Genomic DNA, 57,671 nt, shown 5'->3' with positions numbered 1-57,671 from the left:
GCAACCGGATGTGCCCGGCCCCGTCGAGGCGGGCGGCTTCGATGATTTCCGGCGGAATCGACAGAAAGTGGTTGCGCATCAAGAACGTTCCGAATGCCACCCCCGCCAACGGCACGATGATGCCGGCGAAGGTGTTACGCAGTCCGAGTTGGGCGACCAGCGAATAGTTGGTGATGACGGTGATCTGGTTGGGAACCATCAGCGCCGCGATGATCACCAGGAACACGATGTTCTTACCCGGGAATCGCAGGAAGACGAGGCCGTAGGCACTGAGGACGCCCAGCACGAATTTGATCGCACCCAGCACCGCGGTGACGATCAGGGAGTTGCGCAGGAACAGCCAGAACGGCACCGACGTGGTCGCCTCGCGATAGTTCTCGGGATGCCATGTCGAGGGCCACCACACCGCGGGCTGCACATAGATCTCCGAGCGGTCCTTGAACGAAGCCAGCAGAATCCACACGAGTGGCACCGCCACGACCGCCAGTGCCACCAGCATCGCAAGGTAGCCGAACGTTCGGCCCGCGATGAGTCGACGCCGTTGCGTCACCGCCATCGGAGATCGTGGTGATCGCGGCGCGGCCCGATCGCGGTGACCCGCTCCGGTGCGGTCCGGTTTGCTGCGCCGTGCCGGCGACACGGTGATCATCGCCCGGTCCGATCCATGAGACGGACCTGCGCCACGGTGATGACCAGCAGCACCAGGAACATGATCGTCGCGACGGTCGCACCGTATCCGGCGCGGAAGTTGCGGAAGGTCTCCTCATAGACCTGATAGACCATGGTGGTGGTGCCGTTGCCGAGCGGCCCGCCGCGCGTCATCACGTTGATGATGTCGAACACCTGTAATGAGTTGAGCAGCACGGTGATCGACAAGAAGAACGTGGTCGGCCGCAGTTGCGGCAGGAGCACCTTGCGGAAATGCGTCCAGCCCGACGCACCGTCGACGGCGGCGGCCTCGTCGAGGTCGGCCCGTTTGCCTTGCAGCGCAGCGAGATAGATCACGAACGCGTAGCCCAGGTTCTTCCATACGTAGGTCACGGTGATCATGAACAGTGCCCAGTGGGGCTGCTGATAGAAGTCCGGGGCCGAGCCGAGCCCCAACCGGTGCATCAGGTCGTTGATCATGCCGAAGCTGGGGTCGAACACGAACTGAAAGGCGATGCCGACCGCGGCCCCGGACAGCACGAAGGGCGCGAACACCACCGACCGCACGAGGTTGCGGCCCTTGAGCCGGCGGTCGAGCAGCAGCGCCAGGCCCAGACCGAGAACCATGCTCCCGCCGACGGCCACCACGGTGAATACCACGGTGTTGCCCACGATCGTCCAGGTGTCGGCACGGGTGAACCATTCGCGATAGTTGGCGATCCCCACGAACGTTGCACCCGGCGAGGAGATGTTCCAGTCGTAGAACGACATCCGGATGTTCTCGATCAGCGGACGGTAGGTGAACACCGCCAGCAACGCGAGGTTCGGCCCGACGATGGCGACGAACAGACCATAGGACTTCCATGGCCGGCGTCGGCCGGTGTCGGGCAGCACATGTTCATCGACCGATTGCACTCCGCGATCATTCACCCGGAATCTGGCCGGAACCGGACGGCCGGGTTGTGCGCAGGTGATCGCCAGGTGTCCAGCAGGAGCGGGCTTCGGCGTTATTTCCCCGAAAATGTCTCAAAACCCGGTGTGCCGACGCGGCACCTGTGCTTCGATCGGAGATACATAGAGACGTGAGTTGTATCTCCATCTCTGAATCGTCGAAGAGGGGTCTCGGGTGAGTGGTGGAGTGAGCAGACGCAACGCCCTGCGGGTGGGCGCCACGGGGGCATTGGGCGTCGCGGGGGCGGCGGCCTTCGGCGCGAAGCCGGCCAGAGCTCAGCCGTGGTCGTGGTCCCCGGCGGGATCGGTCGTCGGTTCCGGCAGCGGTGCCGATCCCCGGAACCTGTGGGATCCGGAGGCGGATGCGGTGATCGCCGATATGATCGAGCATCACGACGTGCCCGCGATCAACAAGGCGCTGAAGGGCTGGGTCTTCAACGATCAGCCGGTTCCGAGATCGCTGCCGTCGAATCTCCGGGACTTCCTCGAAGACGCGCGCACGCTGCCTGCCTGGACCGACAAGCGCAAGCTCGCCGCCTCGTTCACCTTCGTCAAGAAGCAGGACACCCTCATCTCGGTGCTCTACGCGTTCGCGAGCGGGATGATGGCGACCGTCATCCCGAACGAGGCGCGCGCGGTGTACTACTCGCGCGGCGGCAGCCCCCTGTACTTCAAGGATCGCATCGCCAAGACCGCGAAACTCGGCTACGACATCGGGACGGTCAATGCCTACGATCCCGGCGGCGAGATGATCGTGACCTGCGTCAAGACGCGCATGATCCATTCCGCCGTGCGGCATCTGCTGCCCCAGGCCCCCCACTGGCCCGCGCACGTCACGCCGATCAGTCAGGAGGACCTCATGGTCACCTGGCACAGCCTGCCGACCACCATCATGCAGAAGATGGTCGAGTGGAAGATCCCGATCCCGAAGAACGAGTCCGACGGCTACCTGCACAGCTGGCAGTTGTGTGGACACTTCCTCGGGATCGGTGACGAGTACCTTCCGGCCAGTTGGCACCAGGCCGATTCGCAGGCCGCGCAGGCTCTCACCCCGGTCCTCGGGCCGACACCCGAGGGCACCGTGCTGGCCGAACAATTGCTGGAACTCGGCCACGACCTCGACCTGAGCCTGTTGTCGAAGCCCATCCTCGGAGCGTTCACCCGATTCATCATGGGAGACAAACTCGCCGACTGGATTCAGGTGCCACGCGAGCCGGTGTGGAGTCCGCTGCTGGAGGCCGCCTGGTCCCCGTTCGTCCAGATCCGTTCCGGCGTCCTGGGTGTCGTACCGCCGGCCGAGAACGCCTACTGGCTCTTCGACGAGTTCCTGCGCCAGTTCGTCCTCTGGTACATCTCCGAACTGCGGATGCCGATCAGCATCGAGATCCCCACCGCGAACCGGCACTTCTGACCGCAACCGAGGCAGCGACATGAGGCAGACCGACCCGATCACGCGGACCAGACTTCTGGCCGTCGGCGTTCTCGGCGCTGCGACGATCGCCGTCGGCGGGTTGGTGACCGAACTGGCCGCGCAATACGCGCAGGCCGATCCGGTGCCGGCACCGCAGGAGATCGAGACGCCGGCGCCGACGCACACCGCCCCCGACGGCCGGTCCGCGTCGGCTCCCGCGACCACCCCGCCCCGGCGAGCGGCGGGCCGCCCATCGACGAGCACCGCACCGACCACCCCTGCGGCAAACCCTCAGGATCCGACGACTTCTGCAGTGCCACCGGATATTCCGACAGAGGCCGAACCGCCACCACCGGTCGACACCGACGTGGCACCACAGCCCGCCCCCGTCCCCCACCCCACGCAACAGGCGCCCGCCACCGCCGACAATGGCGGTTGGGCGCCGACACCGACGGTGACCGCAACCGTCGAGCCGCCGCAGGCGCACACCTCCGGATCATGAGCAGACACCACGTGGGCTCGTCGACGACGTTCCCGGCGATCGGCACCTCGGTCACCGTGGTCGCCACCGTGGCCGACGCACTCGCCGAGGCGACCGCGCTGACCCGACGCCGACTCACCGAACTCGACCGTGCCGCCTCACGGTTTCGGGCCGATTCCGAACTGGCACAAATCAATTCCATCAGCGCCGCACTCGCCCACACCGACCCGCACGCGCACCTCAGCGTTGCCGTCGGACGCGTTCTGGCGGCGTGCCTTTCGGCCGCGGTGCACACCGAACGACTTACCGACGGCCTCGTCTGCGCATCGCTGGGTGCCGACCTCGCCGCCTGCGGCTACGACGACGACCTCGCCGTCGTGCGCGCCCGCCCGGCCGCCGACACCGAGAACCGGAGCCCCGTCGCGGCCGGGCCGCCGGTTCCCCACCGCCTGACCTTCGACGAGCAACGGCGCCGGTTGACCATCACCGCAGGTGTCGCCCTGGACCTCGGTGCGAGTGCCAAGGCCTGGGCGGCCGACACGATCGCCGCCGAACTCGCCCGCCACGGCAAGGGCGGCTTTCTGGTGAATCTGGGTGGCGACATCGCGGTCGCGGGCGATGTGCCGATGGGCGGATGGGCGATCGGGGTGCGCGGCCCGGACGACATCGACGTCGGGGCGGTCCGCGGTACCGGGCAGGCGTTCGCGACCTCGTCCACCCTGTTGCGCACGTGGCACCACCACGGCAGCCGCCAACACCACATCATCGATCCGCGTACCGGAGGGCCGGCGGCGACGCGATGGGCCCAGATCACGTGCGCCGCGCCGACCGCGGTGCAGGCCAACGCGGCGTCGACGGCCGCGATCATCCACGACGCCGGGGCGCCACAGTGGTTGTGCGAGCGCGAGATTCCGGCCTGTCTGATATCCACCGACCGACGCATCATCACCACCCCCGGGTGGCCGGACATGCCCGATCGCGTGCCGGCCCCGGACCTCACCGGGAGCGCGATGCCATGAGCTCCCCGTGGATGTGGTTCGCCTCGCGTGCGTGCGGAGTCGTTGCGCTGGTACTGCTGACCGTGGTCGTCGTACTGGGAGTCGTCGCCGCCATCGGCGTCCGGCCGGATACGGCCGTACCCACGGTCACGGTGGGGCTGCATCGCATAGTCGGGATCGGCACCGTCGTGTTCGTCCTGACCCACATTCTTCTCGCCGTCCTCGACACATATGTGAACCTCGGCCGGCTGACGATGCTGGTGCCCTTCCTCGCCGGCTACCACCGGATCTGGGTGGGCGTGGGCACCGTGACCTTCGACCTGTTCGTGCTCGTCCTCGTCACATCGGTTCTGCGCCTGCACATGTCGCATCGGACCTGGCGCGCCGTGCACTGGTTGTCCTATGCGCTCGCGGCCTGTGCGGCGGTCCACGGATTCATGATGTCGGCCGACGACCAACCCGCATTCCGTATCGTCACCGTGGTCTGCGCTGCGGTGATGGGCATCGCTGCCGGGTGCCGATTGTGTGTCCGCGATCCCGACCGCCGGCGACGCGCCGAGATCGCATCCGGGGAGTGGACGTGAGCGCCCTGGCAGATCTTCTGACCGCGGCCGGCCTCACCGGCCGCGGTGGCGCCGACTTCCCCACCGGACGCAAGGTCGAGCTCGCCGAACATCATCGCGCGGACCTCATCATCAACGCATGCGACGGCGAGCTGGATGCGCGCAAGGACGGTTGGGTCATCGCCCACCACCTCGACGATGTTCTCGCCGGCGCCGAACTGCTGGACTGCCGTCGGATTCGGATAGCAGCTCAACGGGATTCGGCCACGTCGAGACTTCTCGATCGTGCGGGAGCCGACTCCATGGAGGTCCCGAACCGCTACGTCGCCTCCGAGGAGTCGGCACTGGTGGCGCTGGCGCACGGTGGCCGCGCCCGACCGCTCATGCGCTCGGTACCCGTCACGGCGGGCGCCCGCACCCAGACCGGCCGCCGCCTGCGTCCCACACTGGTTCTCAACGCCGAAACCGTGTGGCGGATAGCCCAGATCGCAGACCACGGCGTGCGCTGGTTCCGCTCGTATGGAACGCATGCCGAGCCGGGGCCCCGGTTGGTCACGCTGGTCAACGGGGTGGCCCACCCCGGTGTCCACACCGCGGAGGCGGGGCTGGCGACGACCGAGATTCTTGCACTCGGTGGTGGTTCCACCATTGCGGTACAAGCACTCTGGTTCGGCGGGCTGAGCGGCGGGTTCGTGGCCGGCCGGACCGCACCGGAGACGGTGTGGTCGCGTAATGGACTGGCAGTTCACGGAATTCGCCCCGGAGCGGGAACCGTGCGGCTGATCGACGCGCGGACCGACCCCTGGGACGACGTGAGCATCGCCCTCGACTATGCGGCCGGCGAGACCGCGGGCCAGTGCGGCCCATGCATGTTCGGGGTGCCCGCACTCGCCGCCGACGTCGCCGGGCTGCGGGCCGGAGCCGGTCCGGACGTCATGGCGCGGATGACCCGCCGAGTCGCCGAATTGCCGGGCCGCGGCGCGTGCCGCTTTCCCGACGGCGTCGCCGACCTTCTCGCCTCGGCCCTCACGGTATTCGGGCGACCGTCCCCACCTGCGGGACGCCATCATCGGCCACTGCCCGAAACCCCCTCGCCGGAGCCCGGATTCGGCAATCTACCGGAAGAACGGAGAACACCCCATGTCGCGAAGGACCCCGCACGCCGACACGCACGCGTCTGATCAGGCGGTTGTCGTCGATCGGATCGCATGCACCGGAAAAGGAATTTGCGCACAACTCCTCCCGGATTCGATCCGGCTCGACGACTGGGGATACCCGATCATCGGCAACGCACCCGCCGATGCCCGAGCGGTCCGCGCCGCGATCCGGCTATGTCCCACCGGGGCGCTGCGATGACCCGGTCACGAGTCATGCGTCCGCACGCGCGATTCACCGTCAGTAGAATTCACCACCAGAAGAAAGGAACGCAATGGACATCTGGGTTCTGATACAGAACTTCCTGAACCAGCTCGATCTGATCTCCTTGTTCTGACGCCGAGACCGGCCGGCCGGCGACGTCGGCCGGCCGGCCAACACACCGCTGACGGGCCAGTGCCGATATACCCCATATGCGCATATAGTGCGAAATGCCGACGGAGAAAGGACCAGATTCACGTGACGTCCATCGATGAACACGATCCGCGCGCAGCCGCCCTGCTCAAGCGGGTCCTCACCGATCCCGTGGATCAGGGCAACAGCGAAGACGATATCCGCAATCGGATACTCGATGCCGCTCGAGAGCAGTTCAGCAGCTTCGGGATCCGGCTGTCCTCGATGGAAGACGTGGCACGGCGGGCCAACGTCGCACGCGTGACCATCTACCGGCGATTCCCCAACAAGGACGCTCTCGTCGAAGCGGTCACGCTGCTGGAATTCCGGAAGTACTTCGATCAATTCCTCGTCGACATCAAGGCCGCACCGACGGTTTCTGATCGCGTGGTCCTCGGATTCACCAGCTCGTTGCGGGCCATGCGAAACAATCCGGTGCTCGGCGGCCTGCTTCTCGCCGATCCACACATCCTTGCCAGCTCGATGATCGGCGACGGCGGCCAGATGGTGTCGGTGGTCCGGCAGTTCGTTGCCGACCAGCTCCGTCGGGAACAGACCGCAGGCCATGTCGGAACCGGCGTGGACGTCGACCTGGTCGCCGAAGTGATGGTCCGCATGTCGGCGTCGTTTCTGGCCATCCCGAGCTCGATCGTCGACGTCGATGACGAGGGGCAGATGGCGAACCTGGCGCGTTGGCTACTGGTGCCCTTGCTCGACGGGCCGGCCTGACCGGGCATCGGACAGGAGCTTGGCGCTCAGCTCGGCCGGGTTGTCAGAATCCGGGGACCGTCCTCGGTCACCGCGACCGTGTGTTCCCAATGCGCGGCCCGCGTTCCGTCGTCGGTGATGACGGTCCAGTCGTCGTCGAGAACAGTGGTCTCGGTGGTGCCCAGGGTGAGCATCGGTTCGATGGCGAGCGTCGACCCGACGACCAGCAGCGGCCCACGTCCAGGTGCACCCTCGTTGGCCAGGAACGGTTCCATATGCATCTCGCGGCCGATGCCATGACCGCCGTAGCCGTCGACGATTCCGAAGGGGCGCGAGAACTTTCGCTCGGCCGCGCGCGTCCCGGTCTCGATGGCGTGCGAGATGTCGGTGAGCCGGGCCCCGTCGATCATGGCCGCGATACCGGCCTCCATCGACAGGCGGGTCGCCTCCGACAGCTCGGCGTCGGCGGGTGCGAGTTCACCGACCCCGAACGACCATGCCGAATCACCGTGCCACCCGTCGAGGATCGCACCGCAATCAATCGACACCAGGTCGCCTTCGGCGAGAATGACTGTGTCCGAGGGGATTCCGTGGACGACGACATCATTGATCGACGAGCAGATGGAGCCCGGAAAGCCGTGGTAGCCCTTGAACGACGGAACGGCCCCGGCCGTGCGGATGACCGTTTCGGCAACTTCATCGAGTTCCAGGGTGCTCACCCCGGGCGCGGCCGCATCCCGTACCGCGACGAGCGCCGCACCCACCACGGCGCCGGCTGCTGCCATCGCATCGAGCTCGCCCGAACTACGGAACGGCACGCGCTTGCGTTTACGAATTCCCATACCGGTGACCGTGATCGGTGCTCGTGAGGATGGCGCTCAGGAGACGCCGGCGCCCAGTGCGCTCAGCACACGCTGGTGCACGTCCTGGATGTCGCCGACGGCGTCGATCGTCTTGACCTGATCGCCGTAGTAGTCGAGTAGTGGCGCGGTCTCGGTGTCGTACACCGCCATCCGGTTGCGGATGACCTCTTCGGTGTCGTCGGCGCGGCCGCGGGCGAGCATGCGGGCGACGACGACGTCGGGGTCCACCACAAACGACAGCACCGCGTCGAGCGACGTGTTGAGCCCGGCCAGGATGTCCTTGAGCGCGTCGGCCTGCTCGGTCGAACGCGGGAATCCGTCGAGGATGAAGCCCTTTGAGGCATCCGGTTCACCGACGCGGGCGCGCACCATGTCGACGGTGATCTCGGACGGAACCAGATCTCCGGCGTCGAGATAGCGCTTGGCCTCGATGCCGACGGCGGTTCCCTGTGAGATGTTGGCCCGGAAGAGGTCACCGGTGGAGATGTGCGGGATGCCCAGCGATTCGCTCAGCAGCTCCGCCTGGGTGCCCTTGCCTGCTCCGGGCGGGCCGAGAATAACAAGTCTCACTTCAGGAATCCTTCGTACTTGCGTTGCATCAGTTGACTGTTGATCTGCTTCATCGTGTCAAGTCCGACGCCGACCATGATCAACACTGCCGTACCACCGAATGGCAGGTTCTGGACGCCGCCGCTGTTGCCGATCTCGAGGAACAGGTTCGGCAGCACCGCGATGATACCGAGGTAGATCGACCCCGGCAGAGTGATGCGGCTCAGCACATATCCGAGATAGTCCGCCGTCGGCTGACCCGGTCGGATACCGGGGATGAATCCGCCGTATTTCTTCATGTCATCGGCACGTTCCTCCGGATTGAACGTCACCGCGACATAGAAGTACGTGAAGAACATGATCATCAGGAAGTAGATGATGATGTAGACGTAATTGCTCGGATCGGCCAGATATGTGCTCACCCAGTGCTGCCAGCCCGACGGGGCTTGTGACGAGCTCTGCGTCAACTGGACGATCAGCTGCGGCAGATACAGCAGCGACGACGCGAAGATGACCGGGATGACGCCGGCCTGGTTGACCTTGAGCGGCAGATAGGTCGACGACCCGCCGTACATCTTTCGGCCCACCATCCGTTTGGCGTACTGCACCGGGATGCGCCGCTGGCCCTGTTCGATGAAGACCACGCCGGCGATGATGATGAGCACCGCGACGATGACGAGCCCGAAGACCAGGCCACCGCGGCTGGTGAGGATCGTGCGGCCCTCGGAGGGCAGGCGGGCGGCGATGCCGGCGAAGATCAGCAGCGACATACCGTTGCCGATTCCGCGTTCGGTGATCAGCTCACCGAACCACATCACCAGGCAGGCGCCCGCGGTCATCACCAGCACGATGATCGTCAGACCGAGGATCGACTTGTTGTTGAGGATGTTGTCGCCACAGCTCGACGGCAGCAGATTGCCGCGGACCGCGAGGGCGACGATGCCCGTGGACTGCAGCAACGCCAGCGCCACCGTGAGGTAGCGGGTGTACTGCGTCATCTTGGCCTGGCCGGACTGACCCTCCTTGCGGAGTTGCTCGAACCGCGGGATGACCACCGTCAACAGCTGCACGATGATGCTGGCCGTGATGTAGGGCATGATGCCGATCGCGAACACCGACAGCTGCAGCAATGCGCCGCCGGAGAACAGGTTGATCAGCGAGTAGACCTGGTTGCCGCCACCACTGTTGATGGTGTCGATGCACTTGTGCACCTCGACGTAGTTCACGCCCGGCGAGGGAACAGTCGCCCCCAGGCGATAAAGGACGACGATGCCGACGACGAAGAGGATCTTCTTCCTCAGATCGGGCGTCCTGAAGGCCGCGATGAGGGGGGAGAGCACTAATTCCTCCTAGAACGACCACGCTTCATCTCTGACCGGGAATCCCCCGGCACACGTGCTCGGCAATCGACATTGATCTGTGGTTGCGGGGCAACAACGTTGAAACTCTAACAGCAGCTCATGCGTGGCCCGTCCGACGACCCGGCCACCGCACGCCGACCACACTAGACGGTCGGCCCGGGCGGGCGCCCGACGCCGAGGTCCGCAACGGTTGCGACGAGACGTCGCGCCCGCTGCGGACCCGGCTGACCGGCGCTCAGAGTTCGGTCGTGCTGCCTCCGGCAGCGGCGATCTTCTCTTTTGCCGAGGCGGTGAACTTGTCGGCGGTGACGTTGACCGTCACGCCGAGTTCGCCATCGCCGAGGACCTTCACGAGGTTGTTCTTGCGCACGGCACCGGCGGCGACGAGTTCGTCGACGCCGATCGTGCCGCCCTGCGGGAACAGCCGCGCGATGTCGCCGACGTTGACGACCTGATACTCGATCCGGTTGCGGTTGGTGAAGCCCTTGAGCTTCGGCAGCCGCATGTGGATCGGCATCTGGCCGCCTTCGAAGGCGGCGGGCACGTTCTTACGTGCCTTGGTGCCCTTGGTGCCACGGCCGGCGGTCTTGCCCTTGGAGCCCTCGCCGCGACCCACGCGGGTCTTGTCGGTCTTCGAACCCGGTGCGGGGCGAAGGTGATGGAGCTTGATGGTCATTGCTTAAACCTCTTCGACTGTCACGAGGTGCCGGACCACGTTGATCAGACCGCGGTTGATCGGGGTGTCCTCGCGGGTGACCGTCTTGCGGATGCCCTTGAGGCCGAGCGTCCGCAGACTGTCACGCTGATTCTTCTTGGTACCGATGGTGCCCTTGACCTGGGTGATCTTCAGCTGTGCCATCTTCGTCACACTCCTTGGCCGGCGCGGGCACGGAGCATGCCGGCCGGCGCCACGTCTTCGATCGGCAGACCGCGGCGGGCCGCGACCTCTTCGGGACGCTGCAGCATCTTCAGAGCCGCGACGGTCGCGTGGACCACGTTGATGGCGTTGTCCGAGCCGAGGCTCTTGGCGAGCACGTCGTGGACGCCCGCGCACTCGAGCACGGCACGCACCGCGCCACCGGCGATCACACCGGTACCGGGGCTGGCCGGGCGGAGCATCACGACGCCGGCAGCGGCCTCACCCTGAACCGGGTGGGTCACCGTGCTCCCGATCAGCGGGACGCGGAAGAAGTTCTTGCGAGCTTCTTCGACACCCTTCTGGATCGCCGCCGGGACTTCCTTGGCCTTGCCGTAGCCGACGCCGACCAGGCCCTGGCCGTCGCCGACCACCACGAGGGCGGTGAAGGAGAAGCGGCGGCCGCCCTTGACGACCTTCGAGACACGGTTGATCGCGACAACGCGCTCGAGCTGGTTGCGGTCGTTGTCGCGGCCTCCGCGATCGCCGCCACGGCGATCACGGCCGCCGCCACGACGGTCGTTGCGCTGATCGCCACCGGCGGTGGCGTTGCTGTTGGTGTTTCCGGCGGGTCCGTTTCCGCCGTCACGCTGACGTCCGGGCATCAGAGGTTCCCTCCGGTCTTGGTGGTGTAGCTGTGGTTGATCATCAGAAGCTCAGGCCCCCCTCGCGGGCGGCGTCGGCGAGCGCGGCGATCCGGCCGTGGTAGTCCTTGCCACCACGATCGAACACGACGGTCTCGACTCCGGCGGCCTTGGCGCGGGCGGCGATCAGCTCGCCGACCTTGCGGGCCTGCGCGGACTTGTCGCCGCCGTCGGCACGCACATCGGCCTCGATGGTCGACGCCGCGGCCAGCGTCTTGCCTGCCAGGTCGTCGATCAACTGCACGTGGATGTGCCGGCTGCTGCGCTTGACGGCCAGACGCGGACGCTCCGGGGTACCCGACACGTTCTTGCGAAGGCGGAAGTGACGACGCGCGGTCGCGGTACGACGACGGGTCGAGACATCCTTGCCGATGGGCTTGCGGACGGTCTTCTGCTGCGTTGCTGTATTACTCATGGCTTACTTACCCGTCTTTCCGACCTTGCGACGGATCTGCTCACCTTCGTAGCGAATGCCCTTGCCCTTGTACGGGTCCGGGCGACGCAGGCGGCGGATGTTCGCCGAGATCTGGCCGACTTGCTGCTTGTCGATACCCGAGACCGAGAACTTGGTGGGCGACTCGATGGCAAAGGTGATGCCATCGGGAGCCTCGATCGGCACGGGGTGGCTGTAACCGAGCGCGAACTCGAGGTCGCTGCCCTTGGCCTGCACGCGGTAGCCGACCCCGAAGATCTCCATCTTGGTGGTGTAGCCCTGCGTGACACCGGTGACCAGGTTGGCCACCAGCGATCGGTTCAGGCCGTGCAGCGCACGGTTGCGGCGCTCGTCGTTGGGACGGGTCACCACGATGGTGGCGTCCTCCTGAGCGACGACGATCGGCGCGGTGACGGTGTGGGAGAGTTCGCCCTTGGGGCCCTTCACGGTGACAGTCTGGCCGTCGATGGCGACGGTGACACCCGCAGGGATCTCGATCGGGTTCTTACCGATACGCGACATAGTTGATACCTCCCCTTACCAGACGTAGGCGAGGACTTCGCCGCCCACGCCCTGGTTGGCTGCCTGGCGTTCGGTGAGCAGGCCCGACGACGTGGAGATGATGGCCACGCCGAGGCCGCCCAGAACCTTGGGCAAGTTGGTGGACTTGGCATACACCCGCAGACCCGGCTTGGACACGCGCCGCAGACCAGCGATGCTGCGCTCCCGCGAGGGGCCGTACTTGAGGGCGACGACGAGGTTCTTCCCGACCTCCGCGTCTTCGGTGCGGTAGTCGGTGATGTAGCCCTCGCGCTTGAGGATCTCGGCGATGTTCACCTTGATCTTCGACGAGGGAAGCGTCACCTCGTCATGGAACGCCGAATTGGCGTTACGCAGACGTGTCAAGAAGTCTGCGATCGGGTCAGTCATGGTCATGGTTGACCGTCAACCTTTCTCGTAGCGGTTCCCATGCAGCACCGATCCGAGGATTTCTCCTCTGACCTGCGGTGGGCCTTCCACGAAGTGGATAGTTGTTATCTGTTCTCGTCGCCGATGCCCCTGGCTTTTCACCAGCACCGGAGACTATTCAGTTGTGTCCTGCACGCACGTGCATCGCATGTCCCAGGCACCTGAGGTGCACAGGCAACCGGTCTAGTGTAGAGAATTCGCTGGCCAGACCCAAATCGTCGCCGGATGGTCACCTTCTTACGTGACGATCGGGTGTCCGCCCGGGTGATCTCGACTTCCGCGGACCGCCGTCACCCGTCCCCCACTCGGCGGACGATCCGCCACCATACGGGGTACGGCCGTTAGTCTGCCCGGGTGAACTGGGAAGTGATGTCGTGCGGACTCCGCGGCCACGAGACGTACCGACCCGACGAGTCCGAACTCGCCGACCGCCTGCACGTGCGCAGCGCCGCCGGAGCGGCCTGGCGGTGTCTGCGCTGTGGCGACTTCGTCGTCGGCGATCCCCGCCGGGGCGGCCCGGCCGATCACGCACCCGAGGTGCCGCGCGGCGCACTGCTGCGCGACCTGATCATCATGCGTGTGCTGGCCGTCGAACGTCTGATCCGCGGACTGTTCCTGCTGCTGGGCGGTGCGTTCGTGATCGAACTGCGCCACAGTCAGATGACCCTGCACGAGAAGTTCGACACCGAACTGCCGCTGCTGCGGCCGATCGCCGACCAGATCGGCTGGAACATCGACGATTCCAAGGTCGTCAGCTGGATCGAGAAGGCGACGACACTGTCGAGTACGACGATCGTGCTCGTCGGGTGCGCGCTGCTGGCCTACGGGATCAGCCAGTTCGTCGAGGCGTTCGGATTGTGGTTCGCCAAGCGGTGGGGCGAGTATTTCGCGGTGATCGTCACCAGCATCTTCATCCCCCTCGAGGTCTATGAACTCGTCGAGCGGGTGACCGTGTTCAAGGTGTTGCTGTTGCTCGTCAACGTCGCCGCCGTCGTCTGGCTGATCTGGAGCAAACGGCTCTTCGGCCTGCGCGGCGGCGGAGCGGCCTACCACGCCCAACACAACGCCGAGAGCCTGCTGACGGTCGAACGTGCGGCGGTCGCCGAAGGGCGATGAGCCGGCGTCGGCCGGACACGACCAGTTCGGGCCGCGGGCATAGCGGACGCCGAGCTGCTCGCGGATCAGTCCGCGCCCGCGGGCCCGGCCGACACCCAGCGGGCGAACGCGCCGAGCATCCCCAGCGCCACCAGCACCCATACCGCCAGCGCCACCCAGCTCTCCCAGAGCCCGACGGTCACCATCCAGCCGGTATCGCGGACATGGCCGAGCTGGCGGGTGGCCTCGCCGTACATGCCGATGGGGAACACCATGGCCCACAGGGCGGCCCGAAAGCGCCGGTTGCCGCCGGGCCGGAAGGTCTGCCAGTGGGTCAACGCGATCAGCATCGGCACCAGCCAGGTGATGAACGACCAGATCGCCATCGCCACCGCACCGACCACGGCTTCGGACATGACCGCCTGTTCGGTACCGGTGCCCAGGATCTCCGCGGCGGCGAGCACCGAGATGGCGCCGGCCCCCATGAGCACCCAGTACGGGGCCACCTCGTCGTCGGCCCGCATCGGCACCAACAGCAGACGGGCGCCGACAAGCACGGCGACGATCACCAGCTGCAGGATGCCGATTCCCCAGCAGACGGTCGCGAAATTCGCCATCCCGGGACTTCCCACCGCATGCGCGTAGGCCGCCGCCGACACCCCGATCGACTGGGTGGCGACCACCCACAGAAGCCAGGTGCCGTCGACCCGGGCGAGTCCGGTCTCACCGCCACGGCTCAGGCTGAGCAGGATCCCCGAGATCACCGTGTATTCGAGAAGCACCCAGGAGACCGTCGCCACGATGATCAGCACCAGCGCCCACGTGTTCTGGCCGATCGCGGCGAGCCGAGTCGCCAGCACTCCGGCGGCGGCGGTGAAGGCCAGTGTCGCGAACCTGCGATCCCGGATCTGCGCGAGAAGCCGCCTGGCTCGCCCCGGTCCGGATCGCCCCAGTCCGGCGAGCACCCCGGCCAGCAGTCCCACATAGCCGACGACCGCGAGCCAGAACAGGATCAGCGATGCCAGATCGGCGCCGGTGTTGCGTAGCGCCGTGGAAACGATGCCGGTGGCCATCACATACGTGAACTGATCCAGCCGGGCCGCCGCGAGCGCCGACCACCAGCGCCGTATTCCGCCCTCCACCGCCATAGTGGTCCTCTCCGCCGCCGGTCGACGTGTGCTCTCGATCAGGAGATCCGTGCTTTGAATTGTGCACAGCCCAACCGCTCCGCGGGCCCACTCGGCGCCGGCGGGCACCGATCCCCCGGCCTGCCGGCCTCGTTTTGATTCATCCGAACGGGTGACCCCGGTGGCCGTGCCCACGCCCGGTCGACTTGAATGGGACCGAACACAGACCACGGAGGAGGCTGCGGTGGGGGTCATCGCCAAACTCAAGGGCGAACTCGTCGACATCATCGAGTGGCTCGACGACTCGCGAACGACTCTGGCGTGGCGATTCCCGCGCTACCAGAACGAGATCAAGAACGGTGCGCAGCTCATCGTCCGCGAAGGCCAGCGTGCGGTATTCGTCTATCGAGGCCAACTGGCCGACGAGTTCGGTCCCGGGCATTACGCGCTGACCACCGAGAACCTGCCCGTGCTGTCCACCCTGCAGGGATGGAAGCATGGCTTCGACAGCCCGTTCCGCAGCGAGGTCTACTTCCTCAACACCCGACCGGTGACCGAACTCCGTTGGGGCACACCAACACCGGTCACCATTCGAGATCCGGAGTACACCCTGGTGCAGGTCCGGGCGAACGGACTGTGCGTGATCCGCATCGCCGATCCCGCGATCTTCCTGCGGCAGGTCATCGGCACCGACAGCAACGTCGACGTCGACGAGATCGCCGAGCTGCTGCGCCGGGTGATCGCCCAAGCCTTCGCCGATCTGATCATCGACACCGGCCTGGGCGTGCTCGACCTGCAGGGCAAGCTCGGCGAGATCTCCACACGGTTGCAGAAGTTGGTGGCCGAGCGGGTCGACGACGAGTACGGGCTCGCCGTCGACGACGTGATCCTCAACGTGTCGCTGCCCGAGGAGATCACCTCGGCGATCACCCGCGGCGTCGCCCGCGGCCTCGAGGAACAGGGATTCCTCGATCAGGTCGACGACATGGCGCGCTTCCAGCAGGGACGCGTCGGAGATGCCCTGCTCGCCGGCGCCCAGAATCCCGGTGGCGGTGGTATCGCCGACTTCCTCGGTGCCGGAATGGGTTTGGCGCTCGGACAGCAGGTCGGTGGGGCGATCGCGGGATCGGCGACGCCGGCCGCCACACCCCCGTCCACGCCACCCGCGTCCACGCCGCCCCCGTTGCCTGCGGCGAGTTTCCACGTCGAACAGAACGGGCAGGCCGCCGGTCCGTACACCGTCTCCCAGATCCAGGCGTCGGTGGCTTCGGGCGCGGTGACCGCGGCGACCCTGGTGTGGTCGGCCGGGATGACGCAGTGGACGCCCGCGGGTCAGGTTTCCGCACTCGCGCAGCTCTTTACCGCCCCGCCGCCGTTGCCCACGTCATGACCCCTCCCGAACAGACGCCGCAATCCCCCGCGGCGCCACCGCCGCTGCCGGTGACGCCGCCGCCCAGCTCGGTTCCGACGCCCCCGCCGGTTGCCGACTCGGGGGACGCGTCCCAGCACACCCGCACGTTCGAGTGCGGAAGTTGCGGTGACGGTCTCGAATTCGACCCCGCGTCGGGGCAGTTGACATGCCCGAGTTGCGGTTCCACCCAACTGATCTCCCTCGATCCCACCGAGCAGCTCGGACAACATGACCTGCGGGATCCCGGGGTCGGCAACCGCGCCGCCTCCGGGCTGCTGTCGGCGGCCGATCCGGCAGCCGCGCAGGAGCGCCAGGTGATCTGCCAGAACTGCGGCGGTACAATCGTTTTCACCGGAAGCCTGACCGCAACCCGATGCCCGTACTGCGCCACCGCCATCCAGCGGGACGACATCCACACCGCGCCGGAGGTACTGCCCGTCGACGGTGTCATCCCGTTCGGGGTCGACGACGATGCCGCGACCACCCACATCGAGAAGTGGATTCGCTCGCGATGGTTCGCGCCGTCGGAGTTCAAACGCTACCGACGGCTGGGTTCCTTGCAGAGCGTCTACTTCTCCTACTTCAGCTACACCGCCACCGCGCACACCGACTACGTGGGTCAGCGCGGCGACGACTACACGGTCACCGTCGGCACGGGCGATGACCAGCACACCGAGACCCGCACGCGGTGGCACCACGTCAGCGGCCACCTCACCGACTCGTTCTCCGATGTTCCCGCCCTGGCCAACGACGGTATCGACCCGCAGCGGGTCGAGGCGTTGAAACCCTGGCCGATGACCCAGGCCCGGCCGTTCACCGGCGAATATCTGGCCGGACACCTGGCACGCACCTACGAGCATGGGCCCGAGGAGACGTTCGGGCGGGCGCGCGCCGAGGAGATCGACCCGGCGATCGAGTCGTCGGTGCGCCGCGACATCGGCGGTGACCACCAGCGAATCCACTCGTCGCACTCGGACTTCGACCCGCTGCGGTTCCGGTACCTGTTGATGCCGATCTGGCTGTTGACCGTCGTCTATGGGGGCACGCCGTTTCAGGTCTACATCAATGGCGTGACCGGAGAGGTCCACGGCGACCGCCCCTACAGCACGGTCAAGATCGTCTCGGCGATCGCCGCCCTCGTACTCGTGCTCATCGGCATCTGGGCGCTCTACCAGTACCTACGATGAGTATCCTGCTGATGGCGTTGGTCGCCATGGTTTTCCTCGGGGTGATCGGCGGCGCGGTCGCGCTCACGGTCGCCCTGGTGCGGTCGAGCCGCAGCCAATCACGGTCGGCGGCGGTGCTACATCCCGGTCACACGCCCACCGCGCCCCCGGGGTGGGCGCTCGGCCACGACCCCGAGGTTCGGCTGTACCGACGGATGCAGCACGCGATGGCGCCCCTGTATTCGGTAGCGATCACCGATGGCGCCTTCCTCGACAGTCGCGTCCGACTCGAACTGGCGGTGGCGCAAGTGGGTTCACAATTGATGGCCTGCTCGGCCGCCGACCGTTCCTACGCCGGGGCGATCCTGCCCGCGATCGACGCATGGATCACGCGGCTCGAGACGGTGATCCCGCGGATTCTCACCGGTGCCCCCACCGCCCCGACGGAAGTCGATGAGCTCGTCACCGCGCTGCCGGGGGTGCCGCTCCGCGGGCACGAGACGTAGCCCGGTTCACGCGGCCCGAGCTTGCTCGCGCGGGCTGTCGACGGACCGCGCGAACCAACTCGGACCGCGCGAACGCGGCTCATACGCCCCGAAGCGGTCACGAAGTGCCAGAGTAGAGGCATGGACACGACCAATCTGACCTCCCTCGTCGACGAGCTCATCGCCACAGCCCATCGCAGCCGCAGTGGCCGCGCGTCACACACGCTGCACGGCAGTTCGTCACATCGGTTGCGCCAGACCGTGATCGCCCTGGTCGCCGGACGCGAACTGGCCGAACACGAAAGCCCCGACGAGGGCACCGTGCAGGTGTTGCGCGGCCACGTCACCATGGCCGTCGGCACCGACAGCTGGGAGGGTACCGACGGAGACCTGGTGACCCTTCCCGACGCGCGCCACAATCTGTCGGCCCAACAGGATTCGGCGGTGCTGCTCACGGTGTACATCGCGCGAACCCGAGGCAACGATGACACTGCCGACCAATGACACCCTAACTTCTTGCTGTACTTGATATTCCCGGTACCGGGGCAACTCACCGACGGCTGAACACGAATCTGCGATTCGGACTGCGTCCGATGTCGACCGGCCGTATGGTGACCGCATGGCCCGGTCCCCGGATGTGCAGGGCTCTGCAGCCACCGCACTGTTGAACATCGGCAGATTTTTCACCCGATGGGACGAGACTCAGGACGCCCGCGCGGTTTTCCGTGAGGGCGGCCGGCGCGGCGATGTGTTCTATCGTGACCGTTGGAGTCACGACAAGATCGTGCGATCCACCCACGGCGTCAACTGCACGGGATCGTGTTCGTGGAAGGTCTATGTCAAAGACGGCGTGATCACCTGGGAAACCCAGGAGACCGACTATCCGTCGGTGGGTGCCGACCGACCCGAATACGAGCCCCGCGGATGTCCGCGCGGCGCGGCATTCTCCTGGTACACCTACTCCCCGACGCGGGTCCGGCATCCCTATGCGCGCGGAGTCCTCGTCGAGATGTACCGCGCGGCGAAGGCGAAACTCGGCGACCCCGTCCTCGCGTGGGGTGACATCGTCGGCGATCCGGTGCGACGCCGGGCGTATCAGCAGGCCCGCGGCAAGGGCGGCCTCATCCGCGTTTCCTGGGACGAGGCCGTCGAAATGGCTGCGGCCGCACACGTTCACACCATCAAGACCCACGGCCCGGACCGGTGCGCCGGCTTCTCGCCCATCCCGGCGATGTCGATGGTCTCGCATGCTGCGGGCAACCGCTTCATCCAGCTCATCGGCGGGGTGATGACCTCCTTCTACGACTGGTACGCCGATCTTCCGGTCGCCAGCCCGCAGGTGTTCGGCGATCAGACCGACGTCCCCGAATCGGGTGACTGGTGGGATGCGAGCTACCTGGTGATGTGGGGCTCCAATGTTCCGGTCACCCGCACCCCCGACGCCCACTGGATGACCGAGGTCCGCTATCGCGGAACCAAGGTGGTCGCGGTGAGTCCCGACTACGCCGACAACACCAAGTTCGCCGACGAGTGGCTGCCCGCCCAGGCCGGCACCGACGCGGCTCTCGCGATGGCGATGGGCCACGTGATCCTCACCGAGTTCTTCGTGCGCAGGCGCACCGACTTCTTCGACGAGTACGTGCGCACCTACAGTGACCTGCCCTTCCTCATCCACCTCGACGAGCACGAGTCGACGTTGGTGCCCGGAAAGTTCGTCACCGCAGAGGAATTGGGTACAGAGGAATTGGGTACAGCGGGATCAGGTACAGCGGGATCGGGTACAGACGCCACCGCCGACGAGGACGCCTGGAAGACGGTGGTGCTCGACGAGGCCACGGGCCGCCCCGTGGTGCCCAACGGCTCGCTGGGTTTCCGCTACGCCGATTCCGGTGTGGGCAAGTGGAATCTGGATCTCGACGGCGTCCGCCCGATGCTCACGCTGCTCGGCGCGGATGCCGAACCGGTCGAGATCTCGCTGCCCGCCTTCGACGCACCCGACGGCAGTGGGTCGGTCCTGCGGCGCGGTGTCCCGGCGCGGCGGGTGAACGGGCATCTCGTCACCACGGTCTTCGATCTGATGCTCGCGCAGTACGGAGTCGCCCGGGACGGGCTCCCCGGCGACTGGCCGACGGGTTACGACGACGTCGAAACGCCCTACACCCCGGCCTGGCAGGCCGAGATCACCGGCGTGCCGGCCGTGGCCGCCATCCGGGTCGCCCGCGAATTCGCCCGCAACGCAGAAGAATCCGGCGGCCGGTCGATGATCATCATGGGCGCGGGCATCTGCCAGTGGTTCCACGGTGACGCCACCTACCGGGCGATCCTGTCGCTGCTGATCCTCACCGGGTGCATGGGCCGCAACGGCGGCGGCTGGGCGCATTACGTCGGGCAGGAGAAGTGCCGGCCGATCACCGGCTGGATCTCGCTGGCCAACGCGCTGGACTGGTCGCGGCCGCCACGCACCATGGCGGGTACGTCGTACTGGTACATGCACACCGATCAGTGGCGCAACGACGGGTATTCGGCGGCGTCGCTGGCCTCCCCGTTGTCCCGCGGCACGATGGACCATGCGCACACCGCCGACGCCATCGCCCAGTCGGCGCGGCTGGGCTGGATGCCGTTCTATCCGCAGTTCTCGGTCAATCCGCTCGACGTCGCCGACGAGGTCAGCGCCGCGGTCGCCGACAACACGGAGGCCACCGTCGCCGGCGAGGTGGCCCAGCGCCTCGTCGACGGCCGGTTGACGCCGGCGATCTCCGACGTCGACGCCCCGGAGAACTGGCCGCGCACGTTGGTGCTGTGGCGGTCGAATCTGATGGGCTCCTCGGCCAAGGGCAACGAGTACTTCTTGCGCCACCTGCTCGGCACCCACCACAACGTGCTCGGCAGCGAGAATCCCGATGCGCCACGGCCGCGCGACGTCGTCTGGCACGAGCAGGCGCCGGAGGGCAAGCTCGACCTGTTGTTGTCGGCCGATTTCCGGATGACCTCGACGACGCTGCTCTCCGACATCGTGCTGCCTGCGGCCACCTGGTACGAGAAGCACGATCTGTCGTCGACCGACATGCATCCCTTCGTGCACGCCTTCTCCCCCGCGATCGACCCGCCGTGGGAGGCCAAGACCGACTTCGACTTGTTCCACCGGCTGGCGCAACGTCTTTCGGAGTTGTCCCGCGACCATCTCGGGGTGCGCCGTGACCTGGTCAGCGCACCGATGCAGCACGACACCCCTGGTGAGACCGCCACGCCGCACGGCCGTGCGACCGACTGGTGGCCGGGGTCCGGGGATGGTTCGCCGCGCACCGCACCGGCGCGGGGCGTGCCCGGCGCCAACATGCCGACCTTCACGGTCGTGGAACGTGATTACACCGCCATCGCCGACAAGCTCGCCACCGTCGGGCCACTGGCCGACTCCCTCGGTTTCACCGTCAAGAACGTCACGTACGACCTCGAGGAACAGACGGCGAAGCTGGCCGAGTCCAACGGGGTGATGTCGCACGGGGTCGGCGCCGGGCGACCGGCCATCGACACCGATTCCAAACTCGCCGAGGCGATCCTGACGTTGTCGGGCACCACCAACGGCGAACTCGCCGTCAACGGTTTCCAGAAACTGCAGCAGCGCGTCGGAGTCGGCCTCGAGGATCTTGCGAGCGGCTCGGCGGAGAAACGCATCCGATTCACCGACACCCAGCAGGGACCGGTGCCGGTGATCACCTCACCGGAGTGGTCGGGATCGGAGACCGGCGGCCGCCGCTACGCTCCGTTCACGGTGAACATCGAGCGGCTCAAGCCCTTTCACACCCTCACCGGCCGCATGCACTTCTATCTCGATCACGACTGGATGATCGACATCGGCGAGGCGTTGCCCATCTATCGTCCGCCGCTGGACATGCACCGGCTCTTCGGTGAACCCAAGCTCGGCCCGGACGGCGCCAAGCAGATCACCGTCCGTTATCTGACCCCACATTCGAAGTGGTCGATCCATTCGGAGTATCAGGACAATCTGTTCATGCTCTCGCTCTCGCGCGGCGGTCCGACCGCCTGGCTGAGCCCCGATGACGCCGACCAGATCGATGTGCACGACAACGACTGGATCGAATGCACCAACGCCAACGGTGTTCTCGTGTGCCGGGCCATCGTGAGCCATCGCATGCCGCCGGGGGTGTGCTACGTGCACCACGTGCAGGAACGCACCATCGACGTACCCAAGTCCGAGGCCACCGGCCGGCGCGGCGGTATCCACAACTCGGTCACCCGACTGCTGATCAAGCCGTCGCATCTGATCGGCGGCTATGCCCAATTGTCGTATGCGTTCAACTATCTCGGACCGGCGGGCAATCAGCGCGACATCGTGAGCACCATTCGCAAGCGCAGCCAGGAGGTGACGTTCTGATGCGGGTCATGGCACAGGTCGGCATGGTGATGAATCTCGACAAATGCATTGGCTGCCACACGTGTTCGGTCACCTGCAAACAGGCCTGGACCAACCGGTCGGGCACCGAGTACGTGTGGTTCAACAACGTCGAAACCCGCCCGGGCCAAGGCTATCCGCGCCAGTACGAAGATCAGGACCGCTGGCGTGGCGGCTGGCACCTCAATCGCCGCGGGAAGTTGCGGCTGCGTACCGGCGGGCGCCTGCAGAAGCTGCTGTCGATCTTCGCCAGTCCCGTCCAGCCCACCATCGCCGACTACTACGAGCCATGGACCTACGACTATCAGACCCTGGTCGATGCGCCCCTGGGCGACGACTTTCCCGTCGCCCGCCCCAAATCCCTGCTGACCGGCGAAGACACCAACATCACCTGGTCGGCGAACTGGGACGACAACCTCGGTGGCGCACCGGAAATGGGCGCACTCGACCCGGTCGTGGCCAAACTCCGGCGGGAGTCCGAGGACGCGATCAAGTTCAGCTTCGAGCAGACGTTCATGTTCTATCTGCCGCGGATCTGCGAGCACTGCCTCAATCCGTCGTGCATGGCTTCCTGCCCGTCGGGGGCGATCTACAAGCGCTCCGAGGACGGGATCGTCCTGGTCGATCAGGACCGGTGCCGCGGCTGGCGGCAGTGCATCACCGGATGCCCGTACAAGAAGATCTATTTCAACCACAAGTCCGGCAAGGCCGAGAAGTGCACGCTGTGCTACCCGCGGATCGAGGTCGGACAGCCGACGGTGTGCTCGGAAACCTGCGTCGGCCGCCTGCGTTACCTCGGCCTGTTCCTCTACGACGCCGACGCCGTCACCGACGCGGCGTCCACCCCGGATCCGAAAGATCTCTATGAGGCGCAACTGGATCTGATGCTCGACCCGAACGATCCCAAGGTGATCGCCGCCGCGCGCGAACAGAACATCCCCGACGACTGGCTCGACGCGGCCCGCCGTTCGCCGGTGTACGCGCTCGCCAAGAAGTACCGGGTGGCGCTGCCGCTGCATCCGGAATATCGCACGATGCCGATGGTCTGGTACGTCCCGCCGTTGTCGCCGATCGTCGACCTGCTGTCCGAGCAGGGCCATGATGCCGAAGACCCCGGCACCCTGTTCGGCGCGATCGACGCGCTGCGTATTCCGGTCGACTACCTCGCCGAACTGTTCACCGCAGGCGACACCGCCGTCATCGACAAGGTGCTGCACCGGCTCGCCGCGATGCGCGCCTACATGCGTGATGTGAACCTGGGCCGCGAACCCGTTGCCGGCATTCCGGGGGCGGTCGGGATGACCGAGGAGCAGATCTATGAGATGTACCGGCTGCTCGCAATCGCGAAATACGATGAGCGATACGTGATTCCGACCGCCCACCTCGAACAGGCCGAAAAGCTCGACGAATTGGCCTGCCCCCTCGACTACGACGACGGTCCGGGCATGTTCGATTCGTCGGCGTTCGGCGAGGCCAGCGGCCGGCCGGCACCGGTGTCGGTGGAGACCTTCCATGCCCTGCGACAACGCCAGACGACCGACGAGCCGGCCGGTTCCGGAGTGCTCTCCGGCCGCACCAATCTGTTGAACTGGGACGGCAACGGCGCGCCGCCCGGGTTGTTCCCGGATCGGGGGGACCGCGCATGAAGCCGCTGCTGCGACGTCGTACGCAACGCGACCATCGGGTCGTCCACCAGGTCGCGTCGTGGTGTCTGGGCTACCCCGACGACGGTCTCCTCGAACGCCTGCCGTTGTTGACCGCGGCATTGGGTGAACAGGACGAGCACGAATCGGTGCGCGCGGTGCGCACGGTGATCGCCGATCTGGCCGCCGCGGACCCCGATGAGTTACGCCACGACTACATCGACACCTTCGATCTGTCGCGCAAACAGACGCTGTACCTGACGTATTGGTCCGACGGTGACACGCGGCGGCGCGGCACCGCGCTCACGACGATCAAGCAGCTCTACCGCGACAGCGGGTTCCTGGTCGACCTGAACGGTGAACTGCCCGACCACCTGCCGATCGTGCTCGAGTACTGTGCGCGTGCCGATCCGGAGCGGGGACGCGAACTCCTCGCCGAGCACCGGCCGGCCCTGGAAGCGATTCGCACCGCGCTCGCCGAGCGGGGCAGCCGGTATGAACCGATCCTCGCCGCGATCTGCGCGACGGTACCCGTCGCGCGCGCGTCGGCGCGGCCGGCCGACATTCCGGTGGAGTCGGTCGGTTTGGAGCCCTACGATCCGCGACTGCTCCCGCTGTCGCCGACCCAGCGCGTTCGGCCTCCGCGGACTTCGGTGCTGCCATGAACATCGTCCTCTGGGGTGTGGTGCCCTACCTCACGCTGGCACTGGTGATCGGCGGAACGATCTGGCGGTACCGCTACGACAAATTCGGGTGGACGACCCGCTCGTCGGAACTCTACGAATCACGATTGCTGCGCATCGCGTCGCCGCTGTTCCATTACGCCGTCCTGGGCATCATCGTCGGGCACATCATCGGGTTGGTGATCCCCGAGTCGTGGACCGAGGCGATCGGGGTGTCGGAGTCGCTCTATCACTGGGGCGCAGGCGGTCTCGGTCTCGTGGCCGCAGCGGCGGCCCTCGTCGGCGTCGCCATGCTCATCTACCGCCGACGCACCACCGGACCGGTGTTCATGGCGACCACCCGCAACGACAAACTGATGTATCTGGTGCTCGTTGCGGCGTTGGTGGCGGGCACCTACGTCACACTCGTCGGCGCGCTGGCACCGCACGACCCCGGCGTCAACTACCGCGAGACGGTCTCGCCCTGGTTCCGGTCGACCTTCTATTTCAATCCCGACATCAACGCGATGGCCGCTGCGCCGTTGGGGTTTCACGTGCATGTGCTCATCGGCATGCTGCTGTTCTGCCTTGTCCCGTTCACGCGATTGGTGCACATCTTCACCGCACCACTGCATTACTTCTTCCGTCCCTACATCGTCTACCGGAGCCGAGATGACCTGCGCGCACCGGGAAATCGGGCGAGCCGACCGGGTTGGACACCCGTGGGAGTAAAGGAACGACACCGATGACCACCACCGAGACCGCCGATGCCGCCACCCGACGAGCCCAGTCGGTCAACCTGATCCTGGCGACCGCGGCGTTCACCATCAGCTTCTGGGCATGGAATCTGATCGGCCCGCTGGGCGTCACGTACGCAAAGGATCTGAGTCTCTCCGCCGCGCAGAAGTCGGTGCTCGTCGCCATCCCCATCCTCGTGGGATCGCTCGGCCGCATCCTCACCGGCGCGCTGACCGATCGTTTCGGTGGCCGGATCATGTTCCCGGTCCTGATGGTCGCAACCGTGCCCTTCGTGGTGCTCGTCGCCGTCGGCGGACACTTCGACAGCTATTGGCTGCTGATCGTGGCCGGCTTCTTCCTCGGCATCGGCGGCACCACCTTCGCCGTCGGCATCCCGTTCGTCAACGCGTGGTACGACCCGTCGCGGCGCGGTTTCGCCACCGGCGTCTTCGGCGCCGGAATGGGCGGGACGGCGCTGTCGGCGTACTTCACGCCTCGCTTTGTCACCTGGTTCGGTTACTTCGTCACCCACCTGATCATCGCGGTGGCGCTGGTCGTCGTCGCCGCCATCTGCTGGACGTGGATGCGCGATGCCCCGCGATGGTCGCCGAACCACGACCCCGTGATCCCCAAACTCGTTGCCGCGGTACGCCTGCCGGTCACGTGGCAGATGGGATTCCTCTACGCTGCCGCCTTCGGTGGATTCGTCGCCTTCAGCACCTATCTGCCCACCTATCTCAACGACGTGTACTCGCTCGACATCAAGGCGGCAGGCACCCGCACCGCGGGCTTCGCGATCGCCGCCGTCATCGCCCGGCCGCTCGGTGGCGTACTGGCCGACAAGTTCGGTCCGCGGACGATCACGTTCATCTCATGTGCGGGTGCGGCGGTGCTGGCGGTGTGGATGATCACGAAACCACCGCTGGAAGTGCCCGCGGGTCTCGACTTCGTCCTCATGGCCGTGTGCATGGGACTCGGTTCGGGATCGGTGTTCACGTGGGTCGCGCAGGCCGCGCCGTCCGAACGGGTCGGCTCGGTGACCGGCATCGTCGGGGCGGCCGGCGGTCTCGGCGGCTTCTTCCCGCCGTTGGTCATGGGCGCCACCTACGACGCAGCAACGCACAGCTACACCGTCGGTCTCGGTCTGCTCATCGGCTTCGCCGCGGCGGCGGCACTGTTCACGGTGTTCGGTATTCGCCGCACGGTTGCGCGCAGCCGCACCGAGTCCGGTGAACGCGCACCCTCCACGTGAGGCCGGTGCGGACGGACCGCACGACACAACCCGGTGACCGTCGCAGCGCGCGGCTATATTCGTGATCGATGAACATCGGTGTGTCGACTGTGGTCGAAGCCGCGGTCCGGCCCGGCCATGTCCTGCGTACAGATGACGTCACCGGCGCCACCCTCGACGAACTGCTCGACACGATCTCCGACGACCTGCCGGTGTTTCTCGATCACCGCGGGCCCGACGACCGCACGGCCGCACACGTGAGCACCGAGGTCCTCGACGCGCTGGAGCAGATTCTCGTCGACCTCTTTCCGGCCTGGCTGCCCGGTGGCCGGCCGGGTCAGCTGGTCGACGTCGCCGACGCGGAGTCGGCGGCTCGGGCGTTGTGCCGTGACGCCGGACTGGCCGGCCCGGCGGTGGTGATCGATCTTGCCCGTTCGGCCGCGGCCCGCACGGTGCCGCGCCGACGGCAGACACCCGAGTCGCGCGCCGCCGGCCTGGCCGGCCTACTCCGGCACGCCTACCGGAGACCGCAGATCATCCTGGCGGTACGCGCGAGTGCCGGCCTCTCCCCCGCCGGACAGCGCACTGCCGCCGCGGCCTACGAATGGCTGGCGGTGCATGCCCGATGCACGGTCTGGTTGAGCGCCGACGCGCTGGAGCAGATCATTCGCGTCCCCCGGGTCCGGCTGGGGCTCGCCGGATCGGGGCTCGCCGGATCGGGGCTCGCCGGATCGGGGCCCGCCGGATCGGGGCTCGCCGGATCGGGGCCCGACGACACCGAGGACCATCGGGGCTCCCCCGTGCCCGGCGCGGATACACCGATACTCGCGGTATCCCGGCCGATCGGCGCCCCCTCCCCGAACAGCCGGGCCGAGCAAACACTCGAAACAGTGCTCTCGCGCCGGGGCTGGGCGGCCGACCGGCAGTGGAATCGTCGGCCCGGCGGCCTGCATCCCCTCGCGCCCGTTGTCGTCGTCGACCTCCTGTGGGCCACCGAGCAGGTCATCGTCGAGATCGACGGGCCGGACCACCGCCGCGCCGACAAATACGCAAACGACCGCAGCCGCGACAACCTGCTGCAACAACACGGCTACCTCGTGCTGCGCTACACCAACGAGCAGGTACTCGCCGACGCCGATCTCGTCGCCGACGAACTCCGTGAAATCCTGGACGCACGGCAGCGCCGGGCCTGCGCACCCACACCGATCCGATCCGAGGAGGCTCCGACGTGGACCACCCGAAGCTGACACCGAGCCAGAGCGCGGTGCTCTTCGTCCTGATGGCCGAGTCCCGCGCGCTCTCGACCCCGCAATTGCGGGCATTGGGCCCCAACCTCGACAAACCCGGGCGCGAGTTGCTGGCGCGACACGGCCTCATCGAATCCGTCAAGGGCGCTCGGGGAGCACTGTTCCATTCGCTGACCGATCGCGGATGGGCTTGGTGTGCAACAGAATTGCCGGATGGTCCGCCCGCGCGCTCACAGCCACCGATCCGTGCGATGTATGCCGTGCTGGCCGGCCTCGGCCGTTACCTCGACGCCGAGGATCTACGCCTGCATGAAGTCTTCGGCCGGCCGCGGCCCGAGGACACGTCCACCCACGCAACCCCGGCGCCGGCCACCGATGATCGCCCGGCCACCGACCTCCGGGGCATCATCGTCGAGACCTACTACCGCCTTGCCCCGGTCCGTGGTGCGCTCGTCGACGTCGCGCGCCTGCGGACCGCGATCACCGGCCATTCTCGTGCTGCCTTCGACGCCGCGATCGTCGAGCTGGAACAACAGCGCGGCGTCAGCCTGATACCGCAGGACGACCGCGCACGACTGACCGCAGGCGATCACGCGGCCGCAGTGATGGTCGGCACCCAGCCATGCCACCTGTTCGCCATCGAGGAGGCCTGATGGAACGCCAGACGCGCCAAGCGTTGGAATCGATTCGGCTCGACTGGGCCGATACCCCCGACGACGTCTGGGGCGCCGCGAACCCCTACCACGTCGACGGACTGCACAGCCAGATCGTGGTGGAGACCATGCGAAGCTTCGACGACGCCCAGCGCTCGGAGTCGGCAAGCCCCATCGGAGTGGTGATCCGCGGCGTGGCCGGCTCGGGCAAGACCCACCTCCTGGGCCAGGTGCGCCAGCGCGTCCAGAGCACCGGCGGCTACTTCTTTCTGCTGAAACTGCTTGACGGCAGCGACTTCTGGAAGTCCACGACCGTGGCCATCCTGGAAAGCCTCAACCGCCCGGGTGCCGAGCACCCCACGCAATTGGCGCAACTTCTCGACCATCTGGCGCGCGAGTCCGGCGTGCCGGAGACGACTCGGCTCGCCGTCATCGGTGCGGCGCCACTGACCGGCACCGCGCTCGAAGAATTCGTCGCCGGGGTGTATCGACACCACGCCCACCGGCGTCGGTCGCAACACATTCTGCGCGCCCTCGTCCTGACCGCCTCACAAGACGACGATGCCAAGGATCTCGGCGAGGCCTTCCTGCACCTCGATGTCGACGACGCCGACGAGTTGGCGGAGTGGGGCATCCGGAATGCCAAACTCGGCTACCAGGAAATCGTCCAGAACATCTCTCGTATCGTTGCCTTCGACAACGCGGCCGTGCTGGCGATCGATCAGATCGACACGTTGATCGAGGCGGGCAAATCGGCCCTCACGGGCGAGGAGTCGATCGTCGAGCAGGTGGCCCACGGCTTGATGGCGCTGCGCGAGAACATGAGTCGCACGTCAACCGTGGTCTCCTGCATCACCGCCGCATGGGACTACCTCGAGGGCCGCGCCATGCGGTCGGCATCCGAACGCTTCCGCAAGCCACCGATGCTGCAGCGTCCCGCGTCGGCCGACTTCGGGCGGGAGTTGCTCGCCAAGCGATTCGCCCCCGGCTTTGCGCGCGCCGACTTTACACCCCCGTATCCGACGTGGCCGGTGGCGCTCACCGCCCTGACGAGCGCCACGCAGTACACCCCGCGCGAGCTCATGATCGCGGTGGACCGGCAGATCGCCGCGATGCTGCGATCCGGCGACTTCCACGAACTCGTCGATCTCGCCGACACCGACGCCACCCCGATCGGTGAACCGGCGGCCACGCACACCGACACCGTCGATGGGGAAAGTGCGCCGGCGACCACCGCCGCCGCGACACCCGGGCAGACCGCCACCGGACCGAAACCCGAACTCGCCGAACTCGATCGGCGATATGAGGACCTGATCGCGCGCGCCGATCCACTCCCCGCGCTCGTGTCCGACGGCGAAGATCGCATCGTGCCGGGGTTGCTGCGGGCCGGACTCGGCGCCTGGATCGAAGCCGTACCGGCCGATCCCGGCGAATGGCGGCAGGATCCGAAGCCCGGCGCGAAGCCGGTCCTTCATGGCCGGATCCGGCACATCATCGATTCGCACCGGGAGCTCGACGAATCGTGGAGCTTCCGCGCCATCTCGGCGACCAATCCGCGAGCCGTTCAGACCCGCCTGGCGAATGCGACCACCGCAGCCGGCCTGAGTCTGGGGACGGTCGAGAGAACCCTGGTGATACTGCGGCGCGAGCCGTGGCCCAACGGACCGAAGACCGCGCAGATGGTAGACGAATTACATTCGCGCGGCGGCAAAGTCGTTGCGTGGTCGGAGCCGGACATCCGGCGATTGATGGCCCTCACCCAGTTGGGTGACGAGCATTCACCACACCTACATGACTGGATCGTCGCCCGCAATCCGGCGGCCGAGATCGAGTTGTTCACCGAGATTCTCGGCACCGGGACGGCACGATCGGCGACGTCGCCGGCGAGCGCCGCGAGCGCACCGGTCACCGCGACTGCCCAACCGCCGCATGCCGCCCGAGCGCCGCATGCCGCCCATCATCGGTCTGGGGCCGTCGGCACCCTGCAGTCTGGCGCCGCCGACATCCTGCAGTCTGGCGCCGCCGACATCCTGCAGTCTGGCGCCGCCGACGAACTGCCCCTCGGTCACCGCACCAACGGAGGCGAGCCGGTGTCTGTGCCGTTGGTGGCACTGCGCAAGCACATCGCGATCTTTGCCGGGACCGGATCGGGCAAGACCGTCCTCATCCGTCGAATCGTGGAAGAAGCTGCGCTACAAGGGGTTTCCGCTATCGTTCTCGACATCAACAACGATCTGTCCCGGTTGGGCACCCCGTGGCCGCCGGCGACCCGCACCTGGAGCGACGCCGAGGGCGAACTGGCCGACCGCTATTTCGCCGACACCGAGGTCGTCGTGTTCACCCCAGGCCGGAAGGCCGGACGCCCGTTGAGTTTTCGTCCGCTGCCCGACTTCGCCGCCCTCGAGCAGGAATCCGACGAGTTCACCGCGGCCGTGGACTCCGCCGTCGGCGCACTTCTGCCCCGCGCGCGTCCGAGCGAACGCGGCGCCAAGGCCGGGCGCTACGAGGCCGTACTGCGCCAGGCCATGGTGCACTTCGGACATTCGGGCGGCGGAAGTCTGCAATCGCTGGTCACCATGCTCTCCGAACTCCCGGACGGGGTCAGCACCCTCGCCGACGCACCACGACTGGCGATCGATCTCAGCGAGAACCTCAAGGCGTCGATGGCCAACGACCCACTCCTCGACGGCGACGCGGCGCCGGCCGACCCCGGGTTCCTGCTGACGCCCTCGCCCGGCCGTCGGGCCCGGGTCTCGGTCATCAACCTCGCCGGCCTCGGCGGTGAAGAGCGCGTCGCCAACTTCGTGGGACAGCTACAGATGTCGCTGTTCGCCTGGATCAAGAAGAATCCGGCCGCCGACCGGCCGCTCGGCGGGATTCTGGTCATGGACGAGGCCCAGAACTACGCACCCTCGCAGGGCACCACCAGTGCCATGCAGAGCACCCTGGCGCTGGCCTCGCAGGCCCGGAAGTACGGTCTCGGACTGATCTTCGCCACCCAGGCGCCCAAAGGTATCCACGGTCGGGTCAGTGGCAATGCCTCGACGCAGTTCTTCGGGAAGCTGAACCACCCCAACCAGATCGAAGCCGCCAAGGAACTCGCGGCCAGCAAGGGCAGTCCGATTCCGGATGTGGGCCGGTTGTCGACCGGCACGTTCTACACCGCCGTCGACGGGGGCAGGTTCATCAAGGTGGACACCCCGTTGTGCCTGAGCTATCACCCGCAGAGCCCGCCCACCGAGGACGAGGTCATCGCGCTGTCGCGTCCCTGACCAGGAAATCCCCGGTTATGACCGGGCCCTGTGGACAACTGCGGCTCGACCGCTCGAACTGTCGTACCCCCGTGATGCCATGGACGCACCTCGAACAAAGGAGCGCCCATGGCCGATCACGCCGCTGCAATCCGTGGCATCCCACGCTGGCATCCCGATCCGATCATCCGTGAGACGTTGGCGACCATTCGCCGATTCGGCTGGGCGGTCACCGCGGTGAGCGACGAGTGCGCATGCGGCGACGCCGCATGCCTGCCGCAGGAGTGCGCCTTCGCGTATACGACGGGTCTCGCCCTGCACACGATCCCCGATCTCGCCGTCTACGGCCTCGACCCACGCACGAGTTGCGAGTTGCTCAACGAACTCGGCGACCTTTTCCATCGCACCGACTGGCGTTCGGTGGTCGATCGCCGGATCGAGGTCGAGGTGCATGCGCTCGATGTGCCGGTCCGGGTGATCGAGATCGTCGACAAGGCCGATCTGCTCATCACCAACGAGCTTTTCCCGAACCATCCTGCGCTGCAAGTCGTCTGGGCCGACGACCTCGGACTGTATCCGTGGCAGGAGGGCTATTGCCTACAGCCGGTGCACCAGCTGGTCAAGGGCATCGCGGACGTCGGCGCGGGTCATCTGGCAGGTCCGCACGTGGTGAGCGCCGCGGACGGACCCGACCGCACAGTGCCTCGGCGGGCCCGGCGGCGCCGACCCCGCGAGTGAGGCCCTGACCGGACTCCGGTGTGGGGCGGGCAGTCCATGGCGCGCCCCACGCCGGGCCCGGTCGAACCGAGCCCGCGTGCCGGCGGGGCCGAACGACTGGGGCACACTGGATTCATGCGGCACCTCGCACCGGGAGAGAACACCGCGCTGCCCTCACCGACGGTGACGGTATCGGTGCGCTCGGCGACGCCGGTGAACACCTCGGCGGTGTTACTCGCCTCGGATGGTCGGGTGCGCTCGGATGCAGACTTCGTGTTCTACAACCAGCCCACCGGTCCCGGCATCGCCTACCGGTCGGACGGATCCGCCGACGTCCTCACCGTCGACACCACACGTGTGCCGCCGGACATCGTGACCGTTGCGATCGCGGCCAGCCTGGACGGCGCCGGCCCGGCGTCGTTCGCCACGGCCGGCCGACTGGAGGCAACCGTGACGCCCGCCGCCGGTGGCGAACCGATCTCCTTCGTGCCCACCGATCTCACGAGCGAGGCCGCGGTGATCTGTCTGGAGATCTATCGCCGCGGCGACGGCTGGAAGGTCCGCGCCGTCGGCCAGGGATACGACGCCGGATTGGCCGGGCTGGCGACGGCGTTCGGCATCGACATCGAGAGCGATTCGACACCCCCGACCACGCCACCGCGGGTAGCCGACCCACAGCCGTGGCCGCCGGCATCCACAGCCACCACCGGAGCCCAGAACCCACCGGCCACCGGCCACCGGCCATCGGCCCGACCGCCTCTCCAGGGAGCATCCATGCACAGCGATCTGTTCCACCGCGACCACGCCGAGGTCTCCGGGCAGGGCATCCAGAAGCAGGGCGCCAAGATGTGCCGGATCGGGCTGTCCGGCGAGGTCATGGCGCGAGCCGGGTCGATGGTCGCCTACCAGGGTGATCTGAGGTTCGAGGCGCTCGGTGCCGGGGGCATCGGACGCATGATGCGCCAAGCACTTTCGGGTGAGGGCGTCCCATTGATGAAGGTGAGCGGGCGCGGCGACCTGTTCCTGGCCAATGCCGCCGCCGACGTCCATCTCATCGACCTCGACGGCACCGACGGCCTGACCATCAACGGCGCGAACGTGCTGGCCTTCGAGGCCGGCCTCACCTACGAGGTCGCCCGGGTGCACGGCGCGGGCGCCCTCGGCAACGCCGGGATGTACAACTGCGTGTTCACCGGCCGTGGCCGAATCGCCATCACCACCGACGGCACGCCCGTGGTCCTCGACGTCGACGCCGCCACCTACGCCGACCCCAACGCCGCGGTCGCCTGGTCGTCGAGCCTGCGCACGTCTATCAAGACGAACGACTCCTTCAACCTCGGCACCCTGATGGGCCGAAGCACCGGCGAGCGCCTCACCCTCGCGTTCTCCGGTCAGGGCTTCGTCGTCGTGCAGCCGTCGGAGCTACCGCCCGGCGGGTTCGTCGGCGGCACCGGTGACGGCGGACAGGCCGGTGTCGGCGGCATACTCGGCGGATTCCTCGGGCGTTGACCTCCCACCCACCTCGAACACTTTCTGGCGATTTCCGGCAGGTCCAGGCATTTCCGGGTACCACTCCAGCCGGTATTTGACTTAGCAAATTACCGGCACTTTTGCCCCGGAGTACATACGTACTCTTACCGCATGGTAAGTTCACTTCCGCCTGAATTCGTGACTTACGGCACTCAGGTCGCCGCCTTGGGGGGCGGTCACTTTTGGGAAGGGGAATTGGTGTGCTGCGTGGAGATACTTCACGGCGGGGATGGACCCGCAAACTCGTAACATCGCTCGCTGCTGCCGCGACCGGCATCGGCGTGGCCGCGACCTTGGCCGGTCCGGCAGCTGCTGCCGATCAGCAGCAACAACTGGCCGACTACATCAACGCGGGTGCCAAGAAACCCGTTGTCGCCGAGAACATTTTGAAGGGCGGCAGCACTTGGCAGACACCTGCCGGCAATGGCCCGCAGCAGGATTCGTTCCTGCCCGCCTTCGCTTATGGACTGACCAATTCGAATGCGGCGCCTCCCGGCGCCAATGACTGGTCCTGCAAGCCGGCCGAAGGCCAAGAGCCCGTCGTCCTCGTGCACGGCACGTGGGAGAACGCCTACAACAACTGGGCGATGATCTCACCGGCGCTCAAGAAGGAAGGCTACTGCGTCTACGCACTCAACTACGGCATCTCGAACCCGCTGCAGGGTGGTGGCCTTGGCGGCCTTCTGCCCGGCGCCAACGGCACGGGCGATATCGCGAAGTCCGGCAAGCAGGTCGGCCAGTTCGTCGACAAGGTGCTGAAGTCGACCGGCGCGTCCAAGGTGAACATGGTCGGCCACTCGCAGGGCGGCATCACCGCGCGCGAGTACCTGCGCTACGACGGCGGCGCGGCCAAGGTCGACAACCTCGTCACCCTCGGTGCCACCAACAACGGCACCTCCCTCCTCGGGATCGGCGCGCTCGGCCGCAACATCAACAACCTGGGTATCGACACACTCGGTCCCGTGGCACTGGGCGTCGGTGCCTCCGGCATCCAGCAGGTGTACGACTCGGTGTACATCAAGCACCTCAACGCGGGCGGCAAGTACGCCATCGGCGACGTGAACTACACCATCGTCGGAAGCCGCTACGACGAGGTCACCACCCCGTACCAGTCGACGTTCTTCCCGGCCGGTACACCGCACACGAAGAACATCACGCTCCAGAACGGGTGTGAACAGGACACGTCGGACCACCTGGCATTGAGCTACTCGCCGCGTGCGGTCTCGATCGTCCTCAACGCGTTCGATCACAAGACGAAGATCGTCTGCGCACCGAATGCGTGGCTGTTCGGCTGACCACCAGCCCAGCTCCGCAACAACGCGATGCCGCCTCCCCGTCGGGAGGCGGCATCGTGGTTTCTCGGAGGTGGCGCGCCTTGAACGAGAAGCACAACGCGCGGTACGTTGACGTTTACCTACTTTCGTGACTTAAGACACTCAGGTCACCAACTATCGGGTTTGGTCACTTCCGGAAAGAGGTATTGGTGTGTTGCATGGAGGAACTGCGCGGCGGGGTTGGACCCGCAAATTCGTAACATCCCTGGCCGCTGCCGCCACCGGCATCGGTGTGGCCATGACGATGGCCGGCCCGGCCGCTGCGGCCGATCAACAGCAGCAACTCGCCGACTACATCAACGCCGGTGCCAAGAAACCCGTTGTCGCCGAGAACATTCTGAAGGGCGACAGCACGTGGCGGACACCCGTCGGCAACGGCCCCGAGCAGCAGGCCTTCATACCCGCCTTCACCTACGGGCTGAGCAGTCCGGACATCGCACCTCCCGGCGCCAACGACTGGCACTGCAGGCCAACCAAAGGTCACAAGCCCGTCGTCCTCGTCCACGGCACCTGGGAGAACGCCTACAACAACTGGGCGATGATCTCCCCGGCCCTGAAGCGAGCAGGTTACTGCGTCTACGCACTGAACTACGGCATCGCGCCGCTCTCGCAGGGCGGCGGAGTGGCCGCTCTCCTGCCCGGCGCCTACGCCACCGGTGACATCACGAAGTCCGGAACACAGTTGGGTGAGTTCGTCGACCACGTGCTGAAGTCGACCGGAGCGACCAAGGTGAACATGGTCGGCCACTCGCAGGGCGGCATCACCGCTCGGCAGTACCTGCGCTACGACGGTGGCGCCGCCAAGGTCGAGCACCTCGTCACGCTCGGTGCCACCAACAACGGCACCTCGCTCGACGGGATCGGCACACTGGGCCGCACCATCAACAACCTCGGGATCGACGTGCTCGGTCCGATCGCGCTGGGCGTCGGCACGTCGGGCATCCAGCAGGTCTACGACTCGGTGTTCATCAACCACCTGAACGCGGGCGGCAAGTACGCCATCGGCGACGTCAAGTACACCATCGTCGGTACCCGCTACGACGAGGTCACCACGCCGTACCAGTCGACGTTCTTCCCGCCCGGCACACCGAACACCACGAACATCACGTTGCAGGACGGGTGCGAGCAGGACAAGTCGGATCACCTGGCGTTCAGCTACTCGCCGCGCGCGGTCTCCATCGTCCTTCGCGCATTCGACGGCAGGACGAACCTCGTGTGCGCCCCGAACGCATGGCTGTTCGGCTGACGGCCAGTTACACCACAGGCGCAAAAGCTCTTCCCCCACTTCTGGTTTCGTCCCCCAGTTGCTTCTGGGGAAAGAACAGAAAAGTGGGGGAAGAACGAGTCTTCCCCCACTTTTCGTTGGGTTATCGAGGCGCCGGTGATGTCACCGGCGCGAAGTCACCAGCTCGACTTCTGCACGCCCGGCAGCTCGCCGGCGTGTGCCATCTCGCGCAGGCAGATACGGCACAGACCGAACTTGCGGTACACCGAGTGCGGGCGACCGCACCGGTTGCACCGGGTGTACCCGCGCACGGCGAACTTGGGCTTCTTGTTGGCCTTGTTGACCAGAGCCTTCTTTGCCATGTCAGTTGTCCTTCGCGTTGTTGTCCTTGAACGGGAAGCCCAGCGCGCGGAGCAGTGCGCGGCCTTCGTCGTCCGTGGTGGCCGACGTGACGACGGTGATGTCCATACCGCGCGGCCGGTCGATGTTGTCGATGTTGATCTCGTGGAACATCGACTGCTCGTTCAGGCCGAACGTGTAGTTGCCGTTGCCGTCGAACTGGCGGTCGCTCAGGCCGCGGAAGTCGCGGATACGGGGCAGCGCGATCGACACGAGGCGGTCGAGGAACTCCCACATCCGGTCGCCGCGCAGGGTCACGCGCGCACCGATCGGCATACCTTCGCGGAGCTTGAACTGTGCGATGGACTTACGGGCGCGACGAACCTCCGGCTTCTGACCGGTGATCCGCTCGAGGTCGGTGACCGCGCCGTTGATGAGCTTGGCGTCCCGGGCGGCGTCACCGACACCCATGTTCACCACGACCTTCACCACGCCGGGGATCAGCATGACGTTGGCGTAGTCGAATTCCTTGTTGAGCGCGTCCTTGATCTCGGCACGGTAGCGCTGCTTCAGCCGGGGCTGAACCTTCTCAGTTGTGGTCATCTCAGATGTCCTTCCCGGTCTTGCGCGAGATGCGGACCTTTTTGCCGGTCTCTTCGTCGACGCGGTATCCGACGCGGGACGGGTTGCCCTCGGAGTCCACGACCATCACGTTCGAGACGTGAATGGGGGCTTCCTGGGTCACGATGCCGCCCGATGCCGCGCCACGCTCGTTGGCCGAGGCGGCGGTGTGCTTCTTGATCCGGTTGACGCCCTCGACGAGAACTCGCTGACGCTGCGGGTAGGACTCGATGACCTTGCCCTTGGCGCCCTTGTCCTTGCCCGAAATGACGATCACGGTGTCACCCTTGTGCACCTTCATGTCAGATCACCTCCGGTGCCAGCGACACGATTTTCATGAACTTCTTCTCACGCAGCTCGCGGCCGACCGGGCCGAAGATGCGGGTACCGCGAGGATCGTTCTCACCACGGAGAATGACGGCGGCGTTCTCGTCGAAACGGATGTAGCTTCCGTCCGGACGGCGGCGCTCCTTGGCGGTGCGCACGATGACCGCCTTGACGACCTCGCCCTTCTTGATGTTGCCACCGGGGATGGCGTCTTTGACAGTGGCAACGATGGTGTCACCAATGCCGGCGTAGCGCCGCGACGAGCCGCCCAGCACGCGGATGCACAAGATTTCCTTGGCACCGGTGTTGTCGGCGACCCGCAGGCGAGACTCCTGCTGAATCATTCGATTCTCTCCTTGACCTGGATGTCGTCGATACCCCTGATCCGCTGTCGGCGAATCGGACGTATCTGTGCGGCGGATTTCCGACCCGACGCACACGGCCTGTTGCCACCGGACACACGCCTGCCTGGGCTTTTCCGCATCACACGGTTCGTCCCAGTGGGTTCATGAGCCGATTCGCGGCGCTCACGCACCGCAGGCAACCCGTCAAGTGTAGGGGAAACCGCAGGTCGGCACCAAATCTGTCCGCCAGATCGCCCATCCGGGCGTCGGGCGGGGCCCGGATCCGGCGCCGAGCCGGTCAGGGGCGCCGAGTCACCAGTCCTCGAGACGGGTGATGCCGTCCTGGAGCGCGCGGGCGAGCAGATGGGTCTTGGTCGGGGCGGAGCGTCCGATGGCGGCATATTTGGCCCGGATGCGGGCGAGGTGCGTGCTCACCGTCGAGGCCGCGATGAAGAGGTGCTCGGCCGCCTCCTCCTTCGAGTCCGCCGCCAGCCAGGCAAGCAGCACCTCGGTCTCGCGCGGCGAGAGCACCGGCCGGCGCACCGGCTCGGCGAGGGCCGCGGCGCTCGGCCCAGCCGGCCCGATCGCGGGGCGGACCGGGGCGATCGGGGCGATCGGATGGAACCCGTTGCGCGGCAACGCCTGTCGATAGTCATCGATGCGGGAGATCGACGCACGTGCGAGGCGGGGACCGGCCATCGGCGCGCCAGGAGTCGGCAGGCCAGGAGTCGGCAGGCCGGTGGTCGGCAGGGGGGTGTCCGGGAAATCGGAACGCGCGGTGGTCACCGTTGGTCCTCATCTACTGTCATGTACCACGGCGCCCGCACGATTCGTGCTTGCCGTTCGCACTGCTTGATCGGTCTTTCACAGTGAATGTTAAGCCTTTACTCAGCAAAGCAGTAGTCCCAGGAAAGGGGACGCCACTTGCATCCGCAAACGCCTCCGGCGACGTAGGCTCACAGGACAAAGTAGAACGTGTTCTAGTAGTGTGCGGCTCAGGAGGATCACCGATGACCAGCCCATCCCGACACGATGTACTCGGCACCAGCGTGACCATGCCGGTCGAGATCCGTCGCGCCCGATGCTTCGTGGCCGGGTTCACCGCCGACGCGGCGGCCATGCAGACCGCCATGGACACCGCGGGTGCCGCCGGCCGGCGGCTCACCCCATTGCGGATCCGTCGTGGTCGCGGCATGTGCATGCTGGTGTTCATCGACTACATCGACGGTGACCTCGGTCCATACAACGAGTTCGGCGTGTGTTTTCTCGTCGCACCGGACTCCGGTGGCGACGCAGGCGAGCGAGCCGCGGGCGCCCGCTCCCCGCTGCGCTCACTGTTCGCCGGCGACGCCCGCGCGCTGATCCATCGGCTCCCGGTCGACGGGGAGTTCACGCTCGCCGCCGGCCGCGGCATCTGGGGTTTCCCCAAGATCCTCGCCGATTTCGATGTCGACCACGACTCCCCGACGCGGCACGGGAGCGTGAGTGCCGACGGCAGGTTGATCGCCGACCTCACCGTCAAACGTGGCCTGCCGATGCCGTCGTCCTCGGTGGAGACCACGATGCAGGCCTACTCTCAGCTCGATGGCGTGCTGCGGATGACGCCGTGGCGCCTGCGGTCGATCACCGGCACCCGCACCCGGATCGGTGGCGCGCACCTGCGACTCGGTGATCACGAGATCGCCGACGAACTGCGGTCGCTGCGACTGTCGCGCCACGCCCTCATGACCACCTCGATCCGCAGCCTGGCGATGACCTTCGACGACGCCGAGCCCGTCTGATCGACCCCACGTCTGATCGACCGCTTCGCTGATCGACCGGCGCGCACTCGCCTAGACTTCGCGGAAGCGTCGTCCATCCTCACGTCAGGCGGTATCGCGATGAGCAATCTGGAAGTCCGGCCCGCCGAGGTCGAATGCCGGACGGTCGCCGAGGACTCGGCCGCCCCTGACGGTGCATTGGCGGTCCAGGTACTGACCTCGCGCGACGTACCGCTCGGCGGGCCCCGCGCGATGACCGTCCACCGCACCCTCCCCCAGCGCGACCGATCACTGATCGGTGCGTGGTGCTTCGTCGACCATTACGGGCCCGACGACGTCTCGGTCACCGGCGGAATGGACGTGCCACCACACCCGCACACCGGATTACAAACGGCCAGTTGGCTGTTCACCGGCGAGATCGAGCATCGCGACACCATGGGCACCCATGCACTGGTACGTCCGGGCGAGCTGAATCTGATGACCGCCGGGCACGGCATCGCGCACACCGAGGTGTCCACCCCCGACACCACGGTGCTGCACGGGGTGCAACTGTGGATCGCGCTGCCCGCCGACGCCGTCGACGCCCCAAGGGATTTCGCGCACCACGTGGCACCGGTGGTCTCCGCGGGCGAGGCGAGCGTCCGGGTATTCCTCGGCGAGCTGCTCGGCGCCACCTCGCCGGTGCACACCTTCACCCCGCTGCTCGGTGCGGAGCTGCATCTGCCGGCGGGTGCCGAGGTCACCCTCGACGTGCGTCCAGACTTCGAGCACGGCTTCCTCGTCGATACCGGCCGACTCGAGATCGCCGACTCCACCGCGCGCATCCTCGAACGCACCGAACTCGGCTACGTCGGACTGGGCGCGCAGACGATCACGTTGCGCAATCGTGGCGACGAGGGGGCACGGATTCTCGTGCTCGGCGGGGCACCGCTGGACGAGGACATCGTCATGTGGTGGAACTTCATCGGCCGCACCCACGAGGACATCGTCGCCTTCCGTGAACAGTGGATGGCCCACAGCGAACGATTCGGGCAGGTGCAGGGATACCTCGGCGATACCCAGCACCTGCCCGCGCCCACCCTCCCGGGAACCCGGCTACGTGCCCGGGAGAACATTCCCGGGCACGCTCGCGAGTCCTAGCAGATTCAGCCGACGCCGCCGAGCAGCCGCGCGAAATTCGCGATGCCCGCCGACTCGGCGTCGGATATGGCGTTCCGACCGGGACCGGCCGGCTCGGCCCGCGGCGTCGCCCGCCGTTGGGCGCCGACGTCGAGGAGTGCCGCGAGTTCACGTGCGGCACGGCCGATCCGGTCGCCCAGGCTTGCCGTGTCACCGGAGCCGCCAGCCCAATCCTCTGCGGCCGCATACACTCCCGTCGGTACGGCCACCGTGCGCAGATAGCCGAACAACGGCCGCAGGGCGTGATCGAGGACCAGCGAATGTCGCGGACTGCCACCGGTTGCGGCGATCAGCACCGGCTTGCCGGTCATCGCGTCGACGTCGACGAGATCGAAGAAGGACTTGAACAATCCCGAGTAGGACGCGTTGAAGACCGGGGTCGCCACGATCAGGGCGTCGGCGTCCCCCACGGTGTCGACGGCCGCGCGGGCCGCACCGGAGGCGAAGCCCGCGGCCATGGACCGCCCGAGGTCGACCGCGAGGTCGCGCAGATCGATCGTCGTCGTCGCCACCCGGTCCGCGCCGAGCGCGGCGGTAACCGCGGCGCTCAGCCGGTCGGTGAGCATCCGGGTCGACGAGGGCTCACCGAGCCCGGCGTTGACCGCCACGAGCCGGATCATGCCTGCACCTCCTGCGTCTGCTCCGATGAATCATTCTCGCGCGCACCGCTTCCGGCGTTGCGGGCGGCCACCAGCGCGGCGTGCGTCGGCGCATCGGGTACGTCGGCCGGTCGGCCCTGCGCGAAGCCCTTGCGCAACTCCGGCAGCACCGCGCCGAGCTCGTCGAGTTGCTCGAGCACCGTCTTGAGTGGCAGACCCGCGTGGTCGACGAGGAACAGCTGGCGCTGATAGTCGCCGAAGGTCTCGCGGAACGACAGGGTGCGGTCGACGAACTGTGCCGGACTGCCCACGGTCAGTGGCGTCTCGCGGCTGAACTCCTCCAGCGACGGACCGTGTCCGTAGACGGGTGCGTTGTCGAAGTAGGGCCGGAACTCCTCGACGGCGTCCTGGGAGTTCTTGCGGATGAAGAACTGTCCACCCAGACCGACGATGGCCTGATGGGCCTTGCCGTGTCCGTAGTGCTCATAGCGCTCGCGGTAGAAGTTGATCAGCTGCCGGGAATGCTCTGCGGGCCAGAAGATGTGGTTGGCGAAGAAGCCGTCGCCGTAGTAGGCGGCCTGCTCGGCGATCTCCGGGCTGCGGATCGAGCCGTGCCACACGAACGGCGCGACGTCGTCGAGCGGACGCGGCGTCGAGGTGAACGACGTGAGCGGGGTACGGAACCGTCCTTCCCAGTCGACGACGTCCTCGGTCCACAGCCGGTGCAGCAGATGGTAGTTCTCGATCGCCAGCGCAATGCCCTGCCGGATGTCCTGGCCGAACCAGGGGTAGACCGGGCCGGTGTTGCCGCGTCCGAGCATGAGGTCGACCCGGCCGTCGGCCAGGTGGGCCAGCATCGCGAAGTCCTCGGCGATCTTCACCGGATCGTTGGTGGTGATCAGCGTGGTCGCCGTGGACAGCTGCAACCGGGCGGTCTGTGCGGCGATGTAGGCCAGGGTGGTCGTCGGCGAGGACGAGAAGAACGGCGGATTGTGGTGCTCACCGAGGGCGAACACGTCGAGACCGATGTCCTCGGCCTTCTTGGCGATCTCGACGACGGCCTTGATGCGCTCGTGTTCGGTCGGCGCGACTCCGGTCGTGGGATCCACCGTGATGTCGCTGACGCTGAAGAGTCCGAATTGCATGGCACGCCTCCTGTGGGTGGAAGAACTGTCATCGGAGGTAACCGGACCATGGTCCGGTTGATTCCCGCCCGAGTCTTGCGGCCGATAGGGCTGTTGACCTGCGTCAGTTAGTGTGGGCTTACCAATCCTCGATGGGAGACAAGATGATGAAGCTTCGGAAGTCCGTGGCCGCGGCCGCCCTGGCCGGTGCTGCCGTCCTCACCGCCGCCGCGTGCTCGAACGACGACAACTCCTCCGCCACGACCGCGAGCACCACGACTGCGGCCACCACGACTGCGGCCGGCACCGAGTCGAGTGCCGCCGACACCTCGGGCAGCGCCGCGCCCGCACCGGCCGATCTCAACGCCGCCGCGGCCCAGGCCATCCTCGACAAGGCGCTGAACCCCGATACCTCCAGCGCCGATCTCGACAGCGTCGTCGACACCGGAAACCCGCTCACCAAACCGGCCATCCAGGCATTTGCCAAGGGGTCCACGCACATGGGCTACACCTACAAGGTCACCAAGGTCGCAGCCGACGGCAACGACGCGGCGCTGGTCACCTTCGACGTCGGTGGCCCCCACTCGGCCGCCGGGCTCCAGATGAAGTTCGTCAAGGTCGACGGCAACTGGAAGCTCAGTGGCGACGCGGTCACATTCCTGCAGTCGTTTTCCGGCGGCCACTGACCTCACTGCTTCTCCCGTCGGCGCCGCAACCAGACACCGCACAACCAGACACCGCGCAGCTTCGGGCCCACCCGTCGCACCCGGTCGCCTACCATGGCGGCATCAGCACCGGAGCTCGTTGGGCCGGACACAGACACCAGGGAGGCATCGTGGCGACGGATCAGCGAACTCATCCGATCGCACCGAACGCGACCGACCGGCATCTGCGCTGGCCGCTCGTCAACGATCTCGAGGACGACCCGATCGAGGTCCGGCCGATGGCGGCGCCCGAAATGGCCGGCGAGAATCGGCGCGGGTTACGGCTCACCGGACTGGCTCGACGTGGCCCGGGCCGAAGGTCCGCTGCCCGCGGTCGGCGACATGTGGGGACGCGAAGTTCTCGATGCGCCATTGGTCGCCGGCCCCGTGATCGCCCGGCCCCACACCGCCGGGCCGGTGAGTTATCCGCGCACCCGGACGACTCCGGCCGCGACGGCGTCGATGGTGTGTGGCCTCGCGGCGGTGCCGCTGACGGTGGCACTCGGGCTCGGTGGACTGCTCGGCGTCGTGGCCGTCGTCCTGGGCTTGGTCAGCATCCGCACGATCCGCCGGGAGCCGGGATGCCGCGGTACCGGCCAGGCATTGACCGGGGTGGTGCTGGGAACCGGAAGCGCCGTGATCGGACTACCCATCCTGGCGGGCGGCTGATGGTGGGCGCGCTGTTCTGACGTTCCCCGATTCCCCTTGTGTTGTAGACCCCTTGTGCCGTAGATCCTTGTGCCGTAGATCCTTGTGCCGTAGATCGGGGTCACCCGGCGACACCGATCTACGGCACCGGATCGTCTACGGCACCGGATAGTCGGGCGTCGGATCAGCCGGCAACCTGCAGATGATTCGCCGACGGCGGCAGGTGCCGGGCGAGCCAGGTGACGATCTGGTCGAGATTGCGTCCTTGCTCATCGGGATCGGTGATGTCGGCGAGCGCCGGGATCGAGTGCAGTATCGCGGCGTAGAACGCCGCCTCGTGAGACATACCGTGACGTCGCAGCACCGGCTCGTATGAATCGATGGCCGCACCGAGTGCACCGTAGGTCACCATCCGGCCGCCGAAACGAACCGCGGGGAGCGACGGCGTCGTCTCCGCGCGGCTACAGATGTCCGCCAGCAACTCGTTCATGTAGTACTCCCCGCTCCGGCTGGTCGCAGTCGTCGTCATCCCTTGATCAACCTCCCCGTCAATCCAAGGACCGTTGCGTTACTCAGCATCGCCCCACAGGCGACGAAGCGAGTAGCACACAGCAGACTTTGTGACGTATCACATAACGGGTCGGCGTCTACTCGAGACGTTAGCCGAGGGAACGGGCGAAGGGATCGATGTTGTTGAGGCTGATGTGAAAGCGGAATACGGCTGTGACACGAGTGCAGCTGAGCCGTCCCGCCCGACGAGAGCCTCAGCCGTTCTTTCTGGCCGCCTCGTCGGCCTCCATCGCGTCGATCAGGCTCTGCGGGCGCAGATCGGTCCAGTTCTTCTCGACATACTCCAGGCACGCGGCGCGGCTGTCCTCGCCGAACACCGTGGTCCATCCGTCCGGGATGTCGGCGAACGTCGGCCAGAGGGAGTGCTGGTTCTCGTGGTTGACCAGGACGAAGAATCGTCCGTTCTCGTCATCGAAGGGGTTCGTCATTGTCGCTTCCTTTCCTCACCATCGTCTTCGAGGTGTTCGTTGTCGGTGCGTGCACGCTTGCTTCGGGCGCGGCATCGTCGTGCGTGTTCTCCGACAGCCGCGCTGCGAGGACCGGCCCGATGACTGCGAGAGCATCCGCATTCGCCATGCCGAGGTGATCGGCGTCGACGTCTACGTTGAGAACGCGTCCGCCGACGTGTGGTTCCCACGACCGCGCGACCGCGGATGGGTCTTCCTTGTCGCGAGTCGCCGTGAACAACAGCAGCGAGCCGTCGAACGGGTCCGGACGGAAACGCTCGACCAGTTGCTCACCGCCGGCGAAGCTGTCCATCACCCATTGCACCTGCTCATCGCGCAGCAGCCCCATCGACGCGATCCGGTCCCGCACGATCGCGGCGACCTCATCGGCAGAACTCGCCGCGACATCTTCCCCGAGATCGAACAGGGCGCGCCAGCCCCCCAGGAAGTCGCCGACGAATTCGCCGCCGGGACGAACCCGCTCCGTCGACGCCACACCGTCGGCCGGTTCGGCGGGAACCGGTGCCGAGTCCATCACACCGAGGAACGCCACCTGCTCACCAGCCGCTCGCAGTTGCGTGGCCATCGCGTAGGCGACGTACCCGCCGAGCGACCAGCCGAGGAGGTGATACGGACCCTGGGGCTGCACGCGCCGGATCTCGGCGAGGTACCTTCCCGCCAGCTGCTCCACCGACGACGCGAACGGCTCACCCGACACCGCGTGCGGATCCTGCAGTCCGTACACCGGGCGATCGTCCAGGTAGGGCACAAACCCTGCATAGAACCACGCGAGTCCACCGGCGGGATGTACGCAGAACAGGGGCGCCTGCGATCCCCGTGCGAGTTCGATGAGGACCTCGTCCGCAGCTGCCGCCGTGCTCTCGATACGCGCCGCGATACCGCGCGGCGTCGGATCGTTGAACAACCATCCGAGTTCGAGGTGATCGCCATGCCTGTTACGCAAGAGACCGAGTGCGCGCGTCGCCGACAACGAGTCACCACCGAGGTCGAAGAAGCTGTCGGTGGCACCGACGTCCTCGACGCCGAGGAGCTCGCCGAAGACCTCCGCCACCGACGCCTCGACCGGCCCGCACGGCTCCACATGAAGGCCGGCCGACACCTGTGGTTCGGGAAGTGCGCGCTTGTCGAGCTTGCCGACAGCAGTCAGGGGAAACTCATCGAGCACGGTGATGCCCGCGGGCACCATGTGCGCGGGAAGCCGCTGCGAGAGGAAGTGCCGCAAGGTCGCCGCATCGGGTCCCTCTGCCCTCGGGGAATCGAGCACCGGGGAATCGAGCACCGGGGAATCGAGCACCGGGGAATCGAGCACCGGGGAATCGAGCACGACATAGCCGGCGAGCGCGGTCGCCACCGCACCTCCGACACCGATGACGACCGCGGACCCGACCGCAGGATGGCTCGCGAGGGCCGCTTCGATCTCGCCGAGCTCGATCCGCAAACCCCGCAGTTTGACCTGATCGTCGCTGCGGCCCGAGTACTCGAGGGCGAGCTCGCCGGTCTCGTCTCGCTGCCAGCGGACGACGTCGCCGGTTCGGTACATCCGTTCCCCCGGTGCACCGTTGGGGTGCGCGACGAACCGCTCCGAGGTCAGCCCCGGTCGATCGAGGTAGCCACGAGAGAGCGGTGGTCCGGTGATGTAGAGCTCGCCGGAGACCCCCTCGGGCACGGGATGCAGACGGGCGTCGAGAACCGCGAGTCCCGCGCCGACGATGGGACCACCGAGCAGCACCCGAGCGCCGGGAGACATCGGCCGCGAGAACGTCACGCTGATCGTCGTCTCGGTCGGGCCGTAGATGTTGTGGAGACTGACGTGCTCTGACCAGCCGTCGATGATCGACGACGGGACGGCTTCGCCTCCGACCGCCACGCCGGTCAGATCCGGCAGCGTTGCCGGGTCGAGAGTCGACAGCACGGTCGGCGTGAGAAACGTGTGTGTCACCCCTCGGATCCGCATGAAATCCTCGAGCGCCTCGCCGCCGACCGCGTCGGCGGGCCGGTAGGCGATCTCGGCGCCGAGCGTCGCGGCGAGGAGATATTCCAGCACCGAGGCGTCGAAGCTCGGTGACGCGAAGCCGAGTACCACCGGCCGATCGGCCGGGGGGAAGCACGACGACTCCACCGCGGCGTAGTTCGCGAGGCCGGAGTGGGTGACGCTCACGCCCTTCGGCCTGCCGGTCGATCCCGAGGTGTAGATGACGTAGGACACGTTCTCCGGCCGCACCGGAGCCAACAGCTCACCCGCCGCGACGGCCACGTCCGGATGCGAGGAGATCTCGCGGGACACGAACGGGTCGTCGAGGTCGATCCATGCGAGTCCCGGACGCGACGGGAGCGAACGCGAACGCGTCAAGCCGAGCACCGCACCCGAGTCCTCGATCATCGTCGCGACTCGTTCGGCCGGATAGTCCGGATCGATCGGCACATATCCGGCACCGGTCTTGGCGACCGCCCAGATCGCGGTGAGCAGGTCGGCCGAACGCCCGATCGCCAGACCGACCAGCGATTCGGCGCCGATCCCACGCGAGATCAGCCAGCGCGCAAGCCGATTGGAGTCGGCGTCGAGTCGGGCGTAGGTCAACCTCGCGCCGGCGGCGTCGCTGACGGCCGTGCGCGGTCCATATGCCGCTGCAGCCTCGGCGAAGAGGTCGGCGAGTAGCCGCGGCCGGGACCCGGCGCCACCGTCGACCGGCATGAGCAGAGCCGACTCCGCGGGGGACACCATCGTGATGTCTGCGGTGAGCCGCGTCGGGTCGGCCGCCATCTGGTGCAAGATCTCGACCAGTGCTCGGCCGAACACCTCCACCTGGTGATCGTCGAACGCCGCAGGCAGATACTTCAGCGTGAGCGAGATCCTTCCTCCCGGCAGCGGAGCGGTCGCCATGTTGAGCGGATAGTGGGTGGCGTCGGTGCCGTCGAAGTCGAGGATCTGCAGGCCGCCGGTTCGTGCGGAATCGGCCCCCGCCAGCGAGTCGCCGTCCACCGGGTACGACTCGTGCACCGTGAGCGTGTCGAACTGCAGCGGGCCGTCGGCCAGCGCCATCAGTTCCGTCAGTCCGATGTGCTGGTGATCGAGCACGGCCACCTTGGCCTGCTGTAGATGCCCGAGCACGTCCGCGACGGGCGCACCCGGGTCGACGTCGACGACCGCGGGCACGGTGTTGATGAACAATCCGACCATCGACGCCACGCCCTCGAGGTCGGCCGGGCGGCCAGAGGTGGTCTCACCGAATGCGACGACCCGATTCCCGGTCAGCCGGGACAGGAGCACGGCCCAGGCGAGTTGCAGCACCGTCGCCACGGTCGCCCCCTGGGTTCTGGCGAGTCGCTCGATCCCGGTGACGGTCTCCTCGTCGAGGACCGTGCCGCGATCGCGGGGGAGTATCTCGCCGGCACCGGACACACCGGGCGCCACGAGGGTCGGAGCGTCGAGCGGCGCGAGGACCTCGCGCCATGCGGCTCGAGCTGCCTCCGGGTCGGCGGCGGCGACGCGGCGCGCATGGTCACCGAAGTCGCCGCCCCCGGGTTGTGTCCCCGTGTACGTCGACCCGGTCGCGTACTGCGCGAGCAGGTCGGCGAGTACGAGCGGACCCGACCACCCGTCGATCAGGATGTGGTGGTTGGTGACGATCAAGTGCGCGCTCTCGCCGTGTCGCACGAGCATGAAGCGCATGAGCGGAGCGGACTCGAGGTCGAATCCGCGGCGTCGCTCGATGTCGGCGTGCTCCTGCACCATGTCATCGACAGTCGACGTCGCCGGCACCTCGACGACCTCCCATGGCACCGAGACCGTCGCCGGGACGACCGTGACCACAGCGCCGCTTGCGCAGCGCACGAACGCCGAACGCAGCGCGCTGTGGTGTTCGAAGAGCGCCTCGGTCGCGCGGCGAAGTCTGTCGACGTCGATCGTCCCGCCCAGGTGCAGAATCGCCTGTACGACGTAGACGTCCACCGCATCGTCGCCCGCGAGCTGCGATTGGACGTGGAGGCCCTTCTGCAGGGGCGTCATCGGCCAGATGTCGGCCGAACCGAATCGGTGCGCGAGCTCGTCGAGGTCGTCCTGGGTGACGCCGGTACCGGGCACGTCCGAGGGCGACGGTCCCGGGCCGCCCGAACGCCCGGCCGCCACGGTGACGGCGGCGAGTTCGGCCGTCCACCGTGCACCGAGCTCCTCGATGTCGGAACGGAAGAATGCGCCGCTCGGGAACACGAGATCCGCCGACAGTTCGCGGCCACCGTCGGTCGCCGCGATCCCGACGTTGACCGAGAGGGTGTTCATCGCGACCATCCGTCCCGACACCGACGCCGGTAGCGCGGGTGCCGCCGGGTCGGCGGTGAACGGCACGACTGCCGCATCGTCGTCGCCGCCGCGGACCCCTGCCCCCAGATAGTTGAACGCGATGCCCGGTAGCGCGGTCTGCGCCGGCGGTGAGCCGGGATCGAGCCTCAGAAGCCCGAATCCCAGACCGTGCCCGGGTCGACCAAGGCGCTCCTCCTTGGCGGCCTTCACGGCGTGCACGATGTCGGCTCCCGGATCGAGCGCCACCGGCGCGATCGACGTGAACCATCCGACCGTGCGGGAGAGGTCGGCCGTGCTCGGCGCCGAACCGTGCGCGAGCACGTCCTCGTAGCGCCCGTGGCCCTCGACCAGCACCGATACCGCGGCGTCGTCGACGATTCCCCGCGCACGCTGCCACGATCTGATCGCGCGGGCCAACGCACCGAGCAGGGCGTCGTTGACATGTCCGCCGAACCGCTCGGGGACGCTGGTGAGCAACGCCTCCGTCTCCGCGGGCCCGACGCGGACAGTCACCGTGGACAGGGTGGCGAACCGGTCCCGGTCGCGGTCGACGGTGACGCCGAGATCGGTGGGCTCGCGGTCGACGCGCCGGCGCCAGTAGTCCACTTCCGTTGCGTGATCCGGCGTGTGTTCGGCCAGCGCCCGGTGCCACGCTCGTGCCGAGGTGACCTCGGGACGCAGCGTCGACTCGTTGCCCGCGTTCCACGCGGCCCATGCGGTGATGACGTCCTCGATGAGGATCGGCCACGAGACCGCGTCCACGCCGAGGTGATGAATCGCGAGCACCACCCGGGCGCCGTCCGACGCCGCCACGTGAGCGGCCGACACCAACACCCCGTCGGCCGGAGACAGCTCGTGCAGCGCCCGCGCGTGCGCCCTGCGCACGGCCACAAGGAATTCCGGGCTGTCGAGAGCTGAGTCGACGCGTTCGTCGACGACGCTCGGTGAGGCATCGGACCCCGCTGTCGCAACCCACTCGTCATCGACGTAGGCAAGCGTCGACGACAGCATCGGGTGCGCGGCGACCACCGTGGTGAGGAGTCCTCGCAGCGTCTCGGTGTCGAGGCCCTCCGGCGCGACCAGTGTCATCGACTGGGAGAAGTCGGCGAAATCGTCTGGCCCGTCCGACAACTCGATCATCCACGCGGCCACCGGCGAGATCGGCACCGGTCCCCTCGGCCCATCCGACGGCTCCGCCAGCATCGGGAGTTGCCGCGCGTCCGCGGCCGATGCCGCTGCCAGGGCGCGCACCGACTTGTGCTCGAAGATGTCGCGCGGCGAGATCGGGATACCGGCCGCCCGCGCGGCCGACGAGAGCGTGATGGCGAGGATCGAGTCGCCGCCGAGCGCGAAGAAGGAGTCGGTCATCGCGACGCTCTCGACGCCGAGGACACCACAAACGAGACCGGCCAGGGCCTCCTCTGCGGGTGACATCGGCACGGTGTCGCCACCGGCACTGTCGAACACGGGCTGCGGCAAGGCTTTCCGGTCCAACTTGCCGTTCGCGGTCAGCGGCAGCCGGTCGGTGACGGTGATGATGGCGGGCACCATGTACGCCGGCACCGCGCGCGCAACGACGCCGCGGACGACATCGGCGTCGACCGTATCCATCTGATCACCGACCACATATCCGACGAGCTGCTCACCACGTCCGGGTATGTCGATGACCATCGCCGCGGCGGCATTGATGCCCGGGGACGCAGCAAGAGCGGTCTCGACCTCGCCGTATTCGATGCGGAAGCCGCGCAACTGCACCTGCGCATCACCGCGCCCGACATACTCGATGTCGTCGCCGACGCGACGCGCGAGATCGCCGGTGCGGTACATGCGCACACCGCCCGGATCGAACGGGTCGGCAACGAACCGCGTGGCGCTCAGATCTGGCCGTCCGCGGTAGCCTCGCGCCAATTGTCCTCCGGTGACATAGATTTCGCCGACGACGCCGGGCGGCACCGGACGCAGACGCGTGTCGAGGACGTGAATTCCCAACGACCTCAACGGCCGCCCGATCAGCGAGCTGTCGCCGCCGCGGACCGACACCGGGTCCATGGGCCGGATACTCACGTGCACCGTCGTTTCGGTGATGCCGTACATGTTGACCAGTTGCGCTGTGTCCGCGGGGTTCTCGGTGAACCACCGGTCGACCTGATCGAACGCAAGCGCCTCCCCGCCGAACACGATGTAGCGCAACCGGAGACGGGGTGCGACGCGCCGGCGAGCGTCGATGAGCTGGTAGAAGGCCGACGGCGTCTGGTTCAGCACCGTCACCTCCTCGCGAGCGAGGAGTTCGACGAACGCGTCCGGGTCGCGAGCGACATCCCGATCGACGATGACCAGACGCGCACCCGTCGCGAACGGACCCCACAATTCCCAGACCGAGAAGTCGAATGCATACGAGTGGAACATGGTCCAGACGTCGGTGGCGACGAAATCGAAGTCCGCAGCGGTGGTGTCGATCAGGGTCAGCACGTCGCGGTGGGTGATCTCCACGCCCTTGGGCATACCCGTGGATCCGGAGGTGTAGATGACGTACGCGCCGGAGTCGGGTCGGATGCTCGGCGCCGGTGCGGACAGACCTGCCCCCTGCGCCACCAGATCGTCGACGTCGACCGCCGCCACGGTATCCGGCAGCGCGGCGAAGAGCTCGTGATCGACCGTCGCCGCATCGGTGATGATCAGGTCGACCGCGGCGTCGTCGACGATGTAGGCCAGTCGTCGCACCGGGTTCGTCGTGTCGAGCGGCAGGTAGCCGGCACCTGCCTTCAGCACACCCAGGATGGCGACTGCCAGGTCGACGGTGCGCGCGGTGGCAACGCCGACGAGGTCTCCCGACGCGACACCCCCTTCGGCGAGCGCGGCGGCCACTGCGGTCGATCTGGCGTCGAGTTCCCGGTAGACGAGCGACCGGCCACCGGCGCCGACCGCGGTCCGGTCCCCATGTGCGCGCACCGATCTGGCGAACACCTCGACCAGAGTCAGGTCGGTGCGCGGGGTCTCGGTCACCGGGGCGGGCAGCGCCGCGAGTGTCGCGGCCTCGGAGTCGGTGAGCAGCACGGCGTCGCCGACCATCAGGTCGGGATCGGCGGTGCAGGCGTCGAGCAGCCGGACGAGACGATCAGCGATGGCGTCGACGGTCGGCGCGTCGAAAAGGTCTGTGGCATAGACGATCTGGGCCGTCCAGGGCTCGCCGTCGGGACCGGCGGCGATACCGAACGTGAGATCGACCTTTGCCGGTGTGTGCTCCGGCGCAATGGCCGAGATCTGCGCTCCGGCAACGTTTATGCCGCTCACACTGTTTATGGTGTTCACGTTGGCCGCGATCTCGGGTGGCACCGTCTGGTGGAACGTGAGCAGTACCTGGGTGAGCGGGGCGAAGGCTTCCGAACGTACCGGGTCGAGGCGATCGATCACGGCCTCGAACGGCACGTCGGCGTGCGCGAACGCATCGACGTCGGTGGTCCGCACCGCGGCGAGCAGATCGGCGAACGACACATTCGGGTCCACTTCGCTGCGCAGCACGAGTGTGTTGACGAACATGCCGACCAGCGCATCGAGATCACGTTGCCCGCGACCGGCAATTGGGGTTCCCACTGTCACATCGGTCGAGGCGGCCAGCCGGGAGAGGAGAGCAGCGAGAGCCGCATGGATGACCATGAACGGCGTCACCCCGTACTCGCGTGCCACTGCCGTCACCCGGCTCGCGATCGACGCGCGTATCTCGAACCCGACCTGCGCGCCCTGCTCGGAGGCGACGAGCGGTCGCCGACGGTCCATCGGCAGTTCGAGTACATCCGGCACACCCGCCAACGCGCGCTCCCAGTAGGACAACTGGCGGGCGACCACCGACGCGGGGTCGTCGGGGTGACCGAGTACGTCGTGCTGCCAGATTGCCACATCTGCGAACTGCACCGGCAGCGGCGCGAATCGTGGCGCCGAGCCGGCGGCCCGCGCCGCATAGGCCGTCATCATGTCGCCGACCAAGGGACCCATCGACTCGCCGTCGGCCACGATGTGGTTGGCCACCAAGGCAAACACGTACTCGCCGGGGCCGACCTGCCAGAGGCGGCACCGCAGGGGCCGCTCGACGCTGACGTCGAAGCCGTCGGTCACGGCGGATTCGAGTTCCGCCGCGGAATCGACGACCGCCCAGTCGAGTCGAACCGACACGCTGTCGACGTCGCCGATGCTCTGCACCGGAACACCCTCCACTGCGGGGAACACCGTCCGCAGGACCTCGTGACGCACAACCACATCGACGACGGCTGCCCGCAGCGCCGCCACGTCGACGTCGCCGCCGAGTCTGAGCAGCACCGGCACGTTGTAGGTGCTCACCGTCGGATCGAACTGGTTGATCACCCACATCCTCGCCTGCGCGAACGACAGCGGGATGTGGGCAGGTCGCGGTGCGACGGGCACGACCGGGGGGAGACCGGGCTCACGCTGCACCGCAAGTGCCGCGAGGCCCCGTACCGTCGGCTGCTCGAACAGGTCGCGAACGGTGATGTCGGCGTCGAACACCTCGGACACGCGCGCAGCGACCCGGGTGGCCGAGAGCGAGTTGCCGCCGAGATCGAAGTAGCTCTCCGTGACGCCGACCCGGTCGGTACCGAGCACCTCGGCGTATACCGCGGCAACGCGTTCCTCGGCTTCGGTCGCCGGCGGAACACTGCGATGCTGCTGCTCTTCCTCGACGGGCTCGGGCAGGGCACTCGTGTCGAGCTTGCCGCCGGGGGTGTGCGGCAGCGCATCGAGCACGGTCAGACTCGAGGGCACCATGTGGGACGGGAGCCGCTCGGCGACGCGGTCACGGATTCCGGCGACATCGATGTCGGCGGGTGCCACCACGTAGCCGGCCAGCGCGGTGGCGGCCGCCCCACCGACACCGATCACCACCGCAGCGTCGACGTCGGGATGTGCGGTGAGTGCCGCCTCGATCTCACCGAGTTCGATTCGCAGTCCGCGCAACTTGACCTGCGTATCGATGCGGCCGACGTACTCCAACTCGCCGTCCCCGGTGACCCGGACGACGTCACCCGTCGCGTACATGCGCGCGCCCGGGGCCGAGCCGAACGGGTCCGCGACGAACGCCTTCGCGGTGAGTCCCGCACGTCCGAGGTAACCGCGCGCGAGCGAGTCGTCGGCACTGAGATACAGCGCGCCCGTCACGCCCGGAGGCACCGGATGGAGTCGGGAATCGAGAACATATGCGGCGAAACCGCGGATCGGGTGCCCGATGGTCACCGGGAGCCCGCGCCGCACCACCGCCGCCGTCGCCCACACCGTGGTCTCCGACGGGCCGTAGAGGTTGAGCGTCCGGAGGTCGGGGTGGGCCGACGCCCATTTGTCCATCAGTTCGGCCGGGCACGCCTCACCCGCTGATGCGAGGTTTCTCAATGTCGCGCCGAAGCGGGGATCGACGGTTGCGAGGACCGTCGGCGTGATGACCGCCTCGGTGACACCCCCGCGTTCGAGGACGCCGCCGAGGGCGTCGGCGGCGTATTCGTCGGCCCCCGCGATGACCAGGGTGTGTCCGAGGCCGATGCCCCACAGCATTTCGAGAACCGACGCGTCGAAACTCGGCGACGCGACGTGCAACACCCGGACGTCATCTGCCGTCGCCGTGGTGCCGGAGATCTCCGCGAGCGCGTCGATGAGATTCGCGATGCCGCGCTGGGTGACCCCGACGGCTTTGGGCCACCCGGTGGAGCCGGAGGTGTAGATGAGATACGCGAGGTCGTCGAGCCTGACCGGCGCGCGCCGCTCGTCGCTCGTGATGGGGCCGTCGGCGACTCCCGGCCCTATCAGGGACGCGATGTCGAGCCACGTGCACGGCCACTCACCGAAGCCGTCGATGGTGTCGCGATCGCCGATTCCCAGGGTCGCACCGCAGTCGGCGAGCATGAAGGCGATCCGATCTGCCGGATACGACGGCGCGATCGGCACATAGGCCGCCCCCGTTCGGAACACCCCGAACGCGGCGACAACCGAGGTGATCGATCGATGCATACCGACCGCGATCACCTCGCCCGGCCCTACGCCCCGGGCGATCAACCGCCGGGCGACGCGGTTGGTCGCCTTCTCGAACTCGGCGTAGTCGATCTCCTCGTCACCACAGATCAGCGCCGGTCTCCTCGGGCTGATCAGGCGGTCGGCGAGGATGTCGACGAGAACACGCGGTGTCGAGACACCGCCGTCGGGCGCGACACCGTCGGTGCCCAGCGACTGACGGCTACGCACCGCGAGTGATGCCACCACCTCGTCGCCGGTGGCGAGGTCGATGTCGCCCACGGCGACGTTCGGGTCGACGACCATCGCTTCCAGTATCGTCAACCACCGGTCGGCGAGAGCACGGACCGTCGATTCGTCGAACAATGCACTGGCATAGATGAATTCAGCCGCCATGGGTTCGTCACCGCGACGGCCCGCCACGCCGATGGTGAGGTCGAACTTGGCTGCGGGCGCAGCGATGTCCAGCGGTTCGGCGATCAGTCCCGCCGCATCGATCCGGGTCCGCGGATCGACGTCACCCGAGACGTGGGTGAAGGCGATCTGCACGAGCGGCTCGAATGCGGTGGAGCGCGCAGGCGACAACTCGTCGATCAGGTCTTCGAAGTTCACGTCCGCGTGTGCGAAGGCATCGAGATCGGTGCTACGAACGGCGCCGACGAAGTCGGCGACGGTGTGCGCCGGCTCGACCCGGGTGCGCAGGACCAGGGTGTTGACGAACATGCCGACGAGATCGGTCAGCGCGGAATCGGTGCGGCCCGTGATCGGGGTTCCGATCACCACGTCACCGGTGGTGGCCTCGCGGGACACCATGATCGCCAGCGCCGCATGCAAGACCATGAACTCGGTGATCTCATGATCTCGGGCGAACGCCTCGATGCCCGTGGCCAACGTGTCGTCGACCGGCACGGTGACCACGCCGGCGGCGGTGTCACGAACCGACGGCCGTGGACGGTCCATCGGCAGGTCGGTGACCACCGGTAGCGCTGCGAGTTGCGTTCGCCAGTAGTCCATCTGGGCACCGATCGGGCTCGACGGATCATGCACGCTGCCGAGCGCCGCCTGTTGCCAGAGTGCGTAGTCGGCGTATTGCACCGGCAGCGGGGCCGGCGCCGCGACTGTCGGGTCGGCGCGGTGAAGGTAGGCGGAGAGAAGATCGCCGACGAGGACCGGAACAGACCCGCCGTCGAAGGCGATGTGATGAACGGTGAGGGCGAGTTCGTACTCGTCGTCCCCGACCGGCAGCACACGGCCCCGGATCGGTAGTTGCCGCGTGACGTCGAAGCCCGTTGTCGCCGAGGTGATCAGATCCTCGTGTCCTCGCGCGGTGCTCCAGTCCACCATCTCGCGCGCCTGCGCCGCGGCGACGATCCGCTGCACGGGGCCGTCACCGTCTGCCGGATAGATCGTGCGCAATACCTCGTGGCGCTCCACGACGTCACCGACGGCAGCAGCCAGGGTGTCGACGTCGAGGGTTCCCTTGAGACGCAACACGATCGGCACGTTGTACGACGCCGACGTCGGATCGAATCGGTTGATGAACCACATCCGGGACTGAGCCGGGGACAATGGCACCACCGCGGGTCGCGCCACCGCGGTCACACGTGGCAGCACCTGTTCGCGACCCTCGATGGCCGCTGCGAGTTCTTCGACGGTGGGTGCATCGAACACATCCCGCACCGACACCGACACCCCGAACACATCAGCCACCCGAGCC

50 protein-coding genes (1 of these 50 running past the window's edge) are annotated in these 57,671 nt (G+C 67.1%); 28 read left to right on the top strand and 22 right to left on the bottom strand.

All coding sequences use genetic code 11. From position 1 onward, the window contains the following. A protein-coding gene (locus ACLQ3C_RS07955; RefSeq protein WP_425704512.1) for a carbohydrate ABC transporter permease crosses the window boundary here: on the bottom strand, nucleotides 1–556 show its 5' portion. It extends 287 nt beyond the left edge of the window; the window shows 556 of its 843 coding nt (coding positions 1–556); it begins with the start codon at nucleotides 554–556; its stop codon lies off the left edge, out of view. 89 nt (nucleotides 557–645) lie between these two features. Beyond that, nucleotides 646–1,563: a carbohydrate ABC transporter permease gene (locus ACLQ3C_RS07950; RefSeq protein WP_425704511.1), complete on the bottom strand. Its 918-nt coding sequence runs from the start codon at nucleotides 1,561–1,563 to the stop codon at nucleotides 646–648. Nucleotides 1,564–1,786: 223 nt separating this feature from the next. Here ACLQ3C_RS07950 and ACLQ3C_RS07945 point away from each other — a divergent pair, with 223 nt between their 5' ends. The 7 genes from ACLQ3C_RS07945 to ACLQ3C_RS07915 all read left to right on the top strand — a co-directional run bounded on the left by ACLQ3C_RS07945 (nucleotide 1,787) and on the right by ACLQ3C_RS07915 (nucleotide 7,329). After that, entirely contained in the window at nucleotides 1,787–3,010 is a 1,224-nt protein-coding gene (locus tag ACLQ3C_RS07945; protein ID WP_425704510.1) for an oxygenase MpaB family protein, read from the top strand. Nucleotides 3,011–3,029: 19 nt separating this feature from the next. Beyond that, nucleotides 3,030–3,512 (top strand): hypothetical protein, encoded by a 483-nt coding sequence (locus tag ACLQ3C_RS07940; protein WP_425704509.1) that lies wholly within the window; start codon nucleotides 3,030–3,032, stop codon nucleotides 3,510–3,512. Continuing rightward, a complete protein-coding gene (locus tag ACLQ3C_RS07935) occupies nucleotides 3,509–4,510 on the top strand; it encodes an FAD:protein FMN transferase (protein ID WP_425704508.1) in 1,002 nt (333 codons plus the stop codon). Before ACLQ3C_RS07940 ends, ACLQ3C_RS07935 begins: the two co-directional genes overlap by 4 nt. Continuing rightward, nucleotides 4,507–5,073, top strand: coding sequence for a ferric reductase-like transmembrane domain-containing protein (locus ACLQ3C_RS07930; protein WP_425704507.1), 567 nt, complete (start codon nucleotides 4,507–4,509; stop codon nucleotides 5,071–5,073). The genes ACLQ3C_RS07935 and ACLQ3C_RS07930 overlap by 4 nt, the downstream gene beginning before the upstream one ends. Beyond that, nucleotides 5,070–6,233: an NADH-ubiquinone oxidoreductase-F iron-sulfur binding region domain-containing protein gene (locus tag ACLQ3C_RS07925; RefSeq protein ID WP_425704506.1), complete on the top strand. Its 1,164-nt coding sequence runs from the start codon at nucleotides 5,070–5,072 to the stop codon at nucleotides 6,231–6,233. The genes ACLQ3C_RS07930 and ACLQ3C_RS07925 overlap by 4 nt, the downstream gene beginning before the upstream one ends. Next, on the top strand, nucleotides 6,193–6,408 hold the full coding sequence (locus tag ACLQ3C_RS07920) for a ferredoxin (RefSeq protein ID WP_425704505.1): 216 nt from the start codon (nucleotides 6,193–6,195) through the stop codon (nucleotides 6,406–6,408). Before ACLQ3C_RS07925 ends, ACLQ3C_RS07920 begins: the two co-directional genes overlap by 41 nt. 258 nt (nucleotides 6,409–6,666) lie before the next feature. Further along, nucleotides 6,667–7,329, top strand: a complete 663-nt coding sequence (locus ACLQ3C_RS07915) for a TetR/AcrR family transcriptional regulator (RefSeq protein ID WP_425704504.1) — start codon at nucleotides 6,667–6,669, stop codon at nucleotides 7,327–7,329. A gap of 26 nt (nucleotides 7,330–7,355) precedes the next feature. On the opposite strand, the gene map is transcribed toward ACLQ3C_RS07915, so the two are convergent. The 9 genes from map to rpsH form a co-directional block, all read right to left on the bottom strand. Continuing rightward, complete coding sequence (gene map / locus ACLQ3C_RS07910) at nucleotides 7,356–8,150, bottom strand: type I methionyl aminopeptidase (protein WP_425704503.1); 795 nt, start codon at nucleotides 8,148–8,150, stop codon at nucleotides 7,356–7,358. 36 nt (nucleotides 8,151–8,186) lie between these two features. Beyond that, complete coding sequence (locus tag ACLQ3C_RS07905; protein ID WP_425704502.1) at nucleotides 8,187–8,741, bottom strand: adenylate kinase; 555 nt, start codon at nucleotides 8,739–8,741, stop codon at nucleotides 8,187–8,189. Further along, entirely contained in the window at nucleotides 8,738–10,060 is a 1,323-nt protein-coding gene (gene secY / locus ACLQ3C_RS07900) for a preprotein translocase subunit SecY (protein ID WP_425704501.1), read from the bottom strand. Before secY ends, ACLQ3C_RS07905 begins: the two co-directional genes overlap by 4 nt. A gap of 256 nt (nucleotides 10,061–10,316) precedes the next feature. Beyond that, nucleotides 10,317–10,757 carry a 50S ribosomal protein L15 gene (rplO, locus tag ACLQ3C_RS07895; RefSeq protein ID WP_425704500.1) on the bottom strand — a complete coding sequence of 147 codons (441 nt, stop codon included), beginning with the start codon at nucleotides 10,755–10,757 and terminating at the stop codon, nucleotides 10,317–10,319. Nucleotides 10,758–10,760: 3 nt separating this feature from the next. Then, the gene (gene rpmD, locus ACLQ3C_RS07890; RefSeq protein ID WP_425704499.1) at nucleotides 10,761–10,940 is read right to left on the bottom strand and encodes a 50S ribosomal protein L30; all 180 of its coding nucleotides are present in this window, start codon (nucleotides 10,938–10,940) and stop codon (nucleotides 10,761–10,763) included. Nucleotides 10,941–10,945: 5 nt separating this feature from the next. Continuing rightward, complete coding sequence (rpsE, locus tag ACLQ3C_RS07885) at nucleotides 10,946–11,602, bottom strand: 30S ribosomal protein S5 (protein ID WP_425704498.1); 657 nt, start codon at nucleotides 11,600–11,602, stop codon at nucleotides 10,946–10,948. Between the two features lie 43 nt (nucleotides 11,603–11,645). Continuing rightward, nucleotides 11,646–12,056, bottom strand: coding sequence for a 50S ribosomal protein L18 (gene rplR, locus ACLQ3C_RS07880; RefSeq protein ID WP_425704497.1), 411 nt, complete (start codon nucleotides 12,054–12,056; stop codon nucleotides 11,646–11,648). Nucleotides 12,057–12,059: 3 nt separating this feature from the next. Beyond that, nucleotides 12,060–12,596: a 50S ribosomal protein L6 gene (gene rplF, locus ACLQ3C_RS07875; RefSeq protein WP_425704496.1), complete on the bottom strand. Its 537-nt coding sequence runs from the start codon at nucleotides 12,594–12,596 to the stop codon at nucleotides 12,060–12,062. A gap of 15 nt (nucleotides 12,597–12,611) precedes the next feature. Next, entirely contained in the window at nucleotides 12,612–13,010 is a 399-nt protein-coding gene (rpsH, locus tag ACLQ3C_RS07870; RefSeq protein ID WP_425704495.1) for a 30S ribosomal protein S8, read from the bottom strand. Between the two features lie 402 nt (nucleotides 13,011–13,412). Between rpsH and ACLQ3C_RS07865 the strand changes: the two genes are divergently transcribed. Then, on the top strand, nucleotides 13,413–14,159 hold the full coding sequence (locus ACLQ3C_RS07865; protein WP_425704649.1) for a DUF2127 domain-containing protein: 747 nt from the start codon (nucleotides 13,413–13,415) through the stop codon (nucleotides 14,157–14,159). A gap of 65 nt (nucleotides 14,160–14,224) precedes the next feature. On the opposite strand, the gene ACLQ3C_RS07860 is transcribed toward ACLQ3C_RS07865, so the two are convergent. Continuing rightward, nucleotides 14,225–15,286 carry a tellurite resistance/C4-dicarboxylate transporter family protein gene (locus tag ACLQ3C_RS07860; RefSeq protein ID WP_425704494.1) on the bottom strand — a complete coding sequence of 354 codons (1,062 nt, stop codon included), beginning with the start codon at nucleotides 15,284–15,286 and terminating at the stop codon, nucleotides 14,225–14,227. 223 nt (nucleotides 15,287–15,509) lie between these two features. Here ACLQ3C_RS07860 and ACLQ3C_RS07855 point away from each other — a divergent pair, with 223 nt between their 5' ends. The 16 genes from ACLQ3C_RS07855 to ACLQ3C_RS07780 all read left to right on the top strand — a co-directional run bounded on the left by ACLQ3C_RS07855 (nucleotide 15,510) and on the right by ACLQ3C_RS07780 (nucleotide 36,990). Continuing rightward, nucleotides 15,510–16,655, top strand: coding sequence for an SPFH domain-containing protein (locus tag ACLQ3C_RS07855; protein WP_425704493.1), 1,146 nt, complete (start codon nucleotides 15,510–15,512; stop codon nucleotides 16,653–16,655). Further along, the gene (locus ACLQ3C_RS07850) at nucleotides 16,652–17,863 is read left to right on the top strand and encodes a hypothetical protein (RefSeq protein ID WP_425704492.1); all 1,212 of its coding nucleotides are present in this window, start codon (nucleotides 16,652–16,654) and stop codon (nucleotides 17,861–17,863) included. Before ACLQ3C_RS07855 ends, ACLQ3C_RS07850 begins: the two co-directional genes overlap by 4 nt. Continuing rightward, nucleotides 17,860–18,348, top strand: coding sequence for a hypothetical protein (locus tag ACLQ3C_RS07845; RefSeq protein ID WP_425704491.1), 489 nt, complete (start codon nucleotides 17,860–17,862; stop codon nucleotides 18,346–18,348). The genes ACLQ3C_RS07850 and ACLQ3C_RS07845 overlap by 4 nt, the downstream gene beginning before the upstream one ends. A 120-nt stretch (nucleotides 18,349–18,468) precedes the next feature. Continuing rightward, entirely contained in the window at nucleotides 18,469–18,831 is a 363-nt protein-coding gene (locus ACLQ3C_RS07840; protein WP_425704490.1) for a LuxR family transcriptional regulator, read from the top strand. A gap of 115 nt (nucleotides 18,832–18,946) precedes the next feature. After that, nucleotides 18,947–22,720: a nitrate reductase subunit alpha gene (locus tag ACLQ3C_RS07835; RefSeq protein ID WP_425704489.1), complete on the top strand. Its 3,774-nt coding sequence runs from the start codon at nucleotides 18,947–18,949 to the stop codon at nucleotides 22,718–22,720. Beyond that, complete coding sequence (gene narH, locus ACLQ3C_RS07830; RefSeq protein WP_425704488.1) at nucleotides 22,720–24,384, top strand: nitrate reductase subunit beta; 1,665 nt, start codon at nucleotides 22,720–22,722, stop codon at nucleotides 24,382–24,384. The genes ACLQ3C_RS07835 and narH overlap by 1 nt, the downstream gene beginning before the upstream one ends. Then, nucleotides 24,381–25,046 carry a nitrate reductase molybdenum cofactor assembly chaperone gene (narJ, locus tag ACLQ3C_RS07825; protein WP_425704487.1) on the top strand — a complete coding sequence of 222 codons (666 nt, stop codon included), beginning with the start codon at nucleotides 24,381–24,383 and terminating at the stop codon, nucleotides 25,044–25,046. Before narH ends, narJ begins: the two co-directional genes overlap by 4 nt. Next, entirely contained in the window at nucleotides 25,043–25,792 is a 750-nt protein-coding gene (gene narI, locus ACLQ3C_RS07820; RefSeq protein WP_425704486.1) for a respiratory nitrate reductase subunit gamma, read from the top strand. Before narJ ends, narI begins: the two co-directional genes overlap by 4 nt. Continuing rightward, nucleotides 25,789–27,033, top strand: a complete 1,245-nt coding sequence (locus tag ACLQ3C_RS07815; protein ID WP_425704485.1) for an MFS transporter — start codon at nucleotides 25,789–25,791, stop codon at nucleotides 27,031–27,033. Before narI ends, ACLQ3C_RS07815 begins: the two co-directional genes overlap by 4 nt. 68 nt (nucleotides 27,034–27,101) lie before the next feature. Continuing rightward, complete coding sequence (locus tag ACLQ3C_RS07810; protein ID WP_425704484.1) at nucleotides 27,102–28,259, top strand: DUF559 domain-containing protein; 1,158 nt, start codon at nucleotides 27,102–27,104, stop codon at nucleotides 28,257–28,259. Continuing rightward, entirely contained in the window at nucleotides 28,241–28,912 is a 672-nt protein-coding gene (locus ACLQ3C_RS07805) for a MarR family transcriptional regulator (protein WP_425704483.1), read from the top strand. Before ACLQ3C_RS07810 ends, ACLQ3C_RS07805 begins: the two co-directional genes overlap by 19 nt. Beyond that, entirely contained in the window at nucleotides 28,912–32,184 is a 3,273-nt protein-coding gene (locus ACLQ3C_RS07800) for a helicase HerA domain-containing protein (RefSeq protein WP_425704482.1), read from the top strand. The genes ACLQ3C_RS07805 and ACLQ3C_RS07800 overlap by 1 nt, the downstream gene beginning before the upstream one ends. A 108-nt stretch (nucleotides 32,185–32,292) precedes the next feature. Next, entirely contained in the window at nucleotides 32,293–32,901 is a 609-nt protein-coding gene (locus ACLQ3C_RS07795; RefSeq protein ID WP_425704481.1) for a DUF4262 domain-containing protein, read from the top strand. Nucleotides 32,902–33,015: 114 nt separating this feature from the next. Next, complete coding sequence (locus ACLQ3C_RS07790; RefSeq protein WP_425704480.1) at nucleotides 33,016–34,389, top strand: AIM24 family protein; 1,374 nt, start codon at nucleotides 33,016–33,018, stop codon at nucleotides 34,387–34,389. Between the two features lie 221 nt (nucleotides 34,390–34,610). Continuing rightward, the gene (locus ACLQ3C_RS07785) at nucleotides 34,611–35,705 is read left to right on the top strand and encodes an esterase/lipase family protein (protein ID WP_425704479.1); all 1,095 of its coding nucleotides are present in this window, start codon (nucleotides 34,611–34,613) and stop codon (nucleotides 35,703–35,705) included. 277 nt (nucleotides 35,706–35,982) lie between these two features. After that, complete coding sequence (locus ACLQ3C_RS07780) at nucleotides 35,983–36,990, top strand: esterase/lipase family protein (protein WP_425704478.1); 1,008 nt, start codon at nucleotides 35,983–35,985, stop codon at nucleotides 36,988–36,990. 155 nt (nucleotides 36,991–37,145) lie between these two features. On the opposite strand, the gene ACLQ3C_RS07775 is transcribed toward ACLQ3C_RS07780, so the two are convergent. The 5 genes from ACLQ3C_RS07775 to ACLQ3C_RS07755 form a co-directional block, all read right to left on the bottom strand. Continuing rightward, entirely contained in the window at nucleotides 37,146–37,331 is a 186-nt protein-coding gene (locus ACLQ3C_RS07775) for a type Z 30S ribosomal protein S14 (RefSeq protein WP_425704477.1), read from the bottom strand. A gap of 1 nt (nucleotide 37,332) precedes the next feature. Further along, entirely contained in the window at nucleotides 37,333–37,911 is a 579-nt protein-coding gene (gene rplE / locus ACLQ3C_RS07770; protein WP_425704476.1) for a 50S ribosomal protein L5, read from the bottom strand. A gap of 1 nt (nucleotide 37,912) precedes the next feature. Continuing rightward, nucleotides 37,913–38,230 carry a 50S ribosomal protein L24 gene (gene rplX, locus ACLQ3C_RS07765; protein ID WP_425704475.1) on the bottom strand — a complete coding sequence of 106 codons (318 nt, stop codon included), beginning with the start codon at nucleotides 38,228–38,230 and terminating at the stop codon, nucleotides 37,913–37,915. 1 nt (nucleotide 38,231) lies between these two features. Next, nucleotides 38,232–38,600, bottom strand: a complete 369-nt coding sequence (gene rplN / locus ACLQ3C_RS07760) for a 50S ribosomal protein L14 (RefSeq protein WP_425704474.1) — start codon at nucleotides 38,598–38,600, stop codon at nucleotides 38,232–38,234. 312 nt (nucleotides 38,601–38,912) lie between these two features. Further along, nucleotides 38,913–39,299, bottom strand: a complete 387-nt coding sequence (locus tag ACLQ3C_RS07755) for a response regulator transcription factor (protein ID WP_425704648.1) — start codon at nucleotides 39,297–39,299, stop codon at nucleotides 38,913–38,915. Between the two features lie 311 nt (nucleotides 39,300–39,610). Here ACLQ3C_RS07755 and ACLQ3C_RS07750 point away from each other — a divergent pair, with 311 nt between their 5' ends. Together ACLQ3C_RS07750 and ACLQ3C_RS07745 are read left to right on the top strand one after the other, a co-directional pair. Beyond that, entirely contained in the window at nucleotides 39,611–40,381 is a 771-nt protein-coding gene (locus ACLQ3C_RS07750) for an acetoacetate decarboxylase family protein (RefSeq protein WP_425704473.1), read from the top strand. Nucleotides 40,382–40,480: 99 nt separating this feature from the next. After that, a complete protein-coding gene (locus ACLQ3C_RS07745; RefSeq protein WP_425704472.1) occupies nucleotides 40,481–41,500 on the top strand; it encodes a pirin family protein in 1,020 nt (339 codons plus the stop codon). A gap of 5 nt (nucleotides 41,501–41,505) precedes the next feature. Here ACLQ3C_RS07745 and ACLQ3C_RS07740 read toward each other — a convergent pair whose 3' ends face one another. Both ACLQ3C_RS07740 and ACLQ3C_RS07735 read right to left on the bottom strand, forming a co-directional pair. Further along, nucleotides 41,506–42,159, bottom strand: a complete 654-nt coding sequence (locus ACLQ3C_RS07740) for a CE1759 family FMN reductase (protein WP_425704471.1) — start codon at nucleotides 42,157–42,159, stop codon at nucleotides 41,506–41,508. Then, a complete protein-coding gene (locus ACLQ3C_RS07735; RefSeq protein ID WP_425704470.1) occupies nucleotides 42,156–43,283 on the bottom strand; it encodes an LLM class flavin-dependent oxidoreductase in 1,128 nt (375 codons plus the stop codon). The genes ACLQ3C_RS07740 and ACLQ3C_RS07735 overlap by 4 nt, the downstream gene beginning before the upstream one ends. 131 nt (nucleotides 43,284–43,414) lie before the next feature. Between ACLQ3C_RS07735 and ACLQ3C_RS07730 the strand changes: the two genes are divergently transcribed. Further along, nucleotides 43,415–43,948, top strand: a complete 534-nt coding sequence (locus ACLQ3C_RS07730) for a hypothetical protein (RefSeq protein ID WP_425704469.1) — start codon at nucleotides 43,415–43,417, stop codon at nucleotides 43,946–43,948. 321 nt (nucleotides 43,949–44,269) lie between these two features. Further along, nucleotides 44,270–44,635: a DUF4190 domain-containing protein gene (locus tag ACLQ3C_RS07725; protein ID WP_425704468.1), complete on the top strand. Its 366-nt coding sequence runs from the start codon at nucleotides 44,270–44,272 to the stop codon at nucleotides 44,633–44,635. A 163-nt stretch (nucleotides 44,636–44,798) separates the two neighbouring features. On the opposite strand, the gene ACLQ3C_RS07720 is transcribed toward ACLQ3C_RS07725, so the two are convergent. The 3 genes from ACLQ3C_RS07720 to ACLQ3C_RS07710 form a co-directional block, all read right to left on the bottom strand. Continuing rightward, a complete protein-coding gene (locus tag ACLQ3C_RS07720) occupies nucleotides 44,799–45,143 on the bottom strand; it encodes a hypothetical protein (RefSeq protein ID WP_425704467.1) in 345 nt (114 codons plus the stop codon). Nucleotides 45,144–45,378: 235 nt separating this feature from the next. Beyond that, entirely contained in the window at nucleotides 45,379–45,612 is a 234-nt protein-coding gene (locus ACLQ3C_RS07715; protein ID WP_425704466.1) for an MbtH family protein, read from the bottom strand. After that, the gene (locus ACLQ3C_RS07710; protein ID WP_425704465.1) at nucleotides 45,593–57,646 is read right to left on the bottom strand and encodes an amino acid adenylation domain-containing protein; all 12,054 of its coding nucleotides are present in this window, start codon (nucleotides 57,644–57,646) and stop codon (nucleotides 45,593–45,595) included. The genes ACLQ3C_RS07715 and ACLQ3C_RS07710 overlap by 20 nt, the downstream gene beginning before the upstream one ends. Between the last annotated feature and the right edge of the window lie 25 nt (nucleotides 57,647–57,671).

Origin of the sequence: Gordonia sp. DT30 (assembly GCF_049844915.1) — a bacterium.
GTDB lineage: Bacteria > Actinomycetota > Actinomycetes > Mycobacteriales > Mycobacteriaceae > Gordonia.
This window is presented reverse-complemented; position numbering and strand designations above follow the sequence as displayed.

What these genes read in the sequence shown, in the direction of transcription:
- ACLQ3C_RS07935 (WP_425704508.1), top strand. Translation starts at nt 3,509, where the DNA reads ATGAGCAGACACCACGTGGGCTCGTCGACGACGTTCCCGGCGATCGGC.
- ACLQ3C_RS07720 (WP_425704467.1), bottom strand. Translation starts at nt 45,143, where the DNA reads ATGACGACGACTGCGACCAGCCGGAGCGGGGAGTACTACATGAACGAG.
- rpsE (WP_425704498.1), bottom strand. Translation starts at nt 11,602, where the DNA reads ATGCCCGGACGTCAGCGTGACGGCGGAAACGGACCCGCCGGAAACACC.
- ACLQ3C_RS07755 (WP_425704648.1), bottom strand. Translation starts at nt 39,299, where the DNA reads ATGGCCGGTCCCCGCCTCGCACGTGCGTCGATCTCCCGCATCGATGAC.
- ACLQ3C_RS07920 (WP_425704505.1), top strand. Translation starts at nt 6,193, where the DNA reads ATGTCGCGAAGGACCCCGCACGCCGACACGCACGCGTCTGATCAGGCG.
- ACLQ3C_RS07730 (WP_425704469.1), top strand. Translation starts at nt 43,415, where the DNA reads ATGGGAGACAAGATGATGAAGCTTCGGAAGTCCGTGGCCGCGGCCGCC.
- ACLQ3C_RS07790 (WP_425704480.1), top strand. Translation starts at nt 33,016, where the DNA reads ATGCGGCACCTCGCACCGGGAGAGAACACCGCGCTGCCCTCACCGACG.
- ACLQ3C_RS07780 (WP_425704478.1), top strand. Translation starts at nt 35,983, where the DNA reads ATGACGATGGCCGGCCCGGCCGCTGCGGCCGATCAACAGCAGCAACTC.
- ACLQ3C_RS07835 (WP_425704489.1), top strand. Translation starts at nt 18,947, where the DNA reads ATGGCCCGGTCCCCGGATGTGCAGGGCTCTGCAGCCACCGCACTGTTG.
- narJ (WP_425704487.1), top strand. Translation starts at nt 24,381, where the DNA reads ATGAAGCCGCTGCTGCGACGTCGTACGCAACGCGACCATCGGGTCGTC.
- ACLQ3C_RS07860 (WP_425704494.1), bottom strand. Translation starts at nt 15,286, where the DNA reads ATGGCGGTGGAGGGCGGAATACGGCGCTGGTGGTCGGCGCTCGCGGCG.
- narI (WP_425704486.1), top strand. Translation starts at nt 25,043, where the DNA reads ATGAACATCGTCCTCTGGGGTGTGGTGCCCTACCTCACGCTGGCACTG.
- ACLQ3C_RS07740 (WP_425704471.1), bottom strand. Translation starts at nt 42,159, where the DNA reads ATGATCCGGCTCGTGGCGGTCAACGCCGGGCTCGGTGAGCCCTCGTCG.
- map (WP_425704503.1), bottom strand. Translation starts at nt 8,150, where the DNA reads ATGGGAATTCGTAAACGCAAGCGCGTGCCGTTCCGTAGTTCGGGCGAG.
- ACLQ3C_RS07815 (WP_425704485.1), top strand. Translation starts at nt 25,789, where the DNA reads ATGACCACCACCGAGACCGCCGATGCCGCCACCCGACGAGCCCAGTCG.
- ACLQ3C_RS07810 (WP_425704484.1), top strand. Translation starts at nt 27,102, where the DNA reads ATGAACATCGGTGTGTCGACTGTGGTCGAAGCCGCGGTCCGGCCCGGC.
- rplE (WP_425704476.1), bottom strand. Translation starts at nt 37,911, where the DNA reads ATGACCACAACTGAGAAGGTTCAGCCCCGGCTGAAGCAGCGCTACCGT.
- ACLQ3C_RS07840 (WP_425704490.1), top strand. Translation starts at nt 18,469, where the DNA reads ATGGACACGACCAATCTGACCTCCCTCGTCGACGAGCTCATCGCCACA.
- ACLQ3C_RS07865 (WP_425704649.1), top strand. Translation starts at nt 13,413, where the DNA reads ATGTCGTGCGGACTCCGCGGCCACGAGACGTACCGACCCGACGAGTCC.
- rplO (WP_425704500.1), bottom strand. Translation starts at nt 10,757, where the DNA reads ATGACCATCAAGCTCCATCACCTTCGCCCCGCACCGGGTTCGAAGACC.
- ACLQ3C_RS07850 (WP_425704492.1), top strand. Translation starts at nt 16,652, where the DNA reads ATGACCCCTCCCGAACAGACGCCGCAATCCCCCGCGGCGCCACCGCCG.
- rpmD (WP_425704499.1), bottom strand. Translation starts at nt 10,940, where the DNA reads ATGGCACAGCTGAAGATCACCCAGGTCAAGGGCACCATCGGTACCAAG.
- rplN (WP_425704474.1), bottom strand. Translation starts at nt 38,600, where the DNA reads ATGATTCAGCAGGAGTCTCGCCTGCGGGTCGCCGACAACACCGGTGCC.
- narH (WP_425704488.1), top strand. Translation starts at nt 22,720, where the DNA reads ATGCGGGTCATGGCACAGGTCGGCATGGTGATGAATCTCGACAAATGC.
- ACLQ3C_RS07735 (WP_425704470.1), bottom strand. Translation starts at nt 43,283, where the DNA reads ATGCAATTCGGACTCTTCAGCGTCAGCGACATCACGGTGGATCCCACG.
- ACLQ3C_RS07795 (WP_425704481.1), top strand. Translation starts at nt 32,293, where the DNA reads ATGGCCGATCACGCCGCTGCAATCCGTGGCATCCCACGCTGGCATCCC.
- ACLQ3C_RS07745 (WP_425704472.1), top strand. Translation starts at nt 40,481, where the DNA reads ATGAGCAATCTGGAAGTCCGGCCCGCCGAGGTCGAATGCCGGACGGTC.
- rplR (WP_425704497.1), bottom strand. Translation starts at nt 12,056, where the DNA reads ATGAGTAATACAGCAACGCAGCAGAAGACCGTCCGCAAGCCCATCGGC.
- ACLQ3C_RS07750 (WP_425704473.1), top strand. Translation starts at nt 39,611, where the DNA reads ATGACCAGCCCATCCCGACACGATGTACTCGGCACCAGCGTGACCATG.
- ACLQ3C_RS07845 (WP_425704491.1), top strand. Translation starts at nt 17,860, where the DNA reads ATGAGTATCCTGCTGATGGCGTTGGTCGCCATGGTTTTCCTCGGGGTG.
- ACLQ3C_RS07800 (WP_425704482.1), top strand. Translation starts at nt 28,912, where the DNA reads ATGGAACGCCAGACGCGCCAAGCGTTGGAATCGATTCGGCTCGACTGG.
- ACLQ3C_RS07775 (WP_425704477.1), bottom strand. Translation starts at nt 37,331, where the DNA reads ATGGCAAAGAAGGCTCTGGTCAACAAGGCCAACAAGAAGCCCAAGTTC.
- rplX (WP_425704475.1), bottom strand. Translation starts at nt 38,230, where the DNA reads ATGAAGGTGCACAAGGGTGACACCGTGATCGTCATTTCGGGCAAGGAC.
- rplF (WP_425704496.1), bottom strand. Translation starts at nt 12,596, where the DNA reads ATGTCGCGTATCGGTAAGAACCCGATCGAGATCCCTGCGGGTGTCACC.
- ACLQ3C_RS07715 (WP_425704466.1), bottom strand. Translation starts at nt 45,612, where the DNA reads ATGACGAACCCCTTCGATGACGAGAACGGACGATTCTTCGTCCTGGTC.
- rpsH (WP_425704495.1), bottom strand. Translation starts at nt 13,010, where the DNA reads ATGACCATGACTGACCCGATCGCAGACTTCTTGACACGTCTGCGTAAC.
- ACLQ3C_RS07940 (WP_425704509.1), top strand. Translation starts at nt 3,030, where the DNA reads ATGAGGCAGACCGACCCGATCACGCGGACCAGACTTCTGGCCGTCGGC.
- ACLQ3C_RS07930 (WP_425704507.1), top strand. Translation starts at nt 4,507, where the DNA reads ATGAGCTCCCCGTGGATGTGGTTCGCCTCGCGTGCGTGCGGAGTCGTT.